General features: G+C 72.9%; 44 protein-coding genes and 2 pseudogenes. 27 read left to right on the forward strand and 19 right to left on the reverse strand.

What is annotated here, in order from left to right; all coding sequences use genetic code 11:
- Positions 1–526 (reverse strand): recombinase family protein (locus ACWDR0_RS23250; protein WP_456353662.1); only part of this gene is annotated, 526 nt, incomplete at its 3' end.
- A gap of 65 nt (positions 527–591) precedes the next feature.
- Entirely contained in the window at positions 592–957 is a 366-nt protein-coding gene (locus ACWDR0_RS23255) for a DoxX family protein (RefSeq protein ID WP_456353663.1), read from the reverse strand.
- 60 nt (positions 958–1017) lie between these two features.
- Here ACWDR0_RS23255 and ACWDR0_RS23260 point away from each other — a divergent pair, with 60 nt between their 5' ends.
- The gene (locus ACWDR0_RS23260) at positions 1018–1899 is read left to right on the forward strand and encodes a LysR family transcriptional regulator (protein ID WP_456353664.1); all 882 of its coding nucleotides are present in this window, start codon (positions 1018–1020) and stop codon (positions 1897–1899) included.
- A 28-nt stretch (positions 1900–1927) separates the two neighbouring features.
- Here the strand turns inward: ACWDR0_RS23260 and ACWDR0_RS23265 are convergent.
- The 5 genes and pseudogenes from ACWDR0_RS23265 to lysA all read right to left on the reverse strand — a co-directional run.
- A pseudogene (locus ACWDR0_RS23265) lies at positions 1928–2117 on the reverse strand (GyrI-like domain-containing protein); the annotation flags it as partial.
- Between the two features lie 74 nt (positions 2118–2191).
- Positions 2192–2968: a phytanoyl-CoA dioxygenase family protein gene (locus ACWDR0_RS23270; RefSeq protein WP_456353703.1), complete on the reverse strand. Its 777-nt coding sequence runs from the start codon at positions 2966–2968 to the stop codon at positions 2192–2194.
- A pseudogene (locus tag ACWDR0_RS23275) lies at positions 2950–3205 on the reverse strand (Tn3 family transposase); the annotation flags it as partial. The pseudogene ACWDR0_RS23275 and the gene ACWDR0_RS23270, both read right to left, overlap by 19 nt.
- Entirely contained in the window at positions 3202–4125 is a 924-nt protein-coding gene (locus tag ACWDR0_RS23280; protein WP_456353665.1) for a LysR family transcriptional regulator, read from the reverse strand. The gene ACWDR0_RS23280 and the pseudogene ACWDR0_RS23275, both read right to left, overlap by 4 nt.
- 9 nt (positions 4126–4134) lie before the next feature.
- Positions 4135–5481 (reverse strand): diaminopimelate decarboxylase, encoded by a 1347-nt coding sequence (gene lysA / locus ACWDR0_RS23285; RefSeq protein WP_456353666.1) that lies wholly within the window; start codon positions 5479–5481, stop codon positions 4135–4137.
- Between the two features lie 602 nt (positions 5482–6083).
- Between lysA and ACWDR0_RS23290 the strand changes: the two genes are divergently transcribed.
- Together ACWDR0_RS23290 and ACWDR0_RS23295 are read left to right on the forward strand one after the other, a co-directional pair.
- The gene (locus ACWDR0_RS23290) at positions 6084–7484 is read left to right on the forward strand and encodes a DUF7507 domain-containing protein (protein WP_456353667.1); all 1401 of its coding nucleotides are present in this window, start codon (positions 6084–6086) and stop codon (positions 7482–7484) included.
- A gap of 285 nt (positions 7485–7769) precedes the next feature.
- Positions 7770–9083, forward strand: coding sequence for a choice-of-anchor Q domain-containing protein (locus tag ACWDR0_RS23295; protein WP_456353668.1), 1314 nt, complete (start codon positions 7770–7772; stop codon positions 9081–9083).
- Positions 9084–9147: 64 nt separating this feature from the next.
- Here ACWDR0_RS23295 and ACWDR0_RS23300 read toward each other — a convergent pair whose 3' ends face one another.
- The 3 genes from ACWDR0_RS23300 to ACWDR0_RS23310 form a co-directional block, all read right to left on the reverse strand.
- On the reverse strand, positions 9148–9984 hold the full coding sequence (locus ACWDR0_RS23300; protein ID WP_456353669.1) for an enoyl-CoA hydratase/isomerase family protein: 837 nt from the start codon (positions 9982–9984) through the stop codon (positions 9148–9150).
- A complete protein-coding gene (locus ACWDR0_RS23305; protein WP_456353670.1) occupies positions 9975–10853 on the reverse strand; it encodes a 3-hydroxyacyl-CoA dehydrogenase family protein in 879 nt (292 codons plus the stop codon). The genes ACWDR0_RS23300 and ACWDR0_RS23305 overlap by 10 nt, the downstream gene beginning before the upstream one ends.
- 298 nt (positions 10854–11151) lie before the next feature.
- The gene (locus ACWDR0_RS23310) at positions 11152–12387 is read right to left on the reverse strand and encodes a thiolase family protein (RefSeq protein ID WP_456353671.1); all 1236 of its coding nucleotides are present in this window, start codon (positions 12385–12387) and stop codon (positions 11152–11154) included.
- 265 nt (positions 12388–12652) lie between these two features.
- On the opposite strand from ACWDR0_RS23310, the gene paaK reads away from it, so the two are divergent.
- Complete coding sequence (gene paaK / locus ACWDR0_RS23315; protein ID WP_456353672.1) at positions 12653–14032, forward strand: phenylacetate--CoA ligase PaaK; 1380 nt, start codon at positions 12653–12655, stop codon at positions 14030–14032.
- Between the two features lie 266 nt (positions 14033–14298).
- Entirely contained in the window at positions 14299–15270 is a 972-nt protein-coding gene (locus ACWDR0_RS23320; RefSeq protein WP_456353673.1) for an AraC-like ligand-binding domain-containing protein, read from the forward strand.
- A 115-nt stretch (positions 15271–15385) separates the two neighbouring features.
- Here the strand turns inward: ACWDR0_RS23320 and ACWDR0_RS23325 are convergent, their stop codons facing one another.
- Positions 15386–16648, reverse strand: coding sequence for an acyl-CoA dehydrogenase family protein (locus ACWDR0_RS23325; RefSeq protein WP_456353674.1), 1263 nt, complete (start codon positions 16646–16648; stop codon positions 15386–15388).
- Positions 16649–16725: 77 nt separating this feature from the next.
- Positions 16726–18165: an aldehyde dehydrogenase family protein gene (locus tag ACWDR0_RS23330; protein WP_456353675.1), complete on the reverse strand. Its 1440-nt coding sequence runs from the start codon at positions 18163–18165 to the stop codon at positions 16726–16728.
- Positions 18166–18803: 638 nt separating this feature from the next.
- Here ACWDR0_RS23330 and ACWDR0_RS23335 point away from each other — a divergent pair.
- The 6 genes from ACWDR0_RS23335 to ACWDR0_RS23360 all read left to right on the forward strand — a co-directional run bounded on the left by ACWDR0_RS23335 (position 18804) and on the right by ACWDR0_RS23360 (position 26702).
- Positions 18804–20927 (forward strand): BTAD domain-containing putative transcriptional regulator, encoded by a 2124-nt coding sequence (locus tag ACWDR0_RS23335; protein WP_456353676.1) that lies wholly within the window; start codon positions 18804–18806, stop codon positions 20925–20927.
- Between the two features lie 218 nt (positions 20928–21145).
- A complete protein-coding gene (locus tag ACWDR0_RS23340) occupies positions 21146–22537 on the forward strand; it encodes an aminotransferase family protein (RefSeq protein ID WP_456353677.1) in 1392 nt (463 codons plus the stop codon).
- 124 nt (positions 22538–22661) lie between these two features.
- Positions 22662–23306: a nitroreductase family protein gene (locus ACWDR0_RS23345; protein WP_456353678.1), complete on the forward strand. Its 645-nt coding sequence runs from the start codon at positions 22662–22664 to the stop codon at positions 23304–23306.
- Positions 23307–23374: 68 nt separating this feature from the next.
- Positions 23375–24382: an aldo/keto reductase gene (locus ACWDR0_RS23350; protein WP_456353679.1), complete on the forward strand. Its 1008-nt coding sequence runs from the start codon at positions 23375–23377 to the stop codon at positions 24380–24382.
- 159 nt (positions 24383–24541) lie between these two features.
- Positions 24542–25681, forward strand: coding sequence for an acyl-CoA dehydrogenase (locus tag ACWDR0_RS23355; protein ID WP_456353680.1), 1140 nt, complete (start codon positions 24542–24544; stop codon positions 25679–25681).
- A 61-nt stretch (positions 25682–25742) separates the two neighbouring features.
- Positions 25743–26702 carry a 3-oxoacyl-ACP synthase III family protein gene (locus ACWDR0_RS23360; protein ID WP_456353681.1) on the forward strand — a complete coding sequence of 320 codons (960 nt, stop codon included), beginning with the start codon at positions 25743–25745 and terminating at the stop codon, positions 26700–26702.
- A gap of 89 nt (positions 26703–26791) precedes the next feature.
- Here ACWDR0_RS23360 and cs1 read toward each other — a convergent pair whose 3' ends face one another.
- The 4 genes from cs1 to ACWDR0_RS23380 form a co-directional block, all read right to left on the reverse strand.
- Positions 26792–27766, reverse strand: a complete 975-nt coding sequence (cs1, locus tag ACWDR0_RS23365) for a clavaminate synthase Cs1 (RefSeq protein WP_456353682.1) — start codon at positions 27764–27766, stop codon at positions 26792–26794.
- Positions 27763–28713 carry an agmatinase gene (speB, locus tag ACWDR0_RS23370; RefSeq protein ID WP_456353683.1) on the reverse strand — a complete coding sequence of 317 codons (951 nt, stop codon included), beginning with the start codon at positions 28711–28713 and terminating at the stop codon, positions 27763–27765. Before speB ends, cs1 begins: the two co-directional genes overlap by 4 nt.
- 86 nt (positions 28714–28799) lie before the next feature.
- Complete coding sequence (locus ACWDR0_RS23375) at positions 28800–30323, reverse strand: asparagine synthetase B family protein (RefSeq protein ID WP_456353684.1); 1524 nt, start codon at positions 30321–30323, stop codon at positions 28800–28802.
- A 3-nt stretch (positions 30324–30326) separates the two neighbouring features.
- Positions 30327–32045, reverse strand: coding sequence for a thiamine pyrophosphate-binding protein (locus ACWDR0_RS23380; protein WP_456353685.1), 1719 nt, complete (start codon positions 32043–32045; stop codon positions 30327–30329).
- A 394-nt stretch (positions 32046–32439) separates the two neighbouring features.
- On the opposite strand from ACWDR0_RS23380, the gene argJ reads away from it, so the two are divergent.
- The 4 genes from argJ to ACWDR0_RS23400 all read left to right on the forward strand — a co-directional run bounded on the left by argJ (position 32440) and on the right by ACWDR0_RS23400 (position 35488).
- Entirely contained in the window at positions 32440–33597 is a 1158-nt protein-coding gene (gene argJ / locus ACWDR0_RS23385) for a bifunctional glutamate N-acetyltransferase/amino-acid acetyltransferase ArgJ (RefSeq protein WP_456353686.1), read from the forward strand.
- Positions 33598–33619: 22 nt separating this feature from the next.
- Entirely contained in the window at positions 33620–34204 is a 585-nt protein-coding gene (locus ACWDR0_RS23390; protein ID WP_456353687.1) for a flavin reductase family protein, read from the forward strand.
- Between the two features lie 240 nt (positions 34205–34444).
- Positions 34445–34588: a hypothetical protein gene (locus ACWDR0_RS23395; protein ID WP_456353688.1), complete on the forward strand. Its 144-nt coding sequence runs from the start codon at positions 34445–34447 to the stop codon at positions 34586–34588.
- 9 nt (positions 34589–34597) lie between these two features.
- A complete protein-coding gene (locus ACWDR0_RS23400; RefSeq protein ID WP_456353689.1) occupies positions 34598–35488 on the forward strand; it encodes a methyltransferase domain-containing protein in 891 nt (296 codons plus the stop codon).
- A gap of 88 nt (positions 35489–35576) precedes the next feature.
- On the opposite strand, the gene ACWDR0_RS23405 is transcribed toward ACWDR0_RS23400, so the two are convergent.
- The gene (locus tag ACWDR0_RS23405; RefSeq protein WP_456353690.1) at positions 35577–36455 is read right to left on the reverse strand and encodes a hypothetical protein; all 879 of its coding nucleotides are present in this window, start codon (positions 36453–36455) and stop codon (positions 35577–35579) included.
- A gap of 271 nt (positions 36456–36726) precedes the next feature.
- Between ACWDR0_RS23405 and ACWDR0_RS23410 the strand changes: the two genes are divergently transcribed.
- Positions 36727–37473, forward strand: a complete 747-nt coding sequence (locus ACWDR0_RS23410) for an aspartyl/asparaginyl beta-hydroxylase domain-containing protein (protein WP_456353691.1) — start codon at positions 36727–36729, stop codon at positions 37471–37473.
- 45 nt (positions 37474–37518) lie between these two features.
- On the opposite strand, the gene ACWDR0_RS23415 is transcribed toward ACWDR0_RS23410, so the two are convergent.
- Positions 37519–38046 carry a copper chaperone PCu(A)C gene (locus tag ACWDR0_RS23415; RefSeq protein ID WP_456353692.1) on the reverse strand — a complete coding sequence of 176 codons (528 nt, stop codon included), beginning with the start codon at positions 38044–38046 and terminating at the stop codon, positions 37519–37521.
- Entirely contained in the window at positions 38043–40412 is a 2370-nt protein-coding gene (locus ACWDR0_RS23420) for a heavy metal translocating P-type ATPase (protein WP_456353693.1), read from the reverse strand. Before ACWDR0_RS23420 ends, ACWDR0_RS23415 begins: the two co-directional genes overlap by 4 nt.
- A gap of 782 nt (positions 40413–41194) precedes the next feature.
- Here ACWDR0_RS23420 and ACWDR0_RS23425 point away from each other — a divergent pair.
- The 11 genes from ACWDR0_RS23425 (at position 41195) to ACWDR0_RS23475 (ending at position 54628) form a co-directional block, all read left to right on the forward strand.
- A complete protein-coding gene (locus ACWDR0_RS23425) occupies positions 41195–42589 on the forward strand; it encodes an MFS transporter (RefSeq protein ID WP_456353694.1) in 1395 nt (464 codons plus the stop codon).
- Between the two features lie 102 nt (positions 42590–42691).
- Positions 42692–43753 (forward strand): beta-ketoacyl-ACP synthase III, encoded by a 1062-nt coding sequence (locus tag ACWDR0_RS23430; protein WP_456353704.1) that lies wholly within the window; start codon positions 42692–42694, stop codon positions 43751–43753.
- The gene (locus ACWDR0_RS23435) at positions 43750–43986 is read left to right on the forward strand and encodes an acyl carrier protein (RefSeq protein ID WP_456353695.1); all 237 of its coding nucleotides are present in this window, start codon (positions 43750–43752) and stop codon (positions 43984–43986) included. The genes ACWDR0_RS23430 and ACWDR0_RS23435 overlap by 4 nt, the downstream gene beginning before the upstream one ends.
- A 45-nt stretch (positions 43987–44031) precedes the next feature.
- The gene (scoE, locus tag ACWDR0_RS23440; RefSeq protein ID WP_456353696.1) at positions 44032–44916 is read left to right on the forward strand and encodes a (3R)-3-[(carboxymethyl)amino]fatty acid oxygenase/decarboxylase; all 885 of its coding nucleotides are present in this window, start codon (positions 44032–44034) and stop codon (positions 44914–44916) included.
- Between the two features lie 2 nt (positions 44917–44918).
- Entirely contained in the window at positions 44919–45455 is a 537-nt protein-coding gene (gene scoD, locus ACWDR0_RS23445) for a (2E)-enoyl-ACP glycyltransferase (protein WP_456353697.1), read from the forward strand.
- Between the two features lie 96 nt (positions 45456–45551).
- Positions 45552–47144, forward strand: coding sequence for a long-chain-fatty-acid--CoA ligase (locus ACWDR0_RS23450; protein WP_456353698.1), 1593 nt, complete (start codon positions 45552–45554; stop codon positions 47142–47144).
- Positions 47145–47188: 44 nt separating this feature from the next.
- On the forward strand, positions 47189–47446 hold the full coding sequence (locus ACWDR0_RS23455) for a phosphopantetheine-binding protein (RefSeq protein WP_456353699.1): 258 nt from the start codon (positions 47189–47191) through the stop codon (positions 47444–47446).
- On the forward strand, positions 47433–51686 hold the full coding sequence (locus ACWDR0_RS23460) for an amino acid adenylation domain-containing protein (RefSeq protein WP_456353700.1): 4254 nt from the start codon (positions 47433–47435) through the stop codon (positions 51684–51686). Before ACWDR0_RS23455 ends, ACWDR0_RS23460 begins: the two co-directional genes overlap by 14 nt.
- Positions 51687–51756: 70 nt before the next feature.
- Entirely contained in the window at positions 51757–52788 is a 1032-nt protein-coding gene (locus ACWDR0_RS23465) for an ABC transporter substrate-binding protein (protein WP_456353701.1), read from the forward strand.
- A 74-nt stretch (positions 52789–52862) separates the two neighbouring features.
- The gene (locus ACWDR0_RS23470) at positions 52863–53828 is read left to right on the forward strand and encodes a FecCD family ABC transporter permease (protein WP_456353705.1); all 966 of its coding nucleotides are present in this window, start codon (positions 52863–52865) and stop codon (positions 53826–53828) included.
- On the forward strand, positions 53825–54628 hold the full coding sequence (locus ACWDR0_RS23475; protein WP_456353702.1) for an ABC transporter ATP-binding protein: 804 nt from the start codon (positions 53825–53827) through the stop codon (positions 54626–54628). Before ACWDR0_RS23470 ends, ACWDR0_RS23475 begins: the two co-directional genes overlap by 4 nt.
- The last annotated feature ends 225 nt before the right edge of the window (positions 54629–54853 follow it).

Below are 54853 nucleotides of genomic sequence, written 5' to 3' on the forward strand. Positions count from 1 at the left end.
GAGCCAACCCGCCGCCGCGACCGGCGCATCCGGGCCGTAGCGCCGGAGGCCGGTCCCGGTGCCGGGCGACGGCACCCCGCGGCCCTCTCCGCCCCGCACCGTGCCCGCACCGCACCGTGCCCGGATCGGGCCGGACCGTACGGCTGCCGTCGCCCGGGCGCCGCGGACGACCCCGCGCGGCAGCCCGGGCCGTCCCGCCCTGCGGGGACACACCCTGCGGGACTCGGCCCTGCGGCCCCGGGCGTTCCGGCCGACGGGCGTTCCGGTACGCGGTGCGCACGTCGAGGATCTGCCCGGTGCCGCGTACGAGGCGGAACATCTCGGAGATGTGGACGGCGTCGCCCGGCCGTGCGTAGGTGAGCAGTTCGCGGAACTTCGGGCGCTGGAGCGGGTGGAGGCGGCTGGAGGTGCCGGGGTCCTCCTCGAAGACGACCGGGTCCTCGATCCCGGCCTCGTCCAGGACGAGGTTCTGCCGGGCGGTGGACTGCTGGTCGGTCGAGACCCGCTTGTAGACCGGGTTCGCCACCGAGGGGCCCTGACCTGTTGCAGCGAAGGCTGAGTGTTCTCATCGAACATTGAGTGGTGCCGCCATCAGGAGGGCATGGTCAATGCCAGCGAGGCGACGGCGGTGGCGAAGTAGAAGCCGGGAAACGCGAGGTTGTAGAGCACACGGGCGCGCAGATGGAAGGCGAGCGCGCCCAGGTAGAGCAGGGCGAGACCGCAGGCTGCGGCGGCGCCGAGGAGGCGCGGTGCGGCGTCGAAGAGGCTGAGGAGGAGACCCGCCGCACCAGCCAGCTTGAGGGCGGCCAGCCAGGGCAGCCAGGATCGGGGAACACCCACCTCCGCTGAGTTGGCCAGCACGAAGCGTGCCCCGGTGAGGTCGGCGGCCGCCATACCGATGTTGATGGCGGCGGTGAGCAGGATGACGACGAGGAGCGCGAGCGGGGTACCGGTCATGTCTTCAGGGTCCGCGGGCAATTCAGCACCGTCCAATACCTGTTTCTATAACCTGCTGGTATGGACCTGGACACGCGCCTGCTTCGGTACTTCGCCGCAGTGGCGGAGGAGGGCAGCTTGACCGGGGCCGCGGAGAGGCTGTTCGTCTCGCAGCCTGCGCTGACCAAGCAGATCCGGCGCCTGGAGGACGGTCTCGGGGTACGGCTCTTCGCGCGTTCGCGGTCAGGGATGGCGCTGACCAAGGCTGGTCGTGAGCTCGCTTCGCGGGTGCCCGCACTGCTGGACGGCTGGGACGAGGCGGTGCAGGCAACCGGCCGAGCGGCGCGGGTGCTGCGTCTGGGCTTCCTGGACGCGGGCGCAGTGGGTGCGGTCCCTGAGGTCATCGCCGAGTTCCGCCGGGCGCGGCCGGAGTGGCGGGTGGAACTGCGGCAGTTCGACTGGTCGGACCCGAGTGCCGGCCTGGCTCGGGGGGAGGTGGATGCGGCAGTGGTGCGTTTGCCGTTTCCGGGACAGGAGAGGTTGACAGTGCGGGAGTTGTTCGTTGAGGAGCGTGGGGTGCTGCTACCAGCCCGGCATCCACTGGCGAACAGCGAGACGGTGGAGTTCCGGGAGCTGTCGGATGAGCCGTTCGTCGCGGCCGGAGCAGAGACCGGAGCCTGGAGGGAGCACTGGCTGGCCGTGGAGGAGCGGGACGGGCACCCCGTCCGGGTCGGCGCGGTCACCAGCCGTCCCGACGAGTGGCTCGGGGCGGTGGCCGGCGGCTGCGTGGCCCTGGCCCCGGCGTCGGTGCCTCGTTTCCACTCCCACCCGGACGTGGTGTTCCGTCCAGTCTCCCGGGTCTCGCCCAGCCGGGTGGGGTTGGCCCGGCCTCGGGGGCGGATGCACGAGGCGGCACTGGATGAGTTGCTGGAGGCCATCGCGCGGCGGCTGAGCTGGAGTTGACGACGGGGCCGACAGAGTGCCGCTGCGCTCAGCAGTGCTCAGGCTCCACGGCCAGCCACAGTTCGGCGTCGACCCTCGGTCTTCTGCGGCGACAGGCGGGTGCGCAGGATCTCAGGGCCGGTGCGGGTGCGGTACGGGTTCGACGGGAACCACTCGGTGAACACGTCCCGCCACAGCTCCTGGATGGCGTGCGGAGCCGGCCCGGAGGTGGTGAAGACCGTTCAGCCGCTCCAGCATGCGGCCTCCTTTCCCTTCTCACGACCACCTTGCCGGCGATGGTCGTGAAGCACGTCTATCGGGCGCTGCGGTCGGTGCCGTCTCCGTCCGGACCGGGAGTGTCCTGTCCCAGCCCCCGGCGGATCGCAATCTCCACGGGTGAGTACACGCCGTCGGCCCGCTCCGGTTCGTACGGTGCTGCCGGCATCAGCGGCGGCTGCGCCATAAAGCGTGGCCGCACCCCATGGTGCGGTTGTGCCGCGTGCACCAGGAACGGATGGCACAGGAAGACGTCGCCCGGGGACCCGGTCGCAAGGGCGAGTGGCCGGTGGTCGGACGCCGCCACCAGATCCGGGGAGAGGGTCGGCCCGCTCGCCCCGTCCTCCCCGTACTTCTCCAACACCTTCGGCACGTCGAGGTGTGAGCCGACCCGGATCCGGGTCGGGGCGTCCTCCTCGCCGACCTCGCTGAACAGGAACAGCATCAGCAGCGCCCGGCCCCGGGAGCGCAGATTCGTGAAGTACCAGCTCTCGCCCTCCGGCAGATAGCTCCCCTCGATGTGCCAGCCCGCGTCGTCCGGCTCCTCCTCGTGGGGAAAGCGCAGCAGGAACGTGCCCAGCGAGTAGCGCGGCTCCCAGCGTCCCGCGCCGACGAGCAGGTCGTACGCGTGCTGCAGGGACGGGGAGTTAGGAGCGGCGGCACACGGTCCCTGAGCCATGCCGCCCACCCAGTGCACGGGCTGCGTCCACGTCGACGGGTCGTCCGGGTCGCAGCCCGTCTCCCGCCACAGCAGCCGCGCACAGTCTGCGGCCACGCGCGGCGCGACGACGCCGGGGGCATCGTGACCCGCCAGAACCGTTGGTCGTCCAGGTCGCGGAAGCGGGGGCTGAAGTTGTAGCTGAGGATCTTGAACAGGGCGAACACCATGTCGGAGTACGAGGGCGTTGTCGGTCGCCGCCATCTCCGGCTTCGCGCCGCCGGCCAGGTTCAGCAGGGCGTCCAGGATGTGCAGGGAGTCACGCGGGGTGCCGGGCACGACCATCTGCCCGATGCCCGCGACCTGGTCATTCACGGCATCCGGTACCGTCAGGTCCACTGCGCCCCCAGCAGCGCCCCGACCTCCTCGGCGGCCGACCGCAGATCCGTCAGGAAGGCTTTCAGCAGGGGGTTCTCATTGGTCCGCCGGGTCGCCACGCCGATCCGGCGGTGCAGCTGCGGATGGTCGAGACGGCATACGTGCACCCCGGCCGTGTCGCCGAGGCCCAGGGCGGGCACCAGGGCGATGCCCATGCCCGCCCGGGCGAGGTTGATGGTCACCTGGTAGTGGTCGCTGCGGCAGCGCACCCGGGGCAGGAAGCCCTCGACGGCGCAGGCCCGCTCCAGGACGGGTTCCCCGCTGCGGCCGCCGCGGGTACCGATCCAGCTCTCCCCCTCCAGGGCCCGCAGCCGGACGACGGACCGCCGTCCGAGGCGGTGCCGCAGCGGCACCACGATCAGCTGGGGTTCGTCGAAGAACATCTCCACGTCGACCGGCGCCGTCCGGCACCAGGGGTCGAGGGGGTGTTCGAAGACGACGACGGCGTCCAGCCGCCCGGCCTCCAGATCGGGCACCAGCTCGTGCGGCTGTCCGAGGATCAGCTCCAGCTCCACATGGGGGCGTCCGGCGGCGAACGAGGAGAGGGCCCGGGGCAGCAGCTCCAGGCCCGCGGAGGCGAAGAACCCGACCCGCAGCACCCCGGCCTCGCCGATCGAATGGCCGCGCAGATCGTCCTGGGCGACGGCCATCAGATCCGCGACGGCCTGGGCGTGTTCGGCCAGTCTCCGGCCCGCCGCGGTCAGCCGCAGGCTCTGCGGGGCGCGCTCCACGAGCGCCACCCCGACTTCCTGCTCCAGTTTGGCGAGCTGGTGGGAGACCGCCGAGGGACTGAGGTGCAGTGCCTCGGCGGCCGCCACGATGGTGCCCTTGCGGGCGATCTCCAGAAGGACCAGCAGACGGCCACTGTTCAGCATCGCGCCAGGTTAGGCGGTGGCCGGACCACGGGCGGCGACCAGGTCCGCCCGGTGTGTTCCCCCGGCCCCGGCCGCCGGTTCGGCGACGTCCAGCCGCAGCAGGTCGTCCTCGGTCTCGCGGCGTACGACGAGACGGGCCTCGCCGTCGCGGACGAAGACCACGGCGGGGCGGGGCAGTTTGTTGTAGTTGGAGGCCATGGCGTAGCCGTACGCCCCGGTGACCGGGGTCGCGAGCAGATCGCCGACCCGGAGGTCGGCGGGGAGGGCGGCGTCGTCGATGATCACGTCGCCGCTCTCGCAGTGCTTGCCCACCAGCCGGGCGCGCAGCGGGCGCGGCGCGTGCGGGGCGCGGGGCAGGAAGGCTTCGTAGCGGCTGGAGTAGAGGGCGGGGCGGAGGTTGTCGCTCATTCCGCCGTCGACGCTGACATAGGTCCGGACGCCCTCGATGCGCTTGACGGTGCCCACCCGGTAGAGGGTGAGTCCGGCCCGGGCGGTGATGGACCGGCCGGGTTCGACGGTCAGTTCGCCGTGCCAGCCCGCTTCCCGGGCGGCGGTCCGTACCCGTACGGCCCACTCGGCGAACTCGGGCACCCGCTGTCCGGACTCATAGGCGACGCCGAGGCCGCCGCCGACGGTGAGTCCGCGGACTCCGGCGGCGGCGGCGAACCGTGCGGTGGCGGCGGCGCCGTCGGCGAGTTCCGCGGCGTCCAGCACCTGGGAGCCGACATGGGCGTGCACGCCCTCCAGGACCATGGCCGGGGAGTTCCGGGCCCGGCGCACGGCGGCGTCCGCGATGCCCCCGGCGAGTCCGAAGCCGAACTTGGAGTCGGTGCCGCCGGTACGGATCGACCGGTGGCCGCCGGCCGCGACACCGGGCGCCACGCGCAGCACCACCCGCAGCGGGGCGAGCCCGGCCGTGGCGTGGAGTCGTTCGATGCGGTCCATCTCGTCGAAGCTGTCGACCACCGTGTGCCGGACTCCGGCGGCGGCCGCGGCAAGGAGTTCGCCCTCGTCCTTGTTGTTTCCGTGGAGCACGATCCGGTCCCCCGGTACGCCCGCGTTCAGGGCCACCCGCAGTTCACCGCCGGACGCGACGTCCAGCAGGAGGCCCTCCTCGTGGGCGAGGCGGGCCATGGCCGTACAGAGGAATGCCTTGGAGGCGTAGGCGACGCTGCCGGGGCCGAAGGCGGCGACCGCCTCCCGGCACCGCTGCCGCAGATGTTCCTCGTCGTACACGAACAGCGGTGTCCCGAACCTGCGCCCCAGTTCGACGAGCGGCACACCGCCGACGGCCAGCCCCGAGGGGCCGTCCGCCGCGGTGCGGGGCAGCAGATCGGACGAGACGGCTGATGACATGGTTCCTCCCCGTGGCCGGACTCCTACACGGTCATCCTCGGCGCTCGCCGGGGGAGGTAAAAGCGCATTCTTCCGAGGGTGAGCATCGATAAACCCGGTGCTTCCGCCGGGCCCCGGCGGGAGGTCGGCGCGGGCCCGCCGGACAGACCGGCCGGGGTGCGGCCGTACGGTACGGGGCTCCGCCGGGCGCTCCTCGTACGACACACCCCGATGTCATCGCGCCGGGCGCGGCCACCACACGGGCGGAGCCGTCACGGAAACACCGGGCGTCAACCCGGCCGCGGTCGATTCACTCTCCGGAGGGATGCGTACGGGAGGCCCGGCGAAGGCTTTCGGCCAGTAAGGAGGCGGTGGCTGCGATCAGGGTGACCGCTGGGGCGGAAGCGGCGCTCCGGAGACCGGCCGGACCCGGAGGCGGGCGCCCCTTCCGGCACACCGGCGGGGAAACCTCTGGCACAAGGTTGACCGAACCCGACCCTTCGTCACTTTACGTATCGATGGGGCGTGCGTTTCGCTACTCACCGTTGCGGATCGTCGTGGCGTACCCCTGGTACGGCCTTCGGCGGTGCCTCGCGACAGCGTCGACTCGAAGGGGAAGAACCATGACCACACCTTCCGCTCCGCTCCGCGTCGCCCTCGTCAACGGCAGTTTCGAAAGCCCCGTCGTCTCCGATATGGCCTTTCTGCCGGACGCCTCCCAGACCCAGGCACCGGGCCGGGTCCCGGGCTGGCTCACCACCGCCTCCGACCACATGATCGAACTGTGGCACTCGGGCTTCCAGGGCGTCCCGTCGGCCGACGGCGCGCAGTTCGCCGAACTCAACGCCAACGAGGTCTCCACGCTCTACCAGGACCTGCCCACCACCCCCGGGACCAAGCTGTACTGGCGGCTCTACCACCGGGGGCGGCAGGGCCGGGACACCATGGCGCTCGACATCGGCGCGCCCGGCGCCGCGGCCGAGCAGCAGCGCTTCACCGACGGCAATACGGCCTGGGGCCGCTACACCGGCGTCTACACCGTCCCGGCGGGACAGAACCTGACGCGTTTCGCGTTCCGCTCCATCTCGGCGGCGGGCGGCAACCGGGGTATCGGCAACTTCCTGGACGGCATCTTCTTCGGCACCGCGCCCACGATCGTCCTGGAGAAGACCGCCGTGCCCATGGGGCCGCTGGAGGTGGGCGACACCCTCACCTACCGCATCACCGCGCGGAACGAGGGCGGCGGAGAGGCCGAGAACCTCGTACTGACCGACGCGGTACCGGAGGGCACCACTTTTGTGCCGGGTTCCCTGCGGATCGTCTCGGGCCCCAACACCGGGGTGAAGACCGACGCCGGGGGCGACGACCAGGGGCAGTACGACGCCGCGGGCGACAGAGTCGTGTTCCGGCTGGGCAACGGCGCCACGGCCGGTCAGGGCGGCAGCCTGCCGAACACGCTCTCCCTCCCGGCGGGCACGACCGTCGAGTACCGGGTCGTCATCGACCGGGCGTCCGGCGGGAAGCAGATCGCCAATACCGCCACCGCCACCTACGAGAACCGGCTCGGGGAGGAGCCGGAACCGCTGACGGCCACCTCCAACGAACAGGTCACCCAGGTCAAGCCGGCCGCCGACCTCGCCGTCACCAAGGCGGCCGACGCGACCACCGTGACCGTCGGGCAGACCGTGACCTACCGGGTCTCGGTGCACAACCGGGGCCCGAACCGGGCGACCGGCGTCACCGTCACCGACCCTCTGCCCGAAGGGCTCGCCTTCCTGTCGGCCAAGGCATCGCCCGGCAACTACGATCCGGCCACCGGGCAGTGGACCGTGGGCGCCCTCGCCGAGGGAGCCACGGCGACGCTCGTGCTCCGCGCCAAGGCCACCCGGCCCGGCTCCGTCGACAACACGGCCACCGCGACGGCCGCCGAGAAGGACCCGGACCCGTCGAACAACACCGACACGGTCACCGTCTGCGTGACACCGGCGCCCTCCTGCTGCGACCCCTGCGCCACGGAGAAGTAACCCGCGCCGCGCCGTGGCCGCGGACCGGAGTGATCCGCGGCCACCGCGTACGGCACCCGCGGGCGGGCCCCGCTCCCCGTCCGCGGGGCCGCCCGCACACAACCTGACAACGCCCGGGACAGCGGCCGGTCCCCCGCCCGACCAGCGCGGACAGCCGGTCCCGTGTCCCGGACGGCGACGCGGTCTTGAACCGCCCCGGCACAGCCCGCAGGCTGACGACCGTCCCGGGCACGGCTCCGCCGCCGTCTTCCCGCCCGGACGACCGCCGAGCATCCTGGAGGACCTGTGAAGCCGTCCGCGGGCAGAGGCCGCACCCTCACGATCCCGCTCGCCGTCCTGCTGATCGCGGCAGCGGGCGCGGCGGCACCCGGGGCGTACGCCGCGGACCGGACGGCCCCGGCGGGGGCCGCCGGGGCCGTTCCGGCGGCCGGGACCACGTACTACGTGGACTCCGTGACCGGAAACGACACCAACAGCGGCACCACGGCGAGCGCGGCCTGGAAAACCCTGGCCCGGGTCAACACCGCGGCTCCGGCCCCCGGGGACACCATCGCGTTCCGCCGCGGCCGGAGCTGGACCGGGTCCCTGCTGCTGACCGCCGCCGGGACCGCGGCGGCGCCCATCACCGTCACCGCGTACGGCGACCCCGCCGCCGCACTGCCGGTGATCGGCGGCCCGGTGACCGACTGCGTCCGCGTCGACGGCTCCCACTGGCGGATCGGCTCCCTGCACGCCGCCGGCTGCCAGTGGGCCGGATTCGAAATCCGCGGCAGTCACAACGTCCTGACGTCGGTCCGGGCCACCGGCAATGTCGCCGGGGTCTCCGTCGCGGACACCGCGCACCACAACACCATCCGCTCCAGCACCCTCGCCGACAACAACAGGATGAGCGTCAACACCCCCGGCGGCTGGGACGACTCGGGAGCCTTCGGCATACTCCTCAACGGCGACGACAACCTCGTGACGCAGAACCTGATCACCGGATCCCGGGCCGTGAGCTACGACTTCGGCCACGACGGCGCCGCGGTGGAGGTCTTCAACGGCGACCGCAACCGCGTCGAGTACAACGTCTCCCGCGACAACGAGACCTTCACCGAACTGGGCAGGGATCCGGGCCGGACCGCCGACGACAACACCTTCGCCTTCAACGCCGTCACCTCCGTCCACCCGGCGAGCGCCTTCCTGGTCACCCGGGGCGCGGGCACCGGTGTCGGCCCCGTCAACGGCACCCGGGCCCTCAACAACTCGGTGAACCTGCCGGGAGCGCAGGCCCAGGGCTGGGTCTGCTACGCGGGCTGCGCCCCGGGCATCCTCACCCTCCGCAACAACGTGATCAAGGCGGGCGGCAAGACCGGCTACGAGGACGGGGCAGGGGCCGACGAGGACAACGGCGTCTATCTCGGAGGCCAGACCCAGTTCCAGCCGGGCCCAGCCTCCGTCCTGGCCGACCCCGGTTTCGTCTCGGCGACCGACCTCCGGCTCACCGCCGGAAGCCCCGCCATCGGCCGGGGCGTACCCGTGGCGTACGCGACCGACCTGGCGGGCGACCCGGTGTCGAGCACCGCACCCGACGCGGGCGCCTACCAGTTCGCGCCCTGACCCGGCCCGCCCCGGAGACCGGCGGCGCGGCCGGTCTCCGGGGAACGGGTCAACGGGGAACTGGTCAGCGGCCCCGGAAGGAGGGCCGTTCCCGGGCGAGGAAGGAGCGGACCGCGTTCCGGTGGTCCGCCGTGCGGCCGAGCCGTTCCTGGGCGGCGGCCTCGCTATCGAGCGCGTCCTCCGGGGCTCCCCGGCCGGCGTCCCGGAGCAACGCCTTGACCTCCGCGTAGGCTGCGGTGGGGCCGTCGGCGAGCCGGCCGGCGAGGGCCAGTCCCGCAGCCGCGGCACCGTGGTCGGGCACCACCTCGTGCACCAGCCCCCATTCCAGGGCCTCCCGGGCGCCGAAGCGGTCGCCGAGGAGCATCAGGGACGCCGCCCTGGACGTCCCCACCGCCCGGACCAGGGAGTGGCTCAGCCCGGTGTCGGCGGCGAGTCCGATCCCGGTGAACGCGGTCGCGAAGCGGGCCCCTTCGGCCGCGACCCGGAGGTCCGCGCAGAGCGCCAGGCCGAGTCCGGCTCCCACACAGGCGCCCTCCACGGCGGCCACCACCACCTGCGGCAGCGCGGAGACCGCCGCCACCAGCGGGTTGTACTCCTCTCGGACGATCGCGAAGGCCCCGTCCGGGTCGGCTGCCAGGGCGCGGGCGTGCTCCGCGAGGTCCTGTCCGACGCAGAAGTGGCGGCCCTCCGCGGTGAGCAGGACGGCACGGACCAGGTCGCCGTCCGCCCGTACCCGTCCGACGGCCGCCAGCAGGGCGCGGCGCAGCGGCGCATCGAGCGCGTTGCCTTCGGCGGGGCGGCGCAGGGTGATGACGGCGACCCTGGATTCCACGGCGTAGCCGACCCGGTCGTCCTCGTCCCGCGTGCCGTCCGGGAGCGGCCCCGCGGTGTTCACGGCCATGGGTAGAACCCCTGTCCGCTCTTGCGGCCGAGTTCGCCGCGGGCGACCTTCCACCGCAGCAGCTCCGGCGGGGCGAAACGCTCGCCGAGCGTGGCGTGCAGATGCTCCGCGATCGCGAGCCGTACATCCAGGCCGACCAGGTCCGTCAGCCGCAGCGGGCCCATCGGATGGCGGTAGCCCAGCCGCATGGCGTCGTCGATGGCCTCCGGCTCGGCCACTCCCTCCTCGACCATCCGGATCGCCTCCAGCCCGAGCGCGACGCCCAGCCGGCTGCTGGCGAAGCCGGGGGAATCCCGGACCACGACGTCCTTCTTGCCCAGGGAGCCGGTCCACTCCAGGGCCGCGCGCACGGTCCCCGGCGCGGTCTCCGGTGCCACCACGATCTCGACCAGTGCCGACGCCGGGACGGGGTTGAAGAAATGCATGCCGAGGAAGCGTCCGGGGCGGGTGAGCGCGGACGCCAGCTCCGTGACGGAGAGGGAGCTGGTGTTGGTCGCGAGGACCGTGTCCGGGCCGACGAAGCGCTCCGCTTCGGCGAGCAGCCGGGCCTTGAGCGCGGCGTCCTCCGGGACGGCCTCCACGACGAGTCCGGCCGCGGCGGGCAGTGCCGACACCGCCTCGACGACGGTGACCCGGCCGAGGATCCGTTCGCGCGGTTCGGTGAGCGCCCCGCGCTCCTCCGCCCGGCGCAGTCCGTCGGCGATGCGTCCGAGCGCGGCTTCCGCCGCTCCGGCGCCGCCTTCGACGACCGTGACGGCCGAGCCCGCGGCGGCGAAGGACTGGGCGATCCCCGCCCCCATCCGGCCGCCGCCGACGACCCCCACAACGGCGGGCGGGGCGCCCTGCCGGTCCTCGCTGTCGGTGCTCATGTCCCGCTCCTCTCCACGGAGCCGCCCGTACCGGCGGTCCCGGTCGCCGTCTCTGCCGTGCCCGGCATCGCCCCGGGCGCCGCCGTCCGTGCATGCGGCGTTGTCACCGCAGCCGTCCGTGCCCGCACTGTTGTCACCGCTGCCGTCCGTGCCCGCGGCGGTGACGATGCCGTCCGTTTCTCCGTCCCGGTTTCCGGCTGCACCGGGACCGCTGTCCGTCCCGTGTCCCGTTGCCGGAAGCAGGCCGTCCGTTCCCTTGTGCCGCGACCCGCCGGGGCCGTCGGGGCCGCCGGTCCTTTCACACCCGCTCCACCAGCATCGCGACGCCCTGGCCCACGCCCACGCAGAGCGTCGCCAGCCCGCGCCGCCCGTCCTCGCGCTCCAGCCGGCCCAGCAAAGTGAGCAGGATCCGGGCGCCCGAACAGCCGAGGGGGTGGCCGAGCGCGATGGCACCGCCGTCCGCGTTGACCCGCTCCTCGTCGAGCTTCAGCCGCCGGATCACCGCGAGCGCCTGGGCGGCGAACGCCTCGTTCAGCTCGACTGCGTCCACGTCCCCGAGCCGCCAGCCGGCCCGGGCCACCGCCTTCTCGGTGGCCGGCACCGGGCCGAGGCCCATCAGCTGGGGCGGGACTCCGGCCGACGCGGAGGTGACGATCCGGGCCCTGGGGGTGAGTCCGTAGCGGCGTACGGCGGCACCGCTCGCGACCACCAGGGCGGCGGCGCCGTCGGAGAGCGGCGAGGCGGAACCGGCGGTGACGATGCCGTCCGGGCGGAAAACGGTCCGCAGCCGGGCGAGCCGCTCCAGGGTGGTGTCGGGACGCGGGCCCTCGTCGTGCCGGACCTCACCGTCCCTTACCGGCACCGCCACCAGTTCGCGGTCGAAGCGGCCGGCCTCCCGGGCCGCGACGGCCCGGCGGTGGCTGCGGAGCGCGAAGGCGTCGGACTCGGCGCGGGTGATGCCGTCGAGCGCGGCGACCTCCTCGGCGGTCTCGCCCATCGACAGGGTGACCCGTACGGTCGCGGGGTCCGCCCCCGCGGGGACCTCCCGGTCCGCGGCGGCGAACCGGGGGTTGGTGAACCGCCAGCCCAGGGAGGTGTCGTGGACCTCCCCCGGCGCGGCCCAGGGCGTGCCCGGCTTCGCCATCACCCAGGGGGCCCGGGTCATGGACTCCACACCGCCCGCCACGACCACCCCGGCCTCGCCCGACCGGACGGCCTGCGCCGCGGACGCCACGGCGGTCAGCCCGGACGCGCAGAGCCGGTTGACGGTGTAGCCGGGCACGGTGTGCGGCAGTCCGGCGAGCAGGACCGCCATCCGGGCCACGTCCCGGTTGTCCTCCCCCGCCTGGTTGGCGGCGCCGAGGATCACCTCGTCCACGGCCTCGCCGGGCACTCCGGCGCGCCGGACCGCCTCGCCGACCACCAGGGCGGCCAGATCGTCCGGGCGTACGGTGGCGAGCGCGCCGCCGTAGCGGCCCTGCGGGGTGCGGGCCCCGTCGATCAGGAAGACGTCGTCGGACGGATCTGGCGCCATGGCTCCACCTCTTGACAGGGAAACGGTACGGCTGGATTACTGGGCGTGCCGCACGCTAACCGAATGTTCGGTCGGGAGACAAGGTGCAGACGCGACAGGGCGCCCGGGTTCCGCGGAGTTCCGGAGGCGGAGCCGCAGACTCCGGGAGGCGCCGGGGCGGGCCGCGCACGCGGGACCGCGGCCGGGACCCCGGGCCGACCGGGCGCGCGACGACCGGCGAACGGTGTGCGGGGCACCACCGGGTACGGAGAGTCGAGGAGACGTGATGAGCAGCGAACCGACGGTCACGGCGGACCCGGCCCGGGGCGGCGGCGGACCGCCGGAGCGGCGGCCCGGGGGCACCGGCCTGCCGCTCCCGCCCGGACTGCTGGACGACGGCGAGCGGCTGACCCGCGAACAGCTCCGGGAGCTCCAGCTCGACCGCCTCCGGGCCACCCTCCGGCACGCCTACGAGAACGTCGAGCTGTACCGGCGCAAGTTCGACGGGGCCGGGGTCCGCCCGGACGACTGCCGTTCCCTCGCCGACCTCGCCCGGTTCCCCTTCACCACCAAAGCGGATCTGCGGGACACCTACCCCTTCGGCATGTTCGCGGTGCCCATGGCCGACGTACGGCGTATCCACGCCTCCAGCGGCACCACCGGGCGTCCCACCGTCGTCGGTTACACCGAGAACGACCTCTCGATGTGGGCCGATGTGATCGCCCGCTCCATCCGGGCCGCCGGCGGCCGCCCCGGACACAAGGTGCACGTGTCGTACGGATACGGCCTCTTCACCGGCGGTCTGGGCGCCCACTACGGGGCGGAGCGCGCCGGATGCACCGTCATCCCGGCCTCGGGCGGGATGACGGCACGGCAGGTGCAGATCATCCAGGACTTCCGCCCCGAGATCATCATGATCACCCCCTCGTACATGCTCACCCTGCTCGACGAGTTCGAGAAGCAGGGCGTCGACCCCCGTACGACCTCCCTGCGCATCGGCATCTTCGGGGCCGAACCCTGGACGGAGGAGATGCGCCGGGAGATCGAGGAACGGGCCGGTATCCATGCCGTCGACATCTACGGGCTCTCCGAGGTGATCGGCCCCGGGGTCGCCCAGGAGTGCGTGGAGACCAAGGACGGACTCCATGTCTGGGAGGACCACTTCTACCCCGAGGTGGTCGATCCGCTCGCGGACACCGTCCTGCCCGACGGCGAGGAGGGCGAACTCGTCTTCACCTCCCTCACCAAGGAGGCCATGCCGGTCATCCGGTACCGCACCCGGGATCTGACCCGGCTGCTCCCCGGGACCGCGCGGCCCGGCTTCCGCCGGATCCGGAAGATCACCGGCCGCTGCGACGACATGATCATCCTGCGCGGGGTGAACGTCTTCCCCAGCCAGATCGAAGAAATCGCCCTCCGCACCCCGGAGGTCGCTCCCCACTTCACCCTCGAACTGACCCGGCGGGGCCGGATGGACCATATGCACATCCGGGTCGAGGCCCGCCCCGGCGCCGGGCCGGCGGCGCGGGCGGCGGCGGCCGCCGCGATCGCGCGGAGCGTCAAGGACGGAGTGGGGATCACCGTCGAGGTCACCGTGGTGGACCCCGGAAGTCTGGAGCGGTCGGTCGGCAAGATCCGCCGGGTGAAGGACCTCCGCGGGGCCTGAGCGGTACGGCGGGTGCCACTGCCCGGGACGCACGGGGTACGGCCGCCACGGCCGGGGACACCCCTCCCCGGGACGGCGGCACCCGCCTCCTGGGCGCGGCGCCCAGCAGGCGCCGCTCCCCCGGACGGCGGCACCCGCTGCCCTGGAGCGCGGCGTTCCGCGGGTGCGCCGTGCTCCGGGGCAGCGCCCCGGGCGGTCCGTTCGGCGGCGCCCCCGGAGCCGTACGGAGCGCCGTGCAGAATGAGCGGGAGGCGAAGGAGGCGGCCATGGCCCCTGTCACGGAGTTCCCCGGGCACGACGACCGCTTCGAGCGGCTGGCCTCCGAGGCGTTCGCCCCGCTGCGGATCCGCCCCGGCCCGGCTCCGGCGGACCGTCCGGCCACCCGCGGCACCCCCGGCACCCTGCGCAGCGCCCGGCCCGGCCGGATCCTGGTCACCCGGATCACCGGTGGCCCCTGCACCGTCGAGCGCCCGCCGTCGCTGATCCGGTCGGGCGATCCCGAGCTGGTGAAGGTGGCCCTGTACGGCGCCGGGCGGGCGGGGGTCGAGCAGGACGGCCGCCAGTGTCTGACGGCCCCCGGCGATCTGGTGGTCTACGAGACGGCGCGCCCCTACGAACTCCGTTTCTGGGATCCGTTCGACCTGATCGTGCTGGCCGTCCCGCGCGCCCTCCTGGGCCCGTACACGGATCCGCTCGCCGCCCGCACCGCTTCCGCCCTGCGGACCGACGGCGGGGGCCGGCGGCTGGCCGCCGCGCTGCTGCGGGACACCGCGAACGATCTGGACGCCTGCTCCGGCAAGGGAGGCCCGTATCTGGCCGACGCCCTGGTCTCGGTCGTCCTGTCGGCCCTGGCCGAGCAGGGCCTGTCCGTACGTCCCTCGGACGACCTCGCCGAACGCATCCTCGGCCACTGTCTGGGGCGGCTGTCCGACCCCCGGCTCTCCCCCGAGTCGGTGGCCCGCGCGCACCACATCTCGGTGCGCTATCTGCACAAGGTGCTCCAGGGGCGCGGTATCTCGCTCGCCGCGTGGATCAGGAGCCGGCGGCTGGAGCGGATCCGCCGGGATCTGGCGGACCCCTCGCTCGCCGGCCGCAGTGTCTCGGTGATCGCCGCCGGGTGGGGCTTCCTCGACGCCGGGCATCTCAGCCGGGCCCTGCGCGCCGCGTACGGGCAGAGCGCCGCCGAGATCCGCCGGGAGGCGGGCCGCGGCACGGCGGACACCTCCGCGGGGCACTGACGGCGGCCTGCCGGGGCACGGCAACACGACGGCCGGGGCGCGGTCCGCCGGGACAGCTGAGAGCGGTCGGCGGGCCCGCCCCGGCCGGGGCGCGGTCCGTCCGGAAACGGCCCGGTCAGCCGGCCGTGCCTCCGGTACGGGTGGTGTCCGGGTCGTAGCCCGGATCCGCGAGCATCACGTGCAGCTGGCGGCGCCGGACCCCCATATTGCCGCCGTCGAACAGCGGGTACACCAGGGTGTCCTGGAGGATCCCGGCGAGCGGGTTCTCGTGGCTGTAGCTCTCCATGCCGACGACCCGCATCAGGTCGGTGACGACCCGTACGGCCGTCTCGGAGCCGAAGACCTTGGCGTGCAGGGCGAGTTCCGCGGCGGCCGGGCTGCCGGTGTCCAGGGCGTGGCAGGCCCGCCAGGACAGGGAGCGCACCGCCTCCATGGCCGACTTGGCGTCCGCCAGGGCGTATCCCACGGCCTGGTGGTCGATGATCGGGACCGCGCCGGACCGGCGCTCGCCGCGGGCGAAGCCGAGCGCGAAGTCGAAGGCCGCGCGCATCTTGGCCAGCGCGAAGACCCCGACCAGCGCCGCCGTGGGCAGGAAGCTGCCCGCTACGATCGCCCGTCCGCCGCCCGGGGCGCCCAGCACGTTCTCCCGGGGTACGCGGACGTCCCGCAGGGTGATCTGCGGTGTCTGGTGGGCCCGGTGGCCGAGCAGGTCCAGGCTGGTGTCGAGGGTCAGCCCGGTCACCGGGCCGGGCACCAGGATCACCGAGAGCGCCGCATCGGGTGTCGCCTCGGGGTCCGTGCGGCAGACCACGGCCAGCAGATCCGGGCCGCGGCCGTCCCAGCCGCCCGCGCTGGACACCCATCGCTTGGAGCCGTTGAGGACCCACTCGCCGCGCTTCTCGTCGAGGACCGCGGTGGTCCGTACGCCCTCCGCGGGTGCGGGGGCGTCGTAGTTGGCGCTGCCGCCGGGCTCGCTGAAGGCGAAGGCGGCGAGCGGCGCGCCGGAGGTCTCCAGGAAGCGGCCGAAGTGCCGTTCCACCTGCTCCGGCGAGCCCGCGGTCATCAGTGGGGTGAGCCCGAGCGTGACGGCGAAGAGGGTGAGGGACACATTGGCGTCGACGGCGGTGAACTCCTCCGCCACCAGGGCGAAGTCGACCATGCCCCGGCCGTCCCCGCCGAGCGGTCCGGGCAGGATCCGGCGGAGCCAGCCCTCGGCCACCGTCTGCTCGTAGAAGGGCCGGGTGGCCCGCCAGCGCTCCCCGGGGTCGCTCACCGCCCTGGTGGCGGGGCCGACTCCGGAGAGACAGCGCTGCGCGAACTCGCGTGCCTGGGCGCGGAGTTCCCGCTGCTCGGGGGTGAGGGTGAAATCGATGGCCATGCGGATGCTCCTCGCTGGACACCGCGGTGCCGGTGCCCTGAGCACCGGCACCGCGGGGGAATGAGTGCCTTCGGACGTCAGATGTGGCTGGTCCAGATGCTCTTGACCTCGGTGTACGCCGCGACGGCCTCCCAGCCCATCTCGCGGCCGAGGCCCGAGGACTTGGTGCCGCCCCAGGCCGCGGCCGCGTCCAGGCCCTGCATCATGTTGATCCACACGGTGCCGGCCTTCACCCGGCGGGCAAGCCGGTTGGCGGTGGCGATGTCCCGGGACCAGACCGAGGCGGCCAGCCCGTACTCGGAGTCGTTGGCCAGACCGGCCAGTTCGTCGGGGTCCTCGTACGGCAGTACGGCGAGCACCGGCCCGAAGATCTCCTCCCGGGCGATCCGCATGGACTGCCGGACTCCGGCGAAGACGGCCGGTTCGTGGAAGAAGCCGCCGCTCAGCTCGCCGCCGGGGCGGCCGCCGCCGGTCAGCAGTTCGGCTCCCTCCGCCCGGCCGAGGGCCACATAGCGCGCGGTCTGCTCGACCTGCTCGGCGGAGACCAGCGGGCCGAGCTGGGTGGCCGGGTCGAGACCGTCGCCCAGCTTCAGGCCCGCCGCCGCCCCGGCGAGCTTCTCCGCGAACTCGTCGTGCCGCCGGGCGTCCACGTAGAACCGGGTGTACGCGGCGCACACCTGGCCCGAGTTGAGCAGCCCGCCCAGCAGATTGCCCCGTACCGCGGCGTCGATATCGGCGTCCGCGGCGATGACGCTGGGCGCCTTGCCGCCCAGCTCCAGCGAGACCTTCTTCAGCGACCTGCCGCATTCGGCGCCGATCTCCCGGCCGACGGCGGTGGAGCCGGTGAAGGAGATCTTCTTCACCAGCGGATGGCGGACCAGCGCCCGGCCGGTCTCCGGGCCGCCGGTGACCACGTTGACCACCCCCGCGGGCACTCCGGCCCGCTCGATCAGCTCGGCGAGCCGCAGGGTGGAGAGCGGGGTCTGCTCGGCGGGCTTGACGACCACGGTGTTGCCGGTGGCGAGGGCGGGCGCGAGCTTCCACACCAGGATCATCAGCGGGAAGTTCCAGGGGGTGATCAGCCCGCAGACGCCCAGCGGCTCGCGTACGGTCCGGTGGTCCGCGTCCGGCACCGAGAGCGGCGAAGACACCCCGGTGATCTTGGTGACCCAGCCGGCGTAGTAGCGGAAGTGCTCGACCGCGTTGGGCACCGAGAACCCGGCGCTGACGCCGAGCGGCTGTCCCTGGTCCAGGGTCTCCAGCCGGGCCAGTTCGTCCGCGTGCTCCTCCAGCAGATCGGCCACCCGCAGCAGCAGCCGGGCGCGCGCCGCCGGGAGCAGCCCGCCCCACCCCGGGGATTCGAAGGCCTCGGCCGCGGCCCGTACGGCCGCGTCCACGTCCGACTCCGTCGCCTCCGGCAGTTCCGCGAGGACCCGGCCGGTGGCGGGATTGAAGGTGGGGAAGGGGGTGCCGCTTCCCGCGGTCCATTCGCCGCCGATGAGCATGTCGGTGCGCATAGCTGTCGCTCCTCCGGATGGGGTCCGCGCGGATCCGCGTGGGGTGTGCACGGGGTGTGCCGATGGGGCGGGAATCTAGGCCGGGCTCCCCGGGTCCGGTTCGCCACCGGGCGCACGGGCAGTCGCCGGTCCGCGCACCCTCCCCGGTGACGGCGCCGGACCGGGACACGGCGCCCGTCCGGCGGACCGGCCCCGTGTGTCCGGCGGACCGCCCGCCGCATCCCTCGGGCCCGCGCAAGCAGCCCGGCCGGAGCGAACCCGGCCCGCCCGCCGTGCCCCCCGGCCCGTACGCCGTGTCCTCCCGCCCGTACGCCCACGCGGGCGGCACCACGGCTACGGCAGCGCCCGTACTCCTGCGCACCGGCCCGCACTCCCTCCCCGGAGTGCGCGCCGTACCCCACCCCTCGCGCGCCGTGCGCGTCGGCCGCGCGCCGTCGGCCACGGGGATTCGCTTCGGCCGGGCCAGACCGGCCCGGCGCCGCTGCCGCATGCCGCGGGCCGGGGGGAATGAAGGGCACCAAAGGCCCCGGAGGGCGTCCGGCCCCCGCTCGCCTACCGAGCACCGGACCGCCGCCGGTCGCCGCGCGGCACCACCCCGGCCGCACCCCACCGGCCATGAACCGACGATCGGAAACACCGTGCACGAGTCGAGTTGCGAGGCCCGCCCCGACCTCCCCGGGGGCTCGGGCCCGCCCCCTTCCATCACCGTTCTGGGCCGGCTGGCCGTTCGCGCCGGCGGCCGGCGGGTCGAGCTGGGCCCGCCGCGCCAGCGCGCCGTCTTCGCCCTGCTGCTCATCAACGCGGGCAGTGTGGTGCCGGTCGAATCCCTGGTGGACCGGATCTGGGGCGACGCGCCGCCCGGCGCCGCCGTGGCGACCCTGCAGTCCTATGTGTCGCGGCTGCGCAGACTCCTCGGCGGCTGTGTCCTGCCCGACGGCTCCACACCCGCGCTCCGCTACCGGCAGCCCGGTTACACCCTCGGGCTGGCCGGTGAGCACACCGACGCCCACCGCTTCGAGCGGGCCGCCGAGCTGGGCGCCCGGCTGTCGCGCCAGGAGCGCCATCAGGAGGCGTACACCGTGCTGTGCCGGGCCCTGTTCCACTGGAGCGGTACGCCCTACGAGGAGCTGAGCGCGTACGACTTCGCCCTCCAGGAGGCCAACCGGCTGGAACAGGTCCGGCTCGGCGCGGTGGAGACCTGGGCGCGCTGCTGTCTGGAACTGGGGCGCGACGAGGAGGTCGTGCACCGGCTGAAGCCCGAGGCGGAGCGCAATCCGCTGCGCGAGCGGCTGATCGGCCGGCTGATGCAGGCCCAGTACCGGCTGGGCTGCCAGGCGGACGCGCTCAGGACGTACGAGGAGACCCGGGGTGTCCTCGCCGAGGAACTCGGTACCGACCCCGGGCGGGAGCTGGCCGCGCTGCACGCGGCGATCCTCCGCCAGGACACCGGGCTGGACCCCGCGTGCGCGGCCGCCCCGGCGCGGCCGGCTCCGGCCGCGGGCCCCGGCCCGGTGGCCGTCGCCGCCCCCGGGCCCGTAGTGATCCACCGGCCGCCGTCCGTCCGGGTGGCGCAGGCCCCGGCCCCCGCCCGGCCGGTCCCGCGGGGAACCAGACCCGCCCGCCCGGTCCCCGGCCCCCCGCCGTTCGTCGGACGCGACGACGAACTGCGCCGGCTGCTGGAATCCGCGACGGGTGCCTTCGCAAGCTCCGGGCGGGCGGTGCTCGTCGTGGGCGAGGCGGGCAGCGGCAAAACCCGTCTCCTCGCGGAGCTGGAACGTTCGGTGCCGGCCGGGGTGCCCACCGTCTGGGCATCGTGTTCGGAGAGCGAGGACCGGCCCGACTACTGGCCCTGGACGACCCTGTTGCGGAATCTGTACGCGCTCCGGCCGGAGCGCCTGCGCCGGCTCCCCGTACGGCTGCGCCGGCCGCTCGCCCGGCTGCTGCCCGAAGTCGCCCCCGAGCCGCCCGGTGCCCGCGACCCCGCGCCGGGCGCGCACCCGTCCTCCCGGAGTGCACGTTTCACCCTGCACGACGCCGTCTGCCAGGCGCTGCTGCGGACCGTACGGGAGCCCACGGTGATCGTGCTGGAGGACATGCACCGCGCGGACGCCCCCTCACTCGCCCTGCTGCGCTTCGTCACGGAGCATCTGCGCACCGTCCCGCTGCTCCTCGTGGTCACCACCCGGGCCTTCCAGCTCTCGTACGACGCCGGGCTGCGGCGGGCCGCCGCCGTGGTGCTCCAGTCGGCGGACGCCCTCAGCCTCCGGCTGACCACCCTGGATCTGAGGGTCACCACGGAACTCGCCCGGGGAGTCCTGGGCCGGACCCCGGATCCGCTCCTGGTCCGGACCCTGCACAGCCGCTCGGCGGGCAATCCGTACTTCCTGGTCCACCTTCTCCGCTCGCTCGTACCCGGGCGGCCCCGGACCTGGGAGGCGGAGATCCCGGACGAACTGGCCGGGGTGGTGCTCCAGCGGCTGTCCGGTGTCCCCGCGGGCGTCCGGCGGGTGCTCGGTATCTGCGCGGTCGTGGAGGGCGTCTGCGAACGGGACGCGGTGGAGGCCGTGATGCGCCGGGAGGGCATTCCCCCCGAATGCCTGCTGATGGCCGTCCACGGCGGGCTGCTGCGCAGCGACCCCGCCGGGCCCGGACTGCTGCGGTTCACCCATCCGCTGGTCCGGGAGGCGGTCTGCTACGGCATGGACAACGCGCTGCAGCCCGCGGCCCCCGCCGCGGCCCCCGGGGTGCTGGCCACGGGCTGACCCGGCCCGGCGGGCAGACCGCTTGCAGACCGCTTGACGGCGCCTGCCCCCGCGGCGCCAGCGGGCGGCAACCCGTGCTTGCGAGACTGCCCGGCATCCGGCAGTCGTCCGGGCGCCACCGCGGACACCCGCGCCCCGCGGGGCCGTTCGCCGGACGGGCGCGGGCGCGCCACGGGCCTTCCGGCGCGCCGCAGGACCTTCCGCAAAGGAGCTCGCGCATGCTCACAGAACCGGCGGCACCGCCCCCCGGCCCCGACCGGACGGACCGTTGGGTCCGGGCCGACCGCGACCGGCTCGTCCACCCCAATCTGCCCGCCGCCGTGGCGGAGCGCACCGTCATGGTCGAGGGCCGCGGATGCTATGTCCGCGACAGTACCGGGCGGCGTTATCTGGACGCCGCGGCGGTACTCGGGATGGTGCAGGTGGGCCACGGCCGGAGCGAGATCGTGGCGGCCGCCGCGGCCCAGATGGGCACCCTGGAGTGCTTCCACCTCTGGGAGTCCATGACCAACGACAAGGCCGTGGAACTGGCCGTACGGCTGACGGATCTCGCCCCGGCCGGTCTGGACCGGGTGTTCTTCACCAGCGGCGGGGCGGAGGGCAACGAGATCGCCCTGCGGATGGCCCGCTTCTACCACCACCGGCGGGGCGAGCCCGAGCGGACCTGGATCCTGTCGCGCCGGACGGCCTACCACGGCATCGCCTACGGCGCCGGCAGCGTCTCGGGCCTCCCGGTGCAGCACGAGGGCTTCGGCCCCCTGCTGCCGCACGTCCACCACCTCACGCCGCCGGACCCGTACCGGGCCGCCGACCACGGGGGCGGCGACGTCACCGAGTTCTGTCTCCGCGAACTGCGGGAGACCATCGAGCGGATCGGCCCGGGCCGGATCGCGGCGATGATCGGCGAACCGGTCATGAGCGTCGGTGGCGCGGTCGTCCCGCCCCCGGACTACTGGCCCCGGGTCGCCGAACTGCTCCGCTCCCACGGCATCCTGCTGATCCTCGACGAGGTGGTCACGGCCTACGGCCGCACCGGGCACTGGTTTGCGGCCGAACACTTCGGGGTACGGCCCGATCTGCTGGTCACCGCGAAGGGCCTCACCTCCGGCTATGTCCCGCACGGAGCGGTGCTGGTCACCACGGACGTCGCCGACACGGTCACCGGCGCCACGGGCTTCCCCATCGGGTTCACCTACACCGGGCACCCCACGGCCTGCGCGGTCGCGCTGGCCAACCTCGACCTCATCGAACGGGAGAAGCTCCTCGACAACGCGGTGACGACCGGTGGCTACCTGGGCGAACGGCTGGCGCCGCTCCTCGACCTCCCGGTCGTCGGCGACATCCGCCGGATCGGTCTGATGCTGGGCATCGAACTGGCCGCCGACCGGGAGACCAGGACCCCGCTGCCCACCGGTACGGCGCCGGTGGCCCGGGCCCTGCGGGAGGACGCGGGCATCCTGCTCCGCGGCAATCCCCGTGCCCTGCTCGTCAATCCGCCGCTGGTCCTGGACCGGGCGGCGGCGGACGAACTGGCCGACGGACTGCTCGCGGTCCTCTCCCGCACGGACCCCGACGGCAGGATCCGCCCGGCGGCCGCCGCCGTGCGGTAGCGGCGCCGCCGTGCAGTAGAGCCGTCGCCCGTGTAGTGGAGCCGCCGCCGTCCGGTAGCACCGTCGCCGTCCGGTAGAGCCGCAGCCCCAGGCCGTATCCCGCCCAGCACCGGAGGACCGCCCCGTGCCGACCCTGGACCTCACCCCCGACGAACTCCTCACCACCACCCGTTCCGTACGCCGCCGGCTCGACCTGAACCGGCCGGTGCCCCTGGAGCTGATCCGGGAGTGCCTCGACATCGCCCTCCAGGCGCCGTCCGGCAGCAACCGGCAGAGCTGGCACTGGATCGTCGTCACGGACGCCGCGCAGCGCGCCGCGATCGGCGGCTACTACCGCCGCGCGGTACGGGCCTACCTGCGGTCCGAGGGCACCTGCGGATCGCTGTTCCCCGAGGATCCCGAGCGCCATGCGGTGCAGCGCCGCATCGGCGCGGGCGTGGAGTACCTCGGCGAGCACATGGACCGGGTGCCCGTCCTGGTCGTGCCCTGTCTCGATGTCAGCGAGACCCCGGAGTACAACGAGGCCGGCAAGTGGGGCTCCATCATCCAGGCCGCGTGGAGCTACATGCTGGCCGCCAGGGCCCGCCGGCTCGGGACGGCCTGGACCACCCTGCATCTGATGTACGAGAAGGAGGTCGCCGAGGTACTCGGCCTGCCGGACGGCGTCCTCCAGGCGGCGCTGATCCCCACGGCGTACTCCGTGGGAACGGACTTCAGGCCCGCCCCGCGGCTACCGCTGGACCGGGTGCTGCACCTCGACACCTGGTGACTCCCGCGCCGCCCGAAGGCCGTCCCCCGCCCACCCTGCCCACCCCGCCGCAAGGAGCGACAGAACCCATGAGGAAGGACGACGGCCGGCCGCTGCCGGTGCGCCGGCTCGCCGGTCTGGAGGTCCCCGCACCGGGGCTCGGCTGTCTCAGCATGACCTCCTTCTACGCTCGGGCCGACCCCGCCGAGGCGGTGGCCACCGTGCACCGGGCCGTCGACCGGGGCGTCGTCCTGCTGGACACCGCGGACGTCCAGGGGCTCGGGGAGGGGGAGCGACTGCTCGGCAGGGCCGTCAGGGGGCGGCGGGACCGGGTGCTGATCTCCACCAAGGTCGGTCTGGAGCGCGACCGGGCGGGGAACTTCCTGGGCGTCCGCGGCGACCGGGCCTATATCCGGGAGCGCTGCCACGGCTCGCTGCGCCGGCTCGGCGTCGACCATCTGGACTTCTACGTCAAGCACTGGGCGGCTCCCGGCGAACGGATCGAGGAGGCGGTCGGTGCCGTGGCGGAGCTGATCGCCGAGGGGAAGGTCCGCCGGCTCTGTCTGTCCGAGGTGTCGGCGGAGACCGTCCGCCGGGCGCACGCGGTACACCCCGTCACCGCCGTTCAGAGCGAATGGTCGCTCTGGAGCCGGGACATCGAGTCCGGGGTGCTGCCGGTCTGCCGGGAGCTGGGCATCGGCATCATCGCGTCCTGCCCGCTCGGGCGCGGCTTTCTGACCGGCCGGATCGGCTCGGCCGCCGACCTCGGCCCGGCGGAGGACTTCCGGCACGGACTGCCCCGTTTCGCGGAACCCGCGCTGCGCCGGAACCAGGGGATCGTGGCGGCCCTGCGGCCTCTCGCCGGGCGGCACGGGCTGACCCCCGCCCAGCTCGCCCTGGCCTGGCTGCTCCACCAGGGCGACGACGTGCTGCCGATCCCGGGCACCGGCCGCCGGGACCATCTGGCGGAGAACCTCGCGGCCGCGGCGGCCCGGCTCACGGCGGCGGACCTGGCGGCCGTGGCGGCCGCGGTACCCGCCGGGTCCGTCCACGGCGACCGCTACCCGCCGGGGCTGATGCGGCTCGTCGGCAACTGAGCCGTACCGCCCGGGTACCCGCCGCACGGGCCGTCCCGGCGCCGGTCCCGGACCCCCGGAACCGTCCCCCTCCGGCACCGGAACCGGCGGCGGGCCCGAACCCGGACCCGGACCCGGACCCGGACCCGGAACGACACCGGAAGAGAGATACGAGAGAGCGTGAAGTTCCTTCAACCCGACCTCGACGTCTGCGAACGGCTTCTCCCCGGCCTGGCCGACCGCCTCGCCGACGTGCCCTTCGAGCGGCTGGAATCCCCGGAGAGCCCCGCGCTCTCGCTGTTCAAGGAGTACGGCGGCACCAATCTCCTGATCCCCCGCGACCACGGCGGGCTCGGCGCCTCCGCGCTGGAGGCGGTCCGGGTGATCCGGGCGCTGGGGTCGCTGGCACCGTCCCTGGCGGTGGCGACCGCGATGCACCACTTCTCGGTCGGTGTGCTGTTCTCCGTCGGCCCGCTCTGCGCCGGCGGCAGCACCATCCGCACCTCGGTACTCGACTCGGTGGCGGCCAACCGGTCGCTGATCGCCTCGGGTTACGCGGAGGGCCGCTCGGGGCACGGGATCCTCAGCCCGACCGTCGAGGCCCGGGAGACCACCGGCGGCTATCTCGTCAGCGGCGCCAAGAAACCGTGCAGTCTGTCCCGCTCGATGGACCTGCTCACCGCGAGCGTCGCCGTACGCGGACGGGACGGCGGCACCGGGATGGGTCTGCTGGTGCTGCCCGCGGACACCCCGGGCATCTCCGTGCACGACTTCTGGTCGACCTTCCCGCTGGCCGCCGCGGAGAGCCACGAGGTCCGTCTCACCGAGGTGTTCGCCACCGACGAGCACATCCTGCGCGCGCCCGCGGACGCGGCGGAGCGGCTGGACCAGCTCAACGAGGCGGGCGTCACCTGGTTCCAGATGATCATCGCGGCCTCGTACACCGGGGTGGCCAGCGCGCTGGTCCGGCAGGTCCTGGGGGACCGGCGCGGATCGGCGGCGGAGCGGGCCCGGCTCTGTCTGCTGATCGAATCGGCGGCGGCCCTGGTGGAGGGGGTCGCCCGGCGGATCACGGACGGCGAACTCGGCAACGACTGTGCCGCGGCCGCCCTGTTCACCCGGTACTCCGTCCAGGACATCATCGGCGAGACCGTCCGCCGGGCCGTGGAGCTGCTGGGCGGCATGGCCTTTGTGACCTCCCCCCGGATCGCCCTCCTCGCCTCGGCCGCGCAGGCCCTCGTCTTCCACCCCCCGTCGCGGGCGAGCATGGGCGAGGCGGTCGTCGACTACTACACCGGCAAGCCGCTGTTCTTCAGCTAGGCCCTGTCCTGGCCGGCCGCGCCGGTTCCACCGAACAAGGAACGAAGGAACGAGGTGACCGATGGCCGGGATCGCCGACTTCGAGCTCGCGCTGCCCTCGGCGCGGATCAGCGTCCGGGAGATGGCCGAACGGTCCGGGCTGCCGGACGAGGACGTGCGCGCGATCACGACATGCGCCGACATCCCCGTACTGGCGCCCGGCGAGCGGGAGTGGGAACTCGCCCTGGACGCCGCCCGCACGGTACTGGCGCGGTCCGGGCTGCCGCCGTCGGCCGTCCGCACCGTGATCTACGCGGGCACCGGCGAGTGGGAGGTCCCGTTCTGGTCCCCCGCGGGCAAGGTGGCCCATGAACTCGGGATCGAGCGGGCGTTCTGCTTCGAGGTGGCGAACTACTGCAACGCCGTGACGGCCGCCGTACAGCTGGCCTGCGACCGGGTCGGGACGGACCCCGGGGGATATGCGCTGGTGCTGATCGGGGACCGGATCAGCACCATGCTGGACTATGCCGAACCCACCGCGAAGGAACTGTTCAACAACGGCGACGCGGCGGGCGCGATCCTGGTCTCGGGGGCCGCGCCGCTCGCCGAGGTGCTGGCCTCCCGGATGCGCACCGACCCGAGCTGGTGCGACTACTACACGGGGGTCCGCGAGGGCGACCGGATCGTGGTACGCCGCCGGGGCCGCCGGGACGGCCTCGGCGACGCCTATCTGGAGAACTTCGCCGCGCTCACCGCGGAGGTCCTCGCCGCCGTCGGCCGGGATGTCACGGACATCGGCCGGCTGCTGGTGACCCACGGCAACCGGTACATCCACGAGCAGCTTTTGCGGAAGCTGGGCGTCCCCCGTGAGAAGAGCGTCTTCCTCTACGACCGGCTGGGGCACATGGGCAACGCCGACACCCTGATCGCGATGCGGGAGCTGATCTCCCGCGGCGAACTGCGGCGCGGTGACCTGGTGCTCCACGCCACCAGCGCCCTGGGGTTCAGCTGGGGCGTCATGGCCATGGAGTACCGGGGCTGAGACCACCGGAAACCCGGCCTCCGCAGGGGGTGCCGCACCCGGCCTCGGCAGGGGGGCGGGGTGCGGCGGGCGCCGCACCCGGGTCCCGGTCAGCGGCGGGGCGCGAAGTCCACGACGTCGCCGGCCCGCTCGCCGCCGGACAGCTGCCCGTGGCCCCCGGTACGGATGTACACCCGGTGCAGCCACCGGTCCCGCCCGTCCCAGCGGGGTACGAAGGGCGTACGGGCGTGGGTCGTCCGGAAGTTGTCCACGACCAGGACGTCGCCGGGGACCAGGTGGACGGCCTCCCGTACTTCGTCGAGGGCCTTGGAGAGCGCTTCGACGGCTTCGGCGTCGGCGGGATCGACGGGGGCCAGCAGCTCCCGGTCGTAGCCGAGGAACGGGTCGGCGGGGTCCCCGTACAGGGGCTTGACCCTGGCGATGGCCCCGGGGTCCTCGACCCCGCCGCGGAAGGCGACGTCCACCCCGCAGGGCACGGGCCGGTCGAAGAGCCGGGCCCGGGTCCGGTCGGAGAGCAGCGGCAGCGCCCTGCGGACCGAGCCGACCAGGGTGGCCGCCTTGCGCTCGTGGTCGGCCCGGGAGCAGGCGAGCATCACATAGTTCGGCTGGAGCATGTGGTAGGCCATCTCCGTATGGAACTCCAGGAGCGTTTCGGAGGTCTCGGAGGAGAGGTGGTGCGCGCCGGGCGACGGGTAGACGTCGTGGTAGACGGTGGCGGCGCGCAGCTCCCGGTAGCCGGTGTGCAGTCCGAGTCGGCGGCCGGTGATCGCGAGCATCGCCTCCTGGTTCAGCAGCGGCCGGTCCACCGGGGCGGGGGTGCTGTCGGGGGTGGGCGGCAGGGCGTCGTCGTCCTCCACGGGCAGCCCGCGCAGCAGGAGGTAGCCGCTCAGGTCGCCGTGGTCGCGGAAGTCGTCGAGTGCGGCCGCGACCGGGCCGGGCAGCGCGGCGGCCGCCGTACCGGCGGCTTCGAGGAAGCCGTACAGGTCGTGGCGGGGGATCCGGGGCAGTCCCGCGGCCAGGGTCCGCAGGGCCCCGGCGTGCGGGGAACAGTCGAGGACGGTCATGGGGTGTTCCTTTCTCGGGTGCGCGCGCGGGCGTACTGGTACAGCAGCTCCGCGCCGATCTCGGTGGCCAGGACGGAGGTGATGCCGCCGTGGTCGTAGGGGGGCGAGACCTCCATGACGTCGAAGCCGACCGGACGGAGGTCGCCGACGCAGCGGAGCAGGGCGAGCACCTCGCGGGAGGTGGGGCCGCCGGGCGCGGGGGTGCCGGTGCCGGGGGCGAAGGCCGGGTCCACGACATCGATGTCCACCGAGACGTAGACGGGTCCGTCGCCGACGTAGGAGCGGACGAGCGCCCGGGCGTCCTCGGGGCCGAGGGCGCAGAATTCGTCGGAAGTGACGATCCGGACGCCGTGGCCGCGGGCGTAGTCGAGGGAGTCGGGCCGCGGGTTGTGGCCCCTGATGCCGATCTGCACCATGCGCCGGGGGTCGACGAGCTTCTCGTCGATGGCGTGCCGGAAGGGTGTGCCGTGGTGGTACTCGCCGCCGTAGAAGGCGGGGTTGGTGTCGGAGTGGGCGTCCAGGTGCAGTACGGCCAGCGGGCCGTGCGCGGCGGCGGTGGCGCGCAGTCCGGCCAGCGTCAGCGAGTGGTCGCCGCCGATCATCAGGAAGGCGGCGTTGTGGGCGAGCAGCGCGCCGAGCCTCTCCTCGGCGGTGGCCATGGCGATATGCATGTTGAACGGGGTCAGGTCGATATCGCCGGCGTCGGCGCAGTCGATGAGTTCGAAGGTGCCGGGGCCGCGGTCGATGCCGACCCCGTGGATCAGGCCGGATTCGTTGCGTACGGCGCGGGGGCCGAAGCGGGCGCCGGGGCGGTAGCTGGTGCCGCCGTCGTAGGGGGCGCCGACGACCACGACGTCCCGGCCGCGGGGCTCGGGGTCGTACGGCAGGCGCATAAAGGTGGGGATCTGGGCGTAGCGAGGCGAGACGGTGGTGTCGACGCGTTCCACGGTCCGTTCCCTCCCTGGTTCTGCGGATGTGTTCCGGGGTGTCGTGCCGTCGCCCGGCGGGGCGGTCGCCGGGCGGTCCGCGGCGGTCATACGCGGCTCCGCCGCGCGGTGGGGCGGTCGGCGATCTCCGCCACCACCTCGTCGGTCGTCACCTCGTCGGGGTGCCGGCCCTCGGCGACGACGAGGTCGTACATCCTCCGGACGACGAGCCGCTTGGCCCGGCGCACCCGGCCGGGCGGGACTCCGGCGCCGGTGAGCAGGCGGGTGAAGGCCGAGGTGGTGCCCGACCCTTCGTGGACGCCGAGTTTGGGCCGGACGACGGTCTCGTGCGGCAGGGCGTCGGCCATGGCGGCGCGCAGGACCCATTTGTCGCGGCCGTGGCGGCGTTTGAGTCCGGCCTCCAGCGCTACCAGGACGTCGAGGACCTCGCGGTCCCAGTACGGGTGGGTGGTCCAGTGGCCGGCGGCCGCGGAGAGCACCGGGGTCATCTCGTTGAGGCCGTCGAAGGTGTCCATGTCGTGGCAGACGGCGGTGTCGAGCCGGGGCAGCCGGTCCTCGCGGTGCATCCCGCCGAGCGGGATGTCGGCTCCGTAGCCGGTGAGGATGCGGCGGCCCGGACCGCCGATGCGCCGGTAGAGGGCGGTCAGGGGGAGGAGGTACTCGACGATGTCCGGGTCGGCGCATTCGGCGGCCCAGACCGTGTGCGGGAGCCGGGCCAGCAGTTCGGCGGCCGGGACGGTGATCTCGCGGTGTGCGGAGCCGATATGCCGGGCGACGGTGCGTGCCTGGGGGAACTCGTCGGCCTCGTCGGTGCCCATGGAGACGGTGTCGAGGGGTCCGGCCGAGCGGCGTGCGGCCAGCGCCGCCACGGCGGAGGAGTCGATTCCGCCGGAGAGCACCACCAAGGGGGTGCCGCTGCCGGTGCGGACCCGCACGGCGTGTTCCAGTGCCCGGCGTACGGTGGCGGCGGCCTCGTCCTCGGGGAGGATCCGGCGGGCCAGCGGGGGCGTCCAGGTGCGGTGTGCGGTGCAGACGGCGGTGGTGACGTCGATGTCCAGGACGGTGCCGGCCGGGATCTGGCGGGTCCCGGGCCGCCGGCCCGGCGTGCGGGCGGCGGGCAGGGGCCGTCCCGGCGGTCCGGCCGGCAGTGCCTTGGCCTCGGTTGCGGCCAGCACCCGGCCGGGTGCCGCGGAGACGTACAGCGGTACCGAGCCCGCGTGGTCGGTGGCGAGTACGGCCCGGGCCGAGTCGGCCAGGACCGCGGCGAACCGGCCGTTGAGGAGCCGGAAGACATGGACTCCGTACCGTTCGTAGAGGGCCAGCACCAGCGAGGCGTCACCGGCGTCCGGGGTGCGGGCGGGCAGCAGCCGGAGGAGTTCGTCGCGGTTGTACAGCTCTCCGGCGAGCAGCAGGGTCCGGTCGCCGGAGCGGGCGCAGGCCGCGTCGGGGGCTCCGGAGTGCAGCAGGACCGCGCGCAGGGTCCGTCCGGCGGTCTCCTCGTGGTGGTGGGCCCGGGAGCCGAGGGCGGCGAAGACGGGTTCGGGGAGCGGGCCGCCGTCGGTGCGGACCGCGGCGAGCAGGCCGGTGGCGGCGGGGAGGTCCGGGGTCATGGCTCAGATGCTCAGGGCGCCGAAGCCGCCGGGCCGGAAGTCGTAGTTCACCGGGACCTCGACGAGGAACGGCCGGCCGAGACCGGCGCCCTTGCGGAGGGCGGCGAGCAGCTCCTCCCGGTCGGTCGCCCGGGCCGCCTCGACTCCGTTGGCGCGGGCGAGCGCGGTGAAGTCGACCCCGGTGAACTTCACCGCGGGGCCGTGGGAGCGGTGGTGTCCGATGTTCTGGTACAGCTCGATCAGGCCGTTGGCGTCGTTGTTGACGACGACCGTGACGACGGGGAGGTTGAGCCGGGCGATGGTCTCCAGGTCGGCGCTGTTGGAGTGGAAGCCGCCGTCGCCCGCGATGAGGAAGGTGGGCTGGCCGGGGCGGGCGAGCGCGGCGCCGATGGCGGCCGGGATGCCGTAGCCGAAGCTGGAGCAGCCCGCGGAGGTCAGAAAGCCGTAGGGCTGGTCGGCCCGGGCGAAGAGGACTCCGTAGTGGCGGAAGAATCCGATGTCGGAGACGATCGTGCCCTCGCCCGGTGCCGCGGCCTCGGCCATGACGGTGTTCATGGAGTCCATCACCTGGTGGACGCGCATGCCGTCGTCGTACGCGGTGGGGTCGGAGAGGAGTTCGGCGATCCGTTCCCGCAGCGGGGCGATGTCGTGGGGGGTCTTCGGGGCCAGTCCGGCGGTCTGCCGGTCGAGGTGCTCGGTGAAGGCCCGGACGTCGGTGACGATGTCGAGGTCGGGCCGGTAGACCCGGGGTACGGGGTTGACCGTGGGCGAGACCCGGACGGTGGTCTTCCCGTCGCCGCGCCGCCACATCGAGGGGCGCAGGTCCTCGGCGTAGTCGTAGCCGAGGGTGAGGATCAGGTCGGCGGGGCCGAAGAGGGCGTCCAGGGCGGGGTAGGACAGGATGCCGTCCATGTAGCCGGTGACGGCGCCGTAGTTCAGCTCGTGGCCGTGCGGCAGTACGCCCTTGGCGATGTACGTGGTGATGACGGGGATCCGCAGCCGCTCGGCGAGTTCGCGGATCGCGGGTACGGCGCCGGACCGGATCGCGGCGGCGCCCACGACCAGCACCGGCCGGCGGGCCTCGCCGAGGAGTCCGGCCGCCCGGTCGGCGCCCTCGTGCCAGTTCTCCTCGACGGCGCCGTGCGGCCGGGCGGGGGTCCGGGGCCGGGGCACCGAAGCCGCGGCGGGGGCGGTCTCGCTGCCGAGGAGGTCGACCGGGAGGGAGATGAAGCTGGGGCCGACGGGTTCGGTCATCGCCGCGGCCATCGCGGAGTCCACCAGGTCGGTGATCTCCTCGGGGCGCTGGAGTTCGGCTGCGTACTTGGTCATCGGGCGCATCACGGAGACCGAGTCGAGGCACTGGTGGGTGTCGTTGGGGAAGATGTCGTGCGATTCGGACTGGGCGGCGAGCGCGAGCACCGGCGAGCGGTCCAGGGCCGAGGTGGCGACGCCGGTGGCGAGATTGGTCATACCGGGGCCCAGGGTGGCCCAGCAGGCCTGCGGGCGGCCGGTGATCCGGGCGAGTACGTCGGCCGCGACACCGGCGGTGAACTCGTGCCGGGTCAGTACGAAGTCCACGCCCTCCACCTCGTCGAAGAGAATCGACGCGGCCTCGCGGCCGACCACCCCGAACACGGTCCGCACCCCGTGGTCGTGGAGGCGGCGCAGCAGGGCGTGCGCGGTGGTCGGGCTGGCTGCGGGACCGGTGGAGACACGGGACATGGCAACTCCTTCTGCGGCGGAACGGACGGGACCCGCGCCGGGTGTCCGGCGGGAGCCGGAGCCGGGATGCCGGTCGGCGGCCACTGTCCACAGTGCCGACCGGAGCTTGCAGCGGGGTGGACCGCCGCCTTGCACCGGGCCGCCGTCCAGCGGCCCGCCCGGGACGCGGGGGCCGCGCCGGGCACGGCCGCCGCCGTCCCCGGCAGTCCCCCGTTCAAGCGAGTTCAAGCGAAACGTGCGGCGGCGGACAAGCGAGGTGTGCGACCGTGTCCGGCGGACGGCATCGGCAGCCCACTGCTCCGCTCACCGGCGCGTGCCGCAGTCTCCGTGAGCCACGGCCTCCGCCGGCTGCCGCGGCTCGTTCCAGCGACCCGGGAAGGGAAACACCGTTCCGATGTACGCCTCCGCTCCGCAAGGCTTCCTCGTCCACCACGGCAGGGCGGGGGTCAAGGACGCCCAACCGGACTTCACCGTGATCGCCTCGGAGGTGCCCGCGACGGCGAGCGCGGTGTTCACCCGCTCCCGGTTCGCCGGGCCCAGCGTCCTGCTCAGCCGGGAAGCGGTCGCCGGACGTACCGCCCGCGGCGTCGTCGTCGTGTCCGGCAACGCGAACGTGGCGACCGGCGAGGAGGGCCGCAAGGACGCCGAAGAGGTACGCCGGCAGGTCGCCGCGCTGATCGGGGCGGACGAGAACGAGGTCCTGATCGCGTCCACGGGCATCATCGGCCACCGCTATCCGATGGAGCACCTGCGCGCCCATCTCGCTTCGCTGAGCTGGCCGTTCCCCGCGGCGGACTTCGACGCCGCGGCGACGGCCATCATGACGACCGACACCCGCCCCAAGATCCGGCGCGCGCGGTGCGGCGCGGCAACGGTGGTCGGTATCGCCAAGGGCGTCGGCATGCTGGAGCCCGATATGGCGACGCTGCTCACCTTCTTCTGTACGGACGCCCGGCTCGAACCGGCCGAACTCGACGAGGTCTTCCGCCGGGTGATGGACCGTACCTTCAACGCCCTGAGCATCGACACCGACACCTCCACCAGCGATACCGCGGCCGTTCTCGCCAACGGTCTGGCCGGTCCCGTGGACCCGGCCGGTTTCGAGGAGGCGCTGTACGGCGTCGCCCTGGACCTGGTCAAGGACATCGCCCGGGACGGCGAGGGCGCCACCAAGCTCATCGAGGTGCGGGTGACCGGAGCGCGGGACAACGCGCAGGCCAAGCGGGTCGCCAAAGCCGTGGTGAACTCCCCCCTGGTGAAGACCGCGGTACACGGCGCCGACCCCAACTGGGGGCGGGTGGCGATGGCGGTCGGCAAGTGCCAGGACGACCTCGACATCCACCCCGAGCGGGTCACGATCCGCTTCGGGGACCAGGAGGTCTATCCGGTGCGCCCCGGCCCCGACGGGCTGGCCGCCGTCACGGCGCACCTCAAGAACGACGAGGTGGTCCTCCAGGTCGACCTCGGCACCGGCTCCCCCGGCGGGTTCACGGCCTACGGCTGCGACCTCACGGAGGGGTACGTACGGCTCAACGCCGACTACTCGACCTGAGCCCGCCGGCCGGCCCGCCGTGATGCCCGGTTCCGAGCCCTCCGGCTCCGAAGGCTCCCGCTCCGAAGGTCCCGGCTCCGGCAGCGGGACCGGGAGCGGGGGTCCCGCCCGGTACTTCCGTACGGTCCTGGGCCGCTGCCCGACCGGAGTCGCCCTGGTCACCGCCCCCGCGGAGGAGGCCGGGGCGCCCCCGCTCGGCCTGATCGTGGGCACCTTCACCTCGGTCTCCCTGGACCCGCCCCTGGTCGGCTTCCTCCCGGCGCGCACCTCGTCCACCTGGCCCCGGATCCGGGCGTCGGGCCGGTTCTGCGTCAATGTGCTGAGCGCCGGGCAGCGGGACGTCTCCGAGGCGTTCGCGGCCGCCTCGCCGCGGCGCTGGGACATTCCCTACGACTGGTCGCCGTCCGGCTGCCCCGTCCTCCCGGACGCCGTCGCCTGGGTCGACTGCACGCTGTACACGCAGTCCGAGGCGGGCGACCACTGGTTCGTCACCGGCTCGGTACACGCCCTGGGCACCGGCCGCCCCGAGCCACCCCTCGTCTTCCTGGGCGGCCGCTACGGCACCTGCGCGATGGGCAGCGTCGACCGGCCGGTACGAGGGGGCTGACGGCCGTCGGCACGGCCGACGCGTACCGGAGTCCTCCGCGCCCGGGCGTGCCCGCGAGCGCCCCCGCGGCGCCCCGTGCGCTCCGTCCGCGGGCCGTCCGCACGGCCGTTCCGGGTCCTACGCTGTCGGTCGTACTCTCCGCCGCACACGACCGGCCGGGCACCGGACCACCGGCTCCCGCGCCCGGCCGCGACGGGCGCGGCACCGTTCGGTACCGGCAGACGAGGAACGGAGGACGAGGTGCGTGGTGTGAAGGGGTCCGTGGTCCGCGGCGACGACCGGCAGTCGGGCGACGGCCAGGTCGGGGGGCCGTACTCCAGCCCCGGGGATCCGGGGAATCCGCTGCCCGAACCGGACGGCGGCGGGGCCGAGGAAGACGAGTAGGCAACCGGAATGACGGTGTCCGCGGCAGCGCTGCGCAGGCGCTGCGCCGAGGAGATGAGCCGGACCCCGCGCGGGTTCGGCGGCGCCGGGTGGCTGCGCGAGGCGTTCCTGGCGGTGCCGCGGGAGCACTTCGTGCCCGACCGGGTGTGGTGGCCGGCGCCCCGCGCGGACGGGCTCCACAGCCTGATCGACCGGGCCGTCCGGCCGCGGGCCTGGCTGGAGGCCGTGTATCTGCCGGGGGCGCCGCTGATCACCCAGCTCGACGACGGGCGGGTGCCGCCGACCGGTCCCGCGGCGGGCGCCTTCACCTCCAGCATCTCGTCCAGCGGTGTGGTGGTGGAGATGCTGCGCCATCTGGATCCGCGCCCCGGTGACCGGGTGCTGGAGGTGGGCACGGGGACCGGCTACACCACGGCGCTCCTCGCGGCCCGGGCCGGTGCGGAGAACGTGGTCACGGTGGAGATCGACCCGCCGCTGGCCGACCGGGCCCGGGAGCGCCTGGCCGCGCTGGAGCTGAGCCCGCTCGTCGTGACCGGCGACGGGGAGCACGGCCATCCGCCGGGCGGCCCGTACGACCGGATCGTGTCCACGGCGTCGGTCCGCCGGATCCCCCGCCCCTGGCTGGACCAGCTCGCCCCGGGCGGTGTCCTGGTCGCCCCGGTGGACAGCCCGTTCGGCTACGACCTGCTGGCCCGTCTGACGGGCGACGGCGCGGGCGGGGCGACGGGCCGCTTCACTGCCCGGGTCGAGTTCATGCGGGTCCGGAGCCAGCGGGACCCGCTGCCGTACCCCGACCTCGGCTGGCCGCCCGGCGCCGACGAGGCCGCCTGGCCGGATCTGACCATCGCAACGGGCCCCGCGGGCCAGCGGATCGTGCTGCCGGTACCGGTGGTGCCGTAGCACCCCACGGGCCTCGCGGGCTCCACGGCAGGAGCCCCACCCGGCCCGCTTCCCGCCGGGCACGCCGCCCTCCGTCCGGACGGCTCGCTCAGCAGCAGTCGTAGCGGTGCGCGTAGGGCAGGTCCGGGCATACGGTACAGACGAAGAGGTACACCCCGCCGCAATCGCCGAGGACCATGCCATGACCGGTGGTGTCGGGGTCCGGGCCACCGTCCTCCCGCTCGTCCTCGTGCTCGTCGAGCGGGCACCAGCGCCCCCACGGTTCCGATGCGGTGACGCTCAGCAGATGGTCCATGCGGCGGCCGCAGCGGCACTCCGGCCAGTCGGGCGGCTGCTGCCAGCCCGGATAGCCCCCGACCTTGCTCATGGCGGTGGTGGCCAGATCGAAGAAGGTGTCGCCGTACTCCACCTCGATCCGGTCGAGCCGTTCGTCCAGCGTCTGGGAGAGACCGTCAGGCATGTCCCACGCCGGGTACTCCACCACCCGTGTCGGCGTCACCGTGCAGGGCCGGGGCACGGACTCCTCGTCGTACTCGTACGGCACCGGCGGGTCCGTCAGCGTGCGCCCCTCGGCGACCGTCCGCTCACTGCGCCAGTAGAGCCTGGGAAGCACGGAGCCGGAGCTGTCGTGGATCAGCGGGCACCACAGGACCTGGAGCACGTCCGTGCCCGCCGGGAAGGGCAGTTCGGGTACGTCCCGTGCGTAGAGCTGTACGACCGGCACCATCGCCACCGGGTCGGGTCCGACCACTTCGGTGGGGGTCCGCGACGGTCTCCAGTGACCCGGTTCACCACACACCGGCCAGGGCTCGTCCGCGGGCCACAGCAGGGGGCCGCCGATGGAACTGGACCGCACGCCCGGCTCGCCGCTCCGCGGGTACAGCAGGGTCGTCTCCCGCTCCAGACCGACGAACTCCGGTATCAGCGACGGGACGTCGAACGGCAGCGGAGGGATCCGATGGGACATGGCGCATTCCTTACCCGGAGCGAGCGGCGGGGCGCCATCGTAAGCCGACGGCTTCACCTCAAGTAAGTCGTTCCGACGGGCTCTCCGGTTCCCGGCGAAATCGAGAATTCATGCATACGGGAAGCATCACCGGCGCACCGCATCATCCAAGCCGCCGATCATGCCTCCGCAACGGCCGGATCACACACTTTCCCGGGCCCGGAACGGGTATGCCCTGGGTACCCTCCAAGCCGTATGCATGGAACATGAAGCTAGAAATCCTGGAGATTCGATGACCCCGGAGATAGACGCCGCCTTCGCCGCCATCAGGAGTGAGTACGGATCGGATTCGATCGCCCGGGTCGAGGAGATGCTGGCGGCGGGAAAGAAGGACCGCCACCCGTTGCAGAAGGGGGCCAAGTGGATCCTGCCGGGGATTTCCCAGCAGCCCTGGCACGACCCGTACGGCCATCCCGAGCTGGCGCCCGTGGTGCACGCGCTCGAAGCCGGGCACGACACCATCAAGAAGGAGCTGGAGACGGCCTGGGCGGACCGGCGCAAGGCGTTCTCCGATTACGAGCACTACCTGACGCGCCAGTCGGACTGGCAGGCTCTCTATCTCTTCCGTGACGGCGCTCCGGTGACCGAGTCCGCCGAGCCGGTGCCGACCGCCTTCCGGATCATCCAGGAGGAGGCCGTCGACACCGGGGTGCTCTGCCCCCTGCTGGAGTGCCACTTCTCGACCCTGCTGCCCGGCGCGGCGATCGCCCCCCACTGCGATCTGTGGAACTTCAGCATCAACCTGCATCTGCCGGTCGACATCCCGGAGGACTGCGGTATCACGGTCGCGGGCGAGACCCGGTCGTGGGAGGAGGGCAAGTGCCTGCTCTTCGACTACTCCTTCGAGCACGAGGCATGGAACCGCGGGACCCGACCGCGGACCTGCCTGCTCGTCGACCTGTGGCACCCGGAGACGACCGTTCCCGAGCGCAAGGCGCTGGTCACGGCCATCACCGAGATCCGCAAGCTGATGGGCTAGGGAGCAACAACGGCCGAGGGGGAGGGGCCTGCGGCCCCTCCCCCGTCACAGGCCCACGGGCACCGTCACCGCGTCGACGGTCACCCGGCCCGAGCCGCGGAACCACAGCTCGAAGCGGACCTTGTCCCCGGCTTTCAGCTCCGGGGGGTCCATGACCATCACATCGACGTCGTACGGGGTCATCTTCACCCGGCTGCCCGCCGGGATCGTGAGGGCGTCGAGCGGCTCCATGCGCCCCGCTCCGTCCTCCGTGACCCGCCGCCCGAGCATGGTGTCGTCCAGTTCGGGCGAGGACACGGACGTCAGGACGTCGTCGGATGCCCCGGAGTTGGTGATGTCGAAGAAGGCCGCCGTGGTCTCGGAGTTGGGCGGCACGAAGATCCGGGCGTTGGCGACGCTGATCCTGGCCGGCGGTTCACCCGCCGCGCCCGTGGTGGTGTAGGCCATCAGCAGCATCAGCGAGGTCACACAGGTGACCACGGGTACATAGGCGGCGTTCAGCGCGCCCGAGGCCGCCCGGCGCCAGGGCGGCGCGGGGGGTTCGGACGGTCCGCCGGAGGCGTCGGCGCTCATCGGATCTCCTTCAGGTACGGGGCGGAAGCGCCGTCGCCGGAGGGCGCGGCCGGACCGCCCCGGCCGGTGGCGGACGCGCCGGAGCGGTAGCCGCCGCCGGGCGGCGCGTAGGCCCGCAGCCGCAGGCTGTTGGCGACCACGATCACGGAGCTGGCGGACATCGCCACGGCGGCGAACATCGGGTTGAGCCAGCCGGTGGCCGCAAGCGGCACGGTGACGACGTTGTAGCCGAAGGCCCAGGCGAGGTTGGCGCGGATGGTGGTCAGCGTGCGGCGGGTGAGCTGGACGGCGGCCACCACGGCCTGCATGTCCTCGCGTACGAGGGTGATGTCGGCGGCGCCGATCGCGGCGTCGGTGCCGCCGCCCATCGCAATGCCCAGATCGGCGGAGGCCAGGGCGGCGGCGTCGTTGACCCCGTCGCCGATGACCGCCACCCGGAGCCCTTCGTCCCGCAGCTGCGCGACGATGGCGCTCTTCCCCTCCGGGGTGATCTCGGCATGCACCTCCTCGATGCCGACCTGCGCGGCCACCGCCGCCGCGGCGGCCGGGCCGTCGCCGGTCACCAGGATCGGTTCGATGCCCAGCTTCCGCAGATTGCGTACGGCGGCGTAGCTGGAGGGCCGCAGGGTGTCGCCGACCGTGAGGACGCCGACCGGGCTGCCGTCCTTCTCGACGACCACCGCGGTACGGGCCGCGGCATGGGCCTCGTCCATGGCCCGCCGCAGGACGTCCGGGAGCCGGACGCCGGGCCGCGGGCGGCCCACGGCGACCTCGGAGCCGTCCACCCGGCCCCGTACGCCGGACCCCGGCACCGCCTGGAAGCCGGTCACCTGCGGCAGGCGTCCGCCGTCCGCGGCCTGGCGGGCGGCGGCGGCGACGGCCCGGCCGATGGGGTGCTCGGAGCCGTACTCGACCGCACCGGCGAGCCGGAGGATCCGGCCCGCGTCCTCTCCGGCAACCACCGTCGTCGCGGCGAGCGTCATCCGGCCCGTGGTCAGGGTGCCGGTCTTGTCGAAGACGACCGTGTCGATGTGCCGCAGCCGCTCCAGCGCCTCCGGGCCGCGGAGCAGCACACCGAGCTGGGCGCCCCGGCCGGTGGCGGCCATGAAGGCGGTCGGGGTGGCCAGGCCCAGCGCACAGGGGCAGGCGACGACGAGAACGGCGACCGCGGCGGTCACGGCCGCCGAGGAATCCGCCCCGGCGCCGAGCCAGAACCCGAGGACCGTGCAGGCCACGGTGACGATCGCGGGGACGAAGACCTCCGCGACGGCGTCGGCCAGCCGCTGGATACGGGCCTTGCCGGCCTGGGCGTCGGTCACCAGCTTGGTGATGCGCGCGAGCTGGGTGTCGGCGCCGACCGCCGTGGCCCGGATCACCAGCAGTCCGCCGGCGTTGACGGCGCTGCCGACCACGGCCGAGCCCGGCCCGACCTCCACGGGCACGCTCTCGCCGGTCACCAGTGACAGGTCCAGGGCCGAACTGCCGTCGGTGACCACGCCGTCCGTGGCGACCTTCTCGCCCGGCCTGACCAGGAACTCCTGTCCGACCCGGAGTTCGGCGACGGGGATCCGCCGGCCACCGGCCCCGGCCCCTTCCGCGCCCTCGTCCTTCAGTTCGACGTCCTTGGCGCCGAGTTCGGCGAGCGCCCGCAGGGCCGATCCGGTGCCCTGTTTGGCGCGTTCCTCCAGGTAGCGGCCGGCCAGGACGAACAGCGGTACGCTCACGGCCGCTTCCAGGTACAGATGCGCCCCGGCGCCGCCCGCCTCGGGCACCAGGCTGAACGGCATGCGCATGCCGGGCTCGCCCGCGCCGCCGAAGAGCAGGGCGTACGTGGACCAGGCGAAGGAGGCCAGCACCCCGAGGGAGACCAGGGTGTCCATGGTCGCCGTGGCATGCCGCAGCCCCTTCAGCGCCCGCTCGTGGAACGGCCAGGAACTCCACCACACCACGGGGACGGCCAGGGCGAAGCAGAACCACTGCCAGTAGGTGAACTGCAGGCCGGGAACCATGGAGAGCACGAGTACGGGCACCGACAGAAGGGCCGTGACCAGCAGCCGGACCCGGTCGGCGCCCGCCGTCCGCTGTTCCCGGTCCGCCCCGGTGTGCTGCTCCTCGGGCGGCGGCGGGAGTTCGGCGGTGTAACCGGCGCTCTCCACAACGGAGACGAGCTGCTCGGGGCTGACCGACGCGGGGTGCGAGACCCGGGCCAGCCCGGTGGCCAGATTGACCGTCGCCGTCACCCCCGCCACCCGGCCCAGCTTCTTCTCCACCCTGCCCACGCACGCGGCGCAGGTCATCCCGCCGACCAGCAGATCGGTGGTGCCGGGCCCGTCGGCGGCCGTATCACGGTGATCGGCGGTGGTCATCGGCTCACCCCGGTCTGCTGTGCGGCCGGACCGAGGCCGTGCATCCCCGGCATACCCGGCTCCTGCGGTCCCCCGGACCCCGGTTCGGTGCGGTGCATGCCCGGGGCCACCGGACCTGCCATGCGACCTGCGGCGTAGGACAGCCCGGTCAGTGCCACGAGCAGAACAACGAACCCCAGTAAGGCGGGCGGCACAAAAAGACCGCGTTTCGACTTCTCCATGCACACATACGGTAGGGGGGTACACGAGCTATGGCCCGACCCGGGGGTGTGACAAAAAACTTCCAGATCGCCGGGAACCAACCGGCCCCACCATCCGACTCTCTATCAATAAGAGTTTTCCAGCTCTTTCCCGATAACGAACCCGGGAGCGCCGAGAACGATATCCAAGGCGGATCTAAGGGGATTATCAGGGTACTAAAACCAGCCATCCGCGACGTGTCGAGATTCGACCGAGAAGGCCGGAACCAGCAGAACCCGCCAACCGACTTGTTGATTAAGGAAACCATCACCAGGCCGTCAGCATATGCCTGCGGCACCCCTTCGGGAACTCAACTCCCCTGCTCACCCGACATGTTCCGGCTCCGGTTGCACGAGCCACCAGCCCGAATGGTGTGCCCCCCATGAAGAAGTGAACGATCTTCACAACCCATTCGCAAGCCAGTCCGAAATCAGCAGGAGAGTGCTTGTGGCGGACGCGGCCGGTGAGCCAAGCTCCCGGAGTGACCACCGCCCTGTTCCAGCAGGCGGATTTCTAGGGGGAAACGTTCAGCAATGCCTGCAATGAATGCGCCATCCGCTCCGTCCCGTAGGCGCCTCGGGTTGCCGCTCCTGGTCCTCGCAGCGGCACAACTGGTCATCTCGCTCGACTTCAGCATCGTGTACGTGGCCCTCCCCGAGATCGGCGACTCGCTCGGCTTCTCGGGCCAGGACCTCCAGTGGGTGGTCAGCGCCTACGTGGTGACCACCGGAGGGTTCCTGCTCCTCGGCGGGCGGGCCACCGATCTGCTGGGCCGGCGCCGGATATTCGTCGTCGCCGCGCTGCTGTACGCGGTCTCGTCACTGGTGGGCGGGCTGTCGGAGTCGGCGGGTGTGCTGATCGCGGTGCGCGCGGTACAGGGCATCGGCGGTTCACTGCTGTTCCCGGCCGCCCTCTCCCTGATCAACACGCTCTACGAGGAAGGCCCGGTACGGAACCGGGCACTGGCCGCCTGGGGCGCCGCCGGGGCCGGCGGGCTCTGCTTCGGCTCGCTGCTCGGCGGAGTACTCGTCGCCGCCTTCGGCTGGCCCGCGGTGTTCCTCGTCAACGTCCCCCTGGCCGGTGCCATCGCCCTGGCCGGATGGATACTCTTTCCCGCCGACGGCCCCCTGCCCCGTGAGCGGACCTTCGACCTCCCGGGCGCCCTGACCGCCACCACGGGCATCACCCTGCTCGTCTTCGTCCTGATCCACGCACCGGAGGCCGGCTGGACCAGCCGCACCGTGCTGATCTGCGCGGTTCTCTCCGTCGTCTCACTGGCCCTGTTCGCCGCCGTCGAGGCCCGGACCCGTGCCCCGCTGACACCGGGACATCTGTTCCGCCACCGCGGCCTGCTCGGCGCCATGGCGCTCACCGCGCTGTTCAGCGCCACCTTCAGCTCGCTGCCGTTCTTCCTCACCCTCTACTTCCAGACAGTGCACGGCTACAGCGCCATGGCCACCGGAGCCGCCTTCCTGGTACCGGCCCTCGTGGTGGCCGCCGGGACCAAGGTCGGCGAGAAGGGCGTGGCCGCCCTGGGCGTACGCACCATGCTGCTGGCCGGTATGGCGACCGGCGCCACCGGCGCCCTCCTTCTCGCCCTCGCGTTCAGCTCCGACGGCTCCTACGCCCGGCTGCTGCCGGGGATCGTCCTGATCAGCCTGGGTCAGGGGGCCACCTGGACCGGCATGTGGATCATGGCCTCGACCGGTATCCCCGCCCAGGACCAGGGCATCGCCTCGGGTCTCGCCTCGACCACGCTGCAGGTGGGCGGCGCCGTGGGCCTAGCCGTCCTGGTGGCCGTGGGCGGCACCGGCAGCCCCGGCCTGACGTCCGCCGAACTGCTGGACGGAATCCGGGCCGCCGCCTATGTCATCGCCGCCGGTGTCTGTCTCGGCGCCGTGGCCCTGCTGCCCCTGCGCAGGCAAGCGAACGTCTGAGCCCTGCCGCTCCGCCCCTTCCTGTGACCGTTCCGGGCGCACCCCATCCCGCCCGGAGACCTAGGAGCCCCTGTGTCCAGCACCCTTGACCGACCGCTCGGTATGCCCATTTCTCCCGCCCCGCCCACCGGTCGTGCCGCCGTCCTGTGCGGTCTCGCCGGCTGGCTCCCGCCGCGTGTCGTGACCAACGAGGAGCTGTCCAGGCGGCTCGACACCAGCGACGACTGGATCAGGACCCGCACCGGAATCGGCCGGCGGCACTTCGCCGCACCCGGCCAGGCCACCTCCGACCTCGCGGTGGAGGCGGGCCGCCGGGCGCTGCGGTCCGCGGGCACCACCCAGGTGGACGCCGTCGTCGTCGCCACCACGACCCCCGACCGCTCCTGCCCCGCCACCGCCCCGCTGGTGGCCGACCGGCTCGGCCTGGCCGGCGCCGCGGCCTTCGACATCAGCGCCGTCTGCACCGGGTTCGTCTACGGACTGGCCTCGGCCGCGGGGCTCATCGCGGCCGGGGTGGCCGACCGCGTACTGCTGATCGGCGCGGACACCTACTCCACCATCGTCGACCCCGACGACCGGACCAACGCGATCATCTTCGGGGACGGCGCCGGAGCCGTCGTGCTGCGCGCCGGCCACGCCGGTGAACCCGGCGCCGTCGGCCACTTCGACCTCGGCAGCGACGGCACCGGCGAGGAGCTGATCATGGTTGCCGCCGGCGGCTCACGGCAGCGCTCGGCGGACCGGCCGACCGCCGTCCAGGACCACTACTTCGCCATGCGCGGCAAGGAGGTCTTCCGGCACGCCGTCACCCGGATGACGGCCTCCGCCCGCGCCACGCTCACGCTCGGCGACCGCAAGGTCGACGACATCGACCGCATCGTCCCCCACCAGGCCAACCTGCGCATCCTGCGCTCGGTGGCGGAGGACCTCGGACTGCCCCCGGAACGGCTCGTGACCAACGTCGAGTCCGTGGGCAACACCGGCGCCGCGTCGATCCCGCTCGCCCTGGCGGACGCGGTGGCCCGGCGCACCATCCACCCCGGCGAACGCATTCTGCTCACCGCGTTCGGCGGCGGCCTCACCTGGGGGTCCTGCCTCCTGACCTGGCCCGGTCTGACCCGGACCGATTCCCCGTACGACTCAGAAGGAACGGAGACGCCATGAGCGCCACCACCTACGACAGACTCGTCGAGATCGTGACGAAACTCCACGACGCGCCGCACGACCGGATCACCCCGGACGTCACCTTCGCGCAGCTGGACGTCGACTCCCTGACCATGGTCGAGATCAGCATGCGCATCGAGCGCGAACTCGACGTCCAGATCGACGACAACGAGCTCGAGGCGGACCTCACCCTCGGCGCGACCACCGAGCTCATCGAAGCGAAGCTCGGCTAGCTCCACCGCTCCACCGCTCCACGACCTCTACCGAGAGCAGGGATCATGCAGATCAGCGAAGTCACCGGCCAGGAGATCGGCGCCACCGTCGAAGGGTTCGACCACACCACCGCCTCCGCGGAGGACATCGAGGCCATCAAGAAGGCCGTCTACACCCGGAAGATCGTGGTCCTGAAGGACCAGTACCTGGAGCCCGAGCCGTTCCTGCAGCTCGGCAAGGCGTTCGGCCGTCCCGAGACGTACTACGAGCCCATGTACAAGCATCCCGAGGTCGAGGAGATATTCGTCTCCTCCAACGTGCCCAAGGACGGCAAGCAGATCGGCGTGCCGAAGACCGGCAAGTTCTGGCACGCGGACTACCAGTTCATGCCCGACCCGTTCGGCCTGACGTTCATCTACCCCCAGGTCATCCCCGAGAAGAACCGGGGGACCTACTTCATCGACATGGGCAAGGCGTACGAGGGGCTCTCCGACGACCTCAAGCAGGAGGTGGCGGGCACCTTCTCCCGGCACTCGGTGCGCAAGTACTTCAAGATCCGGCCCACGGACGTCTACCGGCCGCTCTCGGAGATCATCGAGGAGGTCGACACCAAGACCCCGCCCGTGGTCCAGCCCAGCACCTTCACCCACCCCATGACCGGTGAAACGATCCTCTACAACAGCGAGGGCTTCACCGTCGACATGGTGGACGAGCACGGCAAGCCGCTGGAGGGCGACCTCCTCCAGCGTCTCTTCGAGGCGACCGGCCAGCTCGACGACACCTTCGAGCACGCCAACATCCACCTCCAGACCTTCGAGAAGGGCGACCTGCTGGTCTGGGACAACCGCAGCCTGATCCACCGGGCCCGGCACACCACCACCCCGGAGCCCGTGGTCTCCTTCCGGCTGACCATCCACGACACGCACAAGCTCTACGACGAGGCCGTCTGACGATGACCGCGCCTGTACAGCACACACCGCCGGCGCAGGACTACGGCAACGACGAGGAACTGCTGCCCCTGGTGCTGCGGCCGTACAAGCCGCACTGCAAGTACCTGCTGTCCGCGGCGGTGAGCACCCGGTCCAGCCTGGTGTCCGCGCGGTGCGAGCTGGCCATCCCGGAGTCCTGCTACATCGACGACACCGGCCATCTCAACGCCGTCGAAGTCAACATCAGCTACAACCAGATGATGTACTACACCGTCGCCAAGGCGGTGAAGGAAGGGCTCCTGGAGGAGTTCGCGGGCTGGTCGATGGACGACTACTGGCGCCACCAGCTCCCCGACATCCTCATCGCCCGCTTCAGCGGCAGTTTCCGGCGCCCCATCAACGCACGCTCGTTCTTCGGCGAGATCGAGTTCCTGTCCGTGGAGCGGCGCTCGCCGGGCGGGGAGCCGCTGCTCGTCGCCGAGACCGCCTACCGGTACTGGGACGACGCGGGCGGCCGGTGCGACGGCTCCGTGAAACTCGCGTTCGTCAACGCCCCGTAGCCGCGCGCGGCCATCACATCCCGGCGTGCCGCCGCCCCTTCCGGTGGTGGCACGCCCCCCGGCAGACCGAGAGCACACCGAGAGGCAGACCCGCCCATGGCCGAACCGTCCGCGCCCGGGACACCCGGCGACAGGCTGCACCACCCCCTGCTCACCACCCTCGTGGAGACCGCGCGCTTCCACGCCGAGCACCGCCCGGAGGTCACCGCGGTCGTCTGCGAGGACCGCGAAACCAGCTACGCCCGGCTGCACCGGGAGAGCAACCGCATCGCCCATGCCCTCCGGGCGGCGGGCGCGGCGCCCGGCGCCCGGATCGCCTATCTGGGCAAGGAGTCCGAGCACTACTACGAGATCCTCTTCGGCTGTGCCAAGAGCGAGACCGTCCTGGTCCCCATCAACTGGCGGCTGACCGCCCCCGAGGTCAGCCATATCCTCCAGGACTCCGGCAGCGAACTGCTCTTCCTGGAGGACGAGTTCGCCGGCGTCCTCGACCGGCTGCCGACGGCACCGCCGAAGACGGTGGTCCGGCTGGCCCCGGGCGACGGCCCGGCCGCCTGGACGGCGGGCCGTCCGGACACCGAACCCGAGTCGTCCGCGACGCCGGACACACCGGTCGCCCAGCTCTACACCAGCGGCACCACCGGCCTGCCCAAGGGCGTCGTCCTCGCGCACCGGAGCTTCTTCGCCGTCCGCGACGCCCTGGCGAGCGAGGGGCTCGACTGGATCGACCAGCGGACCGATGATGTCGCGCTGGTCGGCATCCCCGGCTTCCACGTCGGCGGACTGTGGTGGGCGACCCAGAACTTCAACGCGGGCGTGACCGTGGTGTCGATGCGGGCCTTCGCACCCCGGGAGGCGATCGACCTCGTCCGGGACCGGGGCATCACCACCGCATGCGTCGTCCCCGCGATGCTGCGGATGATGCTGGGCGAACCCGGGGTGAAGCCGGACGACTTCACCACCCTCCGCAAGATCGTCTACGGCGGGTCGCCGATCTCCGAGGCCCTTCTCGAAGAGAGCCTGGCCGTGTTCGGCAGCGAGTTCGCCCAGATCTACGGGCTGACCGAGACCGGCAACACCGCCGTCTGCCTGCCGCCCGCCGACCATGTCCCCGGCCACCCCCGGATGAAGGCCGCAGGACACCCCTACCCGGGGATCCTCAGCAAGGTCCTCGACGGTGACGGCAAGGAGCTGCCGGCGGGTTCCGTCGGCGAGATCTGCCTGGCCACACCGGCCCGGATGGTCGAGTACTGGGGACTGCCCGGCAAGACCGCCGAGACCCTCGTCGACGGCTGGATCCACACCGGCGACGCCGGATACGTCGACGAGGACGGCTACGTCTTCATCCAGGACCGCATCAAGGACGCCATCCTCGTCGCGGGCGAGAACGTCTACCCCGCCGAAATCGAGAACGCCCTGGAGCGTCACCCCGGAGTGGCCGAGGCGGTCATCGTGGGCGCCCCCGACGAGCGGTGGGGCGAGAAGGTCCATGCCTTCGTGGTACCCGTCGCCGGGCAGGAACCCGCCCCGCGCGACCTGCACCGGTTCCTCGTCGACCGGCTGGCCGCCTTCAAACTGCCCGCGGCCTACGAGTTCATCGAGCACGTACCGCGCAATCCCAGCGGCAAGATCCTCCGCCGCGAACTGCGCGATCGCTTCTGGAGCGACGCCGACCGCAAGGTCAACTGACCCGGATCCGCTCCTCCCCCTGCGGCTAACCAAGAGAGAACACCATGCCCGAGCCCTTGACGCTGGCCGCCTTCCGCGCGGATCTGGCGGAGTTCCTTCATCAGCAACCGGACGAGGTCGACCTGGACGAAAGCCCACTCGACGCGGGCCTGGACTCGCTGCGCATCACCACCCTCGCCGAACGATGGCGCGGTGCCGGTGCCGAGGTGAGCTTTGTGGAGCTCGCCGAGCGCACCTCCTTCGGCGAGTGGTGGAAGCTGCTGTCCGAACGCCAGGCGGGAGCGGCTGATGCCGACGTCTGACCCCCGCGCCGAACGCCGGCCGCTCCTCACGGCCCAGGAGGGCATCTGGGCCGGGCACCACCTCGACCCGGACAGCCCGGCCTACAACACCGCCGAGTACGTGCACATCCACGGTCCGGTGGACCCGGTGGTCTTCGAGAAGGCCCTGCGGCACACCGTCGCGGAGACCGAGGCCCTGAACGTCCGCTTCGTCACCGACGAGACCGGCCGGCCCTGGCAGGTGAGCGACCCCGGTATCGAGTGGGAGCCGCACCTCACCGACCTGACCGGCGAGGACGATCCGCACCGGGCCGCCCTCGCCTGGATGGCCCGGGACATCGACCGGCCCCTCGACCTGACCCGCGACCCGGTCTTCGGCCATGCCCTGCTCCGTACGGCGCCCGGCGAGTACCTCTGGTACCACCGCGTCCACCACATCGCGCTGGACGGGTTCGGCCTCTCCCTGGTCGCCCGCCGGGTGGCGGAGGTGTACACCGCCCTGGTGGCCGACGCCCCGCTGGGCGAGAGCGGCTTCGGCACCCTGGAGTCGGTCCGGGAGGAGGAGGCCGCCTACCTCGGCTCGGAGCGCTTCGCGAAGAACCGCGCCTACTGGACCGGGCGGTTCGGGGACCGCCCGGCGGTTCCCAGCCTCACCACCGAACAGGCGCTGCCCGCCCGTACCTTCCTGCGCCGGGTCGTCGACCTGGATCCCGCCGAAACGGCACGGCTGCGCGCCGTCGCCGCCGAACTCTCGGTGACCTGGTCGGATCTGCTGCTCGCCGTCACCGCCGCCTATGTCCACCGGGTCAGCGGCGCCCCCGAGGTCGTGCTGAGCCTGCCCTCGATGGGCCGGCTCGGCTCGGTGTCCCTGCGGGTGCCCTCCATGGTCCGCAACATCCTGCCCCTGCGTATCGCGGTGGGCGAGCAGGACGGCCTGCGGGACCTGGCCGTCAGGGTGGCCGAGGAACTGCGGGCGGGCCGGCCGCACCAGAGGTACCGCTACGAACAGCTCCGGCGGGACCTGAAGCTGGTCGGCGGCAAGCGGCGCCTGTCGGGACCCGGTGTGAACATCATGCCGTTCGAGTACGACCTCCGGTTCGGCGGCGCGCGCAGCACGGTCCACAACGTCTCCGCGGGACCCGTCGACGACCTCGCGGTCAATGTGTACGACCGTGCCGAAGGCGCGGGCCTGCGTATCGCCCTCGACGCCAACCCGGAGCTGTACGACGAGGCGGGACTGGCCGCGCACCAGCGGGAGCTGCTGGCGCTGCTGCGGGAGGCGCTGGCCGAGCCGGACCGGCCGATCGGCCGGAGCCCGTACACCGTCCTGGACGGCGGACCGCTGCCCGGACCGGCCCGGCCGGTGCTGGGCCTGATCGCCGACCACGCCGCGCGGCGCGGTGGCGCCACGGCCGTCGAGCACGACGGCCGGAGCATCACCTACGCCGAACTGTTCGGCTCGGCTCGGCAGCTCGCGCGGCGCCTCACCGCCGGTGGCGCGGGCCCCGGCGCCGTGGTGGCCGTCGCCCTGCCGCGCGGTATCGACGCGGTCACCGCGATCCTGGCCGTCCTGCTCTCCGGCGCCGCGTACTGCCCGCTCGACCCCGACGCGCCGGAGACGAGGACCCGGGCGCTCCTGGAGAGCGCCGGGCCGTCGCTGGTCCTCACCCATACCGCGCAGGCCGGGCGGTTCGCGGACCGCCCCACCCTGCTGCTGGACGCCCCCGGCGACGGTGCCGAGGCGCCCCTCGCCCCGGCCGGCACGGCCGACGACCTGGCCTATCTCATCCACACCTCGGGCTCCACCGGGCGGCCCAAGGGGGTGGAGATCAGCCACGGCGCGCTGGCCGTGTTCGTCGCCGGTGCCGCGCACCGCTACGGCCTGCACCGCGACGACCGGGTCCTGCAGTTCGCGCCCCTGCACTTCGACGCCAGTGTCGAGGAGGTCTTCCTCACCCTGTGCACCGGTGCCACCCTCGTCGTCCGCACCCGCGAGATGACCGAGTCGCTGCCCCGGTTCCTGCGGGACACCGACCGGCTGCGGATCAGCGTGCTGGACCTGCCCACGGCGTACTGGCACGAGCTGTCCTACGCCCTGTCCACCGGCACCGTGCCGCTGCCCGGCGGAGTGCGCGCCGTCATCATCGGCGGCGAGGCCGCGCTGCCCGAACGCGTCGAGCGCTGGCGGAGCACGGTCGGCACCTCGGTGCGGCTGTTCAACACCTACGGTCCGACCGAGGCGACGGTCGTGGCCACGGTCGCCGACCTGCACGAGACACCCGCGGACCCCGGTGACGTACCGATCGGCACCCCGCTGCCCGGGATGCGCGCCGCGGTCGTCGACGGCGAACTCCATCTGATCGGCGACGCGCTCGCCCTGGGCTACCGCGGGGCGGACGCACCGGACGACTCCCGGTTCACCACGCTCGCACAACTGCCCGGCAGTCCGCGGGCCTTCCGCACCGGCGACCTGGTGCGCGTGGGGGCCGACGGTCAGCTGCGGTTCCTCGGACGGGCGGACGACGAGTTCAAGATCAGCGGACACCGGGTCCACCCCTCCGAGGTCGAGGCGGCCCTGCTCGCCCAGCCGTACGTCCGCGAGGCCGCCGTGGTCGGACAGGTCCTGCCGGACGGGACCCGGCGGCTCGCCGCCCATATCGTCGCGGAGGACCCCCGGCCCACCGCGGCCGAGGTGCGGGAGGGGCTGCGGAAGGTCCTCCCGGCGGCCATGGTCCCGTCCGCCGTGGAGTTCACCGGCCGGCTGCCCCGCACCAGCACCGGGAAGATCGACCGGAAGGCCCTCGGCACCGTCGTCGCGGAGCGGACCGCCCCGGCGGAGGAGACCGGCGGGCTGGAGGCGGCCATCACCCGGATCTGGTCCCAGGTCCTGGGGGTCGAGGGCATGACGCCCGAGGACGACTTCTTCGACCTCGGCGCCCAGTCGCTCCAGGCCATCCAGGTCGCCAACCGGCTCGGCGCGGAGCTGGCACGGGAGGTCCGGGTCGCCTGGCTCTTCGAGCATCCGACGGCCGCCGACCTGGCGCACCGTCTGGAGGGCCGCGGGGAGACCCCGGCCGCCGCGGCCCTCTCGGAGACCGTCGTGGCCGATGCCGTACTGGACGACGACATCCGGCCCGGCGCCGCGCCGCGCCCGGCCGGCCCACCGCGCACCGTCCTGCTCACCGGTGCCACCGGCTTCGTCGGCCCCCATCTGCTGGCCGAGCTGCTCCGTACCACCGACGCCGAGATCGTCTGCCCGGTCCGGGCCGCGACCCCCGACGAGGCCGCGGACCGGATCCGGCAGGCCCTGGCGGCCCAGGAGATTCCGCTGCCGGACGGCGCCGAGCGGATCACCGCGGTCCCCGCCGACCTCTCCCGCCCCGACCTGGGTCTCGGGGCCGACCGGCTGGCGCGGCTCGCCGAGGTCTGCGACGCCGTCGTCCACAACGCGGCGACGGTCAGCATCATGCGCGACTACGGCAGCCTGCGCGCCGCCAACACCGACTCCACCCGGCTGCTGCTGCGGATGGCGTCCGCGCGGTCCGTCCCGGTGCATCTGGTGTCGACCCTGTCGGTGGCCCCGCCCCGGAGCAGCAGTCCCGAGGTGCCCGAGGCGTTCATCCCCGCGCATCCGGGCCTGATCAGCGGCTACCAGCAGTCCAAGTGGGCATCCGAACGCCTGCTGGAGCAGGCCGCCGAACGCGGTCTCCCGGTCACCCTGCACCGGCTGGGCCGGGTGACGGGCGCCGCGGACACCGGCCAGGTGAACCGGCGGGACTTCCTGTTCAGCGTGCTGGCCTCCGGTATCCCCGCCGGGATCGTGCCCGAACTGTTCGACGCCGAGGTGTGGACCCCGGCGGACTACGTCGCCCGCGCCGTCGTACGGCTGTCGCTGACCGCCGAACCCGGGTCCGTGTTCAACCACGCCCCCGTCGAGCCGGTCCGCCTGGCGGACGTCTACGACTGGGTGCGGGAGTACGGGTACGACGTCAAGCGGCTCCCGCTGGGGCAGTGGCGCAGGGAACTGCCCCGCTCGGCCGATGTGGCGGCGACCACCGGCGCCTTCTTCGACTCCTTCACCGTCGACGAGGACACCGAGCCCGAGCTGGGACTGGGCCGGGTCCGGGCGGACCGGGTGCTGCGCGGTCTCGAAGGCACCGGTATCAGCTGCCCGCGGGCCGACCGGACGCTGGTGTTCCGATACCTGGACCACTGCGTGGAAAAGGGCATCCTGCCGGCCCCCGGCAGCCGGAAGGTCTGACCTTCCGGGAACTCCGGCCCACCCCGCACCGACTACTTGGGCGGAGTCTTCCCCGCCCCAAGGAGATCGTGTGCAGACGAAACGGACCGCTGCCGTGGTCCTGGCCGGTGCCCTGTGCCTGGCCACCACCACGGCATGCGGGGCCTCGTCGGCCCCGGCGGACAAGTCCGCCGGGGGCGCGAGTGCCCCCGGATATCCGGTCACCATCGAGAACTGCGGCCGGACCACCACCTACACCAAGGCCCCGAGCCGGGTGGTGGTCATGAACGGCGCGTCCGTCGCCGAGGTCTCCTCCCTGCTGGCGCTGGGCCTCGGCGACCGCGTCGTCGCGAACCAGCAGTCCTACGGCCGCTCCGAGGTCCCCGGCCGGGCCGCGGCCATCAAGAAGCTGGCCACCGGCGACATCAAGCTCAACGACGCCTACGACGTCCCCCGCGAGGCGATGCTGGGCCTGGCCCCGGACCTGGTGCTGTCCACCACGTCGTACGGCTTCGACGCCAAGAACGGCTTCGCCACCCGCGACGATCTCAAGGCCGTCGGTGCCCACACCTACGTGTCCCCGCAGGGCTGCGACCAGGACACCTCCCGGATGACGGTCGAGGACAGCTACCAACTCCTGCGCGACCTCGGGAAGGTCTTCAACGTCGGCGACCGCGCCGAGAAGCTCATCGCCGACTCCCGGAAGCGGATCGCCGAGGTGTCGGCGAAGGTGAAGGCAGAGAAGAAGCCCAAGGTCATGGTCGTCTTCTCCAATATGAGCATGGGCGGCAACGACTTCAGCTCCATCGCCGCCCACGGCATCTGGAACGACGTCCTCGCCAAGGCGGGCGGCAGCAACGTCTTCGCCGCCGCCTCCCGGACCGCCTTCGCGGACCTCAGCAAGGAGAAGGTCGCGGCCGAGCAGGTGGACGCCCTCGTGGTGATCAGCTACAACGACCCGGATCCCGAGGCGTACGCCCGCAAACTGCTTAAGGAGTTCCCCCAGTGGCCGGCCGCCAAGAACAAGCGCTCCCTCGTGCTGTCCGACTCGATCTACCTCGGGCCCAGCAACGATCTGGCCGTAGCGGCGATCGCCGGGATGCTGCACCCGAAGAACTTCTGAAACACCCCGGCCGGCGCCGCCGGCCGAACTCCGCCCTGGTGCTGGTGGCCCTGGTGGCCGTACTGCTGGGCGCCATGATGGTGGCGATCAGCATCGGCGCCGTGACCGTACCGCTGGCCGAGGTCTGGCAGATCATCTGGTACCGGGTCACCGGCCGCGGGGCGGTCACCGACCCCGCGACGGACCAGATCGTCTGGAACTTCCGCACTCCGCGCGTCGTACTGGCGGCGCTGGTCGGCGCCGGTCTGGCCGTCGCCGGAGTGGTCCTGCAGGCCGTCGTCGCCAACCCGCTCGCCGACCCGTACGTCCTGGGCGTCTCGTCCGGCGCGTCGCTCGGGGCGGTCCTCGTCATCACCCTCACCAGCGGCGCGCTCGGCGGCCTCGGCGTGTCCTCGGCGGCCTTCCTCGGGGCCGCGCTGGCGGCCGCCCTGGTCTTCTTCCTCGGCCGGAAGCAGGGGCGGCTCGCACCGACCCGCCTGGTGCTGTCCGGGGTCGCCGTGGGCTATCTGTTCCTGGCCGCCACCAGCTATCTCCAGCTCCAGGCCACCCCGACCGAACTGCGCACCGTGATGTTCTGGATGCTGGGCAGCGTCGCCGGTGCCCAGTGGGGACAACTGCCGCTCGTCACCACCGTTGTGATCACCACCACCGTGGTCCTGACCCTCTTCGGCCGGCGCCTCAACACCCTGCTCGTCGGAGACGAGTCCGCCACCGCCCTCGGCGTCGACGTCCACCGGCTGCGGGCCGTACTGCTGGCGCTCTCCTCCCTGGTGACCGGCGCGGTCATCGCCGTCGCCGGCGGCATCGGTTTCGTCGGCCTGATGATCCCGCACCTGGTGCGCCTCACGACCGGCGCCGACCACCGCAGACTGCTCCCCCAGGCTGCCCTGGTCGGCGCCATCTACCTGGTCGTCGTCGACCTGCTCGCCCGGACCGTCCACCGCCCCAACGAGCTGCCGCTCGGTATTCTCACCGCCCTGTTCGGAGCGCCCTTCTTCCTCTGGCTGCTGCGCCGCAACAAGAGCCTGGACACCGCATGAAGCTGACCGTCGAACAGATCCACGTCGAACTCGGCCACCGTCCGGTACTCCACGACGTGAACCTGGAGGCCGGGCCCGGCGACATCGTCGGCCTCGTCGGACCCAACGGCAGCGGGAAGTCCACCCTGCTGCGCACCGTCTACCGTTCGCTGCGGCCCCACCGCGGTGTGGTCCGCGTGGACGGCGACGACGTCTGGGGACTGACCGCGCGCGGCTCCGCCCGCCGCACCGCCGCCGTCCTCCAGGACGCCGGCGGCAGCCCGGCCGGCATGTGCGTCAACGAGGCCGTGGCCCTCGGCCGCACCCCGCACCACGGCCTCGTCGGCCGCGACAGCCCCGAGGACCACGAGGCCGTGGAGGAGGCCCTCGACCTCTGCGGGATCCGGCATATGGCCGAACGCGACATCACCTGTCTCTCCGGCGGCGAGCGCCAGCGGGTACTGCTGGCCCGCGCCCTCGCGCAGCGCCCCCGGCTCCTCGTCCTCGACGAGCTGACCAACCATCTGGACGTACGCGCCCGCTTCGAACTCCTCGACCTCATCCGGGGCACCGGCATCACCACCCTCGCCGTCCTCCACGACCTCGACCTGGCCGCCCGCCTCTGCGACCACCTGGTGGCGCTCGACGAGGGCCGGGTGGTGGCCGCGGGCCCGGTCCTGGAGGTCCTGACACCCGAACTGCTGCGCCGGGTGTTCGGCGTGGCCGCCACCGCCGACCGCCACGCCGACGGCGTCGTACGCATCACCTACGCGGCACAGCCCCTGGCCCTGGAGCAGTTGTCCGAGGTCAGAGTGAGCTGACGGGGCGGCCGTACCGGACCCTCCCGACAGACGCGCACGACCCGTACGACCCGTACGACTTGTGCGAACCGTACGACTTGTGCGAGCTGTGCGACCCAACAGCACTGACAGACCCGTCGGCCCGGTGGATCCGGGCCGACGGGTACGGCCCGGTGGCCGCCCCGGAAGGAGCGGATCGGACGAGCGGGGGGGGGGGGGAGAGGGTGGGAGTGTTGGGGTATATGT

Source organism: Streptomyces sp. NPDC003691 (assembly GCF_053981115.1).

What these genes read in the sequence shown, in the direction of transcription:
- paaK (WP_456353672.1), top strand. Translation starts at nt 12,653, where the DNA reads ATGAGCAGCGAACCGACGGTCACGGCGGACCCGGCCCGGGGCGGCGGC.
- ACWDR0_RS23300 (WP_456353669.1), bottom strand. Translation starts at nt 9,984, where the DNA reads ATGGCCGTGAACACCGCGGGGCCGCTCCCGGACGGCACGCGGGACGAG.
- ACWDR0_RS23415 (WP_456353692.1), bottom strand. Translation starts at nt 38,046, where the DNA reads ATGAGCGCCGACGCCTCCGGCGGACCGTCCGAACCCCCCGCGCCGCCC.
- ACWDR0_RS23280 (WP_456353665.1), bottom strand. Translation starts at nt 4,125, where the DNA reads ATGCTGAACAGTGGCCGTCTGCTGGTCCTTCTGGAGATCGCCCGCAAG.
- ACWDR0_RS23430 (WP_456353704.1), top strand. Translation starts at nt 42,692, where the DNA reads ATGCCCATTTCTCCCGCCCCGCCCACCGGTCGTGCCGCCGTCCTGTGC.
- ACWDR0_RS23400 (WP_456353689.1), top strand. Translation starts at nt 34,598, where the DNA reads ATGACGGTGTCCGCGGCAGCGCTGCGCAGGCGCTGCGCCGAGGAGATG.
- lysA (WP_456353666.1), bottom strand. Translation starts at nt 5,481, where the DNA reads ATGTCATCAGCCGTCTCGTCCGATCTGCTGCCCCGCACCGCGGCGGAC.
- ACWDR0_RS23450 (WP_456353698.1), top strand. Translation starts at nt 45,552, where the DNA reads ATGGCCGAACCGTCCGCGCCCGGGACACCCGGCGACAGGCTGCACCAC.
- ACWDR0_RS23455 (WP_456353699.1), top strand. Translation starts at nt 47,189, where the DNA reads ATGCCCGAGCCCTTGACGCTGGCCGCCTTCCGCGCGGATCTGGCGGAG.
- ACWDR0_RS23325 (WP_456353674.1), bottom strand. Translation starts at nt 16,648, where the DNA reads ATGGCCATCGATTTCACCCTCACCCCCGAGCAGCGGGAACTCCGCGCC.
- ACWDR0_RS23255 (WP_456353663.1), bottom strand. Translation starts at nt 957, where the DNA reads ATGACCGGTACCCCGCTCGCGCTCCTCGTCGTCATCCTGCTCACCGCC.
- ACWDR0_RS23410 (WP_456353691.1), top strand. Translation starts at nt 36,727, where the DNA reads ATGACCCCGGAGATAGACGCCGCCTTCGCCGCCATCAGGAGTGAGTAC.
- ACWDR0_RS23260 (WP_456353664.1), top strand. Translation starts at nt 1,018, where the DNA reads ATGGACCTGGACACGCGCCTGCTTCGGTACTTCGCCGCAGTGGCGGAG.
- ACWDR0_RS23470 (WP_456353705.1), top strand. Translation starts at nt 52,863, where the DNA reads ATGATGGTGGCGATCAGCATCGGCGCCGTGACCGTACCGCTGGCCGAG.
- ACWDR0_RS23290 (WP_456353667.1), top strand. Translation starts at nt 6,084, where the DNA reads ATGACCACACCTTCCGCTCCGCTCCGCGTCGCCCTCGTCAACGGCAGT.
- ACWDR0_RS23310 (WP_456353671.1), bottom strand. Translation starts at nt 12,387, where the DNA reads ATGGCGCCAGATCCGTCCGACGACGTCTTCCTGATCGACGGGGCCCGC.
- ACWDR0_RS23475 (WP_456353702.1), top strand. Translation starts at nt 53,825, where the DNA reads ATGAAGCTGACCGTCGAACAGATCCACGTCGAACTCGGCCACCGTCCG.
- ACWDR0_RS23460 (WP_456353700.1), top strand. Translation starts at nt 47,433, where the DNA reads ATGCCGACGTCTGACCCCCGCGCCGAACGCCGGCCGCTCCTCACGGCC.
- ACWDR0_RS23435 (WP_456353695.1), top strand. Translation starts at nt 43,750, where the DNA reads ATGAGCGCCACCACCTACGACAGACTCGTCGAGATCGTGACGAAACTC.
- ACWDR0_RS23390 (WP_456353687.1), top strand. Translation starts at nt 33,620, where the DNA reads ATGCCCGGTTCCGAGCCCTCCGGCTCCGAAGGCTCCCGCTCCGAAGGT.
- argJ (WP_456353686.1), top strand. Translation starts at nt 32,440, where the DNA reads ATGTACGCCTCCGCTCCGCAAGGCTTCCTCGTCCACCACGGCAGGGCG.
- ACWDR0_RS23360 (WP_456353681.1), top strand. Translation starts at nt 25,743, where the DNA reads ATGGCCGGGATCGCCGACTTCGAGCTCGCGCTGCCCTCGGCGCGGATC.
- ACWDR0_RS23330 (WP_456353675.1), bottom strand. Translation starts at nt 18,165, where the DNA reads ATGCGCACCGACATGCTCATCGGCGGCGAATGGACCGCGGGAAGCGGC.
- ACWDR0_RS23405 (WP_456353690.1), bottom strand. Translation starts at nt 36,455, where the DNA reads ATGTCCCATCGGATCCCTCCGCTGCCGTTCGACGTCCCGTCGCTGATA.
- ACWDR0_RS23380 (WP_456353685.1), bottom strand. Translation starts at nt 32,045, where the DNA reads ATGTCCCGTGTCTCCACCGGTCCCGCAGCCAGCCCGACCACCGCGCAC.
- ACWDR0_RS23420 (WP_456353693.1), bottom strand. Translation starts at nt 40,412, where the DNA reads ATGACCACCGCCGATCACCGTGATACGGCCGCCGACGGGCCCGGCACC.
- cs1 (WP_456353682.1), bottom strand. Translation starts at nt 27,766, where the DNA reads ATGACCGTCCTCGACTGTTCCCCGCACGCCGGGGCCCTGCGGACCCTG.
- ACWDR0_RS23340 (WP_456353677.1), top strand. Translation starts at nt 21,146, where the DNA reads ATGCTCACAGAACCGGCGGCACCGCCCCCCGGCCCCGACCGGACGGAC.
- ACWDR0_RS23350 (WP_456353679.1), top strand. Translation starts at nt 23,375, where the DNA reads ATGAGGAAGGACGACGGCCGGCCGCTGCCGGTGCGCCGGCTCGCCGGT.
- ACWDR0_RS23375 (WP_456353684.1), bottom strand. Translation starts at nt 30,323, where the DNA reads ATGACCCCGGACCTCCCCGCCGCCACCGGCCTGCTCGCCGCGGTCCGC.
- scoD (WP_456353697.1), top strand. Translation starts at nt 44,919, where the DNA reads ATGACCGCGCCTGTACAGCACACACCGCCGGCGCAGGACTACGGCAAC.
- scoE (WP_456353696.1), top strand. Translation starts at nt 44,032, where the DNA reads ATGCAGATCAGCGAAGTCACCGGCCAGGAGATCGGCGCCACCGTCGAA.
- ACWDR0_RS23305 (WP_456353670.1), bottom strand. Translation starts at nt 10,853, where the DNA reads ATGAGCACCGACAGCGAGGACCGGCAGGGCGCCCCGCCCGCCGTTGTG.
- ACWDR0_RS23320 (WP_456353673.1), top strand. Translation starts at nt 14,299, where the DNA reads ATGGCCCCTGTCACGGAGTTCCCCGGGCACGACGACCGCTTCGAGCGG.
- ACWDR0_RS23425 (WP_456353694.1), top strand. Translation starts at nt 41,195, where the DNA reads ATGAATGCGCCATCCGCTCCGTCCCGTAGGCGCCTCGGGTTGCCGCTC.